Consider the following 57671-nt stretch of genomic DNA (forward strand, 5'->3'; position numbering starts at 1 on the left):
TGAATTGTTCACCATCTTGGTCGAAGAACAACTTCGCCATCTTTTTGATCATCACTTTTTCTATTTTAACGAATCGATACGCCGCTCTTGCGAGTGTCATATGCGATTGCGGATTAACGAGAGGCAAACACGTTTGGCGATGGTGTGTCATTTTTACGAGTAGCTCCCTTACTCGATTATTATCCAATGTCATACTGACCTCTTTATTTATGACTACCGTGTTGATTACTCGGTTTAGTGTTTTCTAGTTTTGGTTGTATTGAGGTGCCTGTGGTCTTATCAGAAATGGCCAAAACGAGTTGGCCATTTTCTCTGCCAGCGCTTGATTGCAAAGGCGACCACTAAGGATCAGCTGATAAGGCTGATGCTGCTGAGCTTTTCTTTACAGCTTTTGATATCACTGCGAACTTTCAGTAGAACCGAATTATCCGCTTGCTCTGGGTGGCTAGTAATTAGGTTTTCAATCTCTTTGAGCACCTTGCTTTCAACACCTTCGAGCTGTTCCAAATACATGGACTCTTTGTCAGAAGACACCTCCTTCATCACATCGCTGTACACTTCACGCGCTTTAATGGTGTAGGAAACCGGAGTGTCGTCGGCAGAGTCTTCCTGGTTATTTGCCAATGTGTAGGGAGTAAGCTCAAGCACCGCTCGCTCACGTACTCTAAGCAGTTCTACCAACACATTATTCAAAGAAGTGTTGTCAATGTTCTCAATGGCCTTGTTGTAAATGTCATTTCCGCTCTCGATAAGCTCAATGATTGAGGCGATATTTTCATTTTTCATATCTCACTCCTGATTTGGTTGGTGATGGGAGTGTTTGTACGTATGGGGAACAAACACCGATGTTTCATCTTTAGTTGCAGGTTGTATGCCAAAGAATGTTATTTTTCTATTAATCAATTGGTTATGAGTTTATTGCGCAAGAATTGGAGGGGTGCAGACAAGGCGCTAAGAAAAAATTACAAGAATGCTGGGGAAGTCTGGAAAGAATTACACGTACAGATAAGCATTTGTCGTGAAATAAAACAAAAACCAATTAAAAACATGTACTTATAATTTTGGCACGGATATGGCTTTGTAGTGAGTAAGTGAGTTCAAAAGTTGTTTCACTTGATTTACTACTCAACTCATCAACGGAGGCTAGTTATGGCTACAACAAAAGAAAGCACAGTAAAACCTCAAGAGCAGTTAGAAGAAGCATATCACTTGGCGGAGCAAGCCACGACGGAAGCCGTCGGCGCAATGAAAGACCAAGCTAAAGAGAAATTTGATGTGGGCGCGGAACACGTTCAGCAGGCGACCAAGTCGGCAGAGAACGTTATCAAGGAGCGTCCATTGCTGAGCATTGGTTGTGCCTTCCTTGCGGGTTGGGCGGTTTCGAAGCTGATCAAATAATCACGGTCCAACGGATTAAGCCACATAACAGAAGGCGAGGGTTCCAATGAATAACTCCGGACAAGTCACCAACCAGCAACCAGGCTCGGCCGCAGCAGACAGCGGTCGAGCCCCAAGTGGGGCAGAAGAGCAGGATATCCAACAAACCATCAATGGTTTGAGCAGTATTCTTTCACAACTGGACCAATTGACTCAATCGCTGAAAGCGTGGTCGGGTTCAACGTTGGATTTGTTCCTCTTGGAGGTGAAAATTAATGCGTCCGCAGCGCGACAGATTTTGCTGTGCACCATTGTTTTTACCTTATTGTCGGTATTGTTCGTGTTCAGTTTGTGCCTTGCTTCTGGTGTTGTGGCTTATCAGCTGACCGCTAACGTGTATGTTGCAGTGGGCGTATTTATTGCGTCCTTAGGTTTGGCATTATTGTCTTTAGCTTGGTGGCAGAAGCGTTTAGTTGGTTTCCTTGGATTCAAAAATACGACAGAACAGTTGCAGGAGGGGTGGGATGCGCTCGCTACAAAAGCTCAATCGAGCCATGCGAATCAAGCGGATGGAAGGTAAGGCATCTTTAGAGCAATGCTGCTTGTCGATGGAAATGTTCACGTTTACCACTAAGAAGTTTGTGAAAGAAAATCCTTGGACGACGCTAGGTATTAGTGCTGTCGTTGCCGTTACCGCTGCCAAAGCGGGTCGATTGTCTCGACTGACTTCCTCTATTTCTTCCATGGGGCTATTGGCGAGTAGTGTCTCCGAACTAACGGATTCGCTTGCCAAGCCAGTTAGGGCCGCGTCTTCTAACCAGTCGGGCGTAGAACAAGAGCGAAATGCTGAACCACAAGCAGGCACTACTGCTTCGACAGAAGAGACCGCGACACAAACAGAAGTCGAGCAACCCCAATAACGGCTTTCGCCGATAATGATTCCTACCGACCTTGAGCCTTTTTATGACAGCGAAATTGAACATCCCTGCCAACACCGCGATTGGTGCAACCCTTCTTGTCTTATTGCTCGTTCCAGGGTTGTATTTTGCTAAGCCAATCTTGTTACCTATTGTGCTTAGTACCTTTATTTCTCTGTTATGCAGTCCTTTCATTAATTATCTTGAAGACAAAGGTTTACCGCGCGCGATTACCGTCGTGGTGACTCTGTCATTCTTGGTTGGTGCTTCAATTATTGGCCTTGCTGCCATGTCGGAGCCAGCTAAGCAGTGGTGGTCTGAACTACCCAGTATCGTGAAAAATGTGTCGCAAGAAGTGAGTGAAGTGACTCAAGCCTCGGCGGATCACCTTAATACGCCGCTGAATATTGCCAGCGATATGGGTATGGATGAAGTCGGGAATAACACCGTATTTTCTTTGGTGAAGACACTCGCGACCACGACGCCGACCATTTTGACACAAGCGATGATCGTGCTGTTTATGGTTTATTTTATGCTCAATCATGGACGCAGCTTATTTCGAAAGTCAGTGTCGTACTTGCATGGGTTTGCCAAGCAGCGCCAAGCGATTGAACTGGTCAAAGCACTACAGAAAGACCTATCTCGATACATTGGCACTATCACGTTGGTGAATGCGGGACTTGGATTGAGTGTTGGGGCGGTGTTTTTTGTTTTAGGCCTTGAGGACCCATTCTTGTGGGGCGCGTTTGCTGGCGTGATGAATTTTGCGCCGTATCTCGGCCCTGTCATCTCCATGGTGAGTTTCGGTTTTGTGGCTTATCTGCAGTTGGAGTCGGCCAGTTTTATGCTCACTGTGGTGTCTATCTATTTGTTGATCAACTTGATTGAAAGCCAGTTTGTTACGCCAACGTTATTAGGGAAAAGGTTCAACTTAAATCCGTTAGTGATCTTCGTTTGGCTCGTGTTCTGGGGTTGGCTTTGGGGCGGTATGGGGCTCTTAATCGGTGTACCGCTATTGGTCTGCATTAATATTTTGGTTGAGCGTCTGGAGCTGTGTCAATCAACTCAAAGTCAACCAAGCCAAACCATCCCCGAGGATGTGGCTCCACGAGAATGACTTGGGCTACAAGCTGGCTCAACGAAAAAGTTTTTCCGCACTTACTGGCTGGCTAAAAAGATACCCTTGACCGTAAACACAGCCTTTTTCGAACAAGTAATCGGCTTGCTCCTGAGTTTCTATTCCTTCCGCTACGACTTTCAATGACAGTGTTTTGCCCATGGCGATAATCGCATTCACAATCGCATTGCTATCGCTGTTGCTGGGTACATCACTGACAAACGAACGATCAATTTTCAGCTTATTGATGGGTAAACCTTTCAAATAAGACAAAGACGAATAGCCTGTGCCGAAATCATCCAGAGAAATCTCGATGCCTAAGCCTCTTAGTTGATTTAACGACGCAATGGCTTGTTGAGGGTCGATCAGTAAAAAGCTCTCGGTTATCTCCAAATCCAGCCGTTGAGCAGGAAAACCAGTTTGATTGAGGATATCGCTCAATCTCTGAATGAAATTCGATTGCTGAAGCTGTAATGCCGACACATTAACCGCAATTCTGCCAAACTCAATGCCTTGCTTCAGCCAAGCATTTCCTTGCTGACAAGCGTGTAGCAAGACCCACTCGCCAATGCTTTGGATAAGCCCCGTTTTTTCTGCAATTGGAATAAAGTCGGCTGGTGGTACAAGGCCAAATTCGGGGTGCTGCCAGCGTAATAAGGTTTCAACGCCAACAATCACATGTTGCTCCAAGTTGTATTGTGGTTGGAACTCTAATCGAAGTTGCTGTTTTTCTATCGCTTGATGCAAAGCAGATTGAATGCGCACATGGGATACCGATTTATCGGTTAAATCTGGCGAGTAAAATGCGTAGCCGTTGCGCCCATTTTTCTTCGCTAAGTACATTGCTGTATCTGCGTTTTTGAGTAAGGTTTCGCTGTCTTGGCCGTCTCTTGGGTATAAGGCTATGCCAATACTGGTCGAGACGCGCAGTGAGTCGTGATTTGCCAAGTCGAACGGTTGTTGGAAAACGCTGAGAATATCGCCGACAGTTTCCAGCAAAGCCACATCACTGTGGACGTCCGGCAAAATGATCACGAACTCATCGCCGCCAATGCGAGCCACATGCGCATTTAAGTGAAGAATATCTTGCAGACGGATAGCCAACTTAGACAGCAACTGATCACCACAAAAGTGACCCATGCTATCGTTGATGTGTTTGAAATGGTCGATATCTAGAAATAGGGTGGCAAACGTCTGTTGGTTCTTGTGCCCGGTTTCAATGTGTTGCTCAAGCAAGCTAAGTAAATGGGTGCGATTAGGCAGATTCGTTAACGGATCATAAAAGGCCATGCGCTGCAGTTTTTCTTCGTGCGCTTTACGCACGGAAATATCTTCAAATACACAGATGTAGTTAATGAGATGATTTTTATCGTCCATTACGGCACTAATGGTCGCTAACTGCGGGTAAATGCTGCCATCTTTCTTTCGGTTGATGAACTCGCCTTTCCATTGACCTTTGGTTTCGAGTTGATGCCACAACTGTTTATAGAAGCCTTGGTCATGATGACCTGAGCGCAGAATTCTGGGGTTCTTTCCAATCACCTCTTCAGAGCGATAGCCGGTGATTTGAGTAAAGGCTGTGTTTACATCAATGATGTTGGCATTGCGATCAGTAATGACCATGCCTTCTTGTGAATTATTAAAAATTTTGGACGCCAATGAGAGTTGCGTTTCGACCATTTTCCGGCGTGTGATGTTGCGCGTCATGCCCAGAATACCAATTAAGTTTCCGTCATTATCACGAACAGGAGACTTAATGGTTTCTAGCCAAGTTGGGTTATTGTTTTCATCAATTTGGCGGCATTCTTCGACGATGTTCAGCGTGCCTGTCGCCACGACCAAGTTATCGGCCTCAATGAACTTCTCTGCTCGCTCGTGGCTAAATAGTGCGAAATCATCTTTGCCGATGATCTCACTGTTGGTCTTTTGCCACGCATTTTCTACGCTTCGATTGGTCATCGAATAAAGACCATCCATGCCTTTTATCCAAATATGGTCTTCAAGACAGTCGATAAACTCTTGCAGCGTCGGTAATGGTGTGGTCGCTGCAGTTTGATGGCGTGTTCGTTCTTGCTGGTAGTGTGAGCTGACATCAAAGCTCATTCGCCCCACTAATGCACTCAGCCAAGCAGACACTACCGTGATTTGATCGTCAGGGTGAGTTAGCGCTAATACGGCAAACAGATCGCCATTTGGTAGCCAAATTGGACCTATGCTCAAGGTTTGCTGTCCAAAGGATGTGTGGCTTATCGTCAAGTCTGTCGGTTTAAATTGATCGGCAACTTGCACTACCACTTCGACGATAGCGCAATGATTTTGAACCGAGGTGGACACCTCAGTTGATAGCCACTGCTGGGTATCGCTCAGAGTATAAAGTTGTCCCTGAGCTTGAGTAGCATCACAGCATTGTTGCAGAGCCTGTTGCCAGTCTGCCATCAAAGGCGAAGGAATAGCGAAGCGAAACATAATTAATAACGTGTCCTGAAGCGCCCAAAGATAGTGGTATTAGAATCTAGCTTAAGCTATTGGGCCGTGTTGGTATCGTATCCAACGCTTAGGTAATTCCCAGCAGCGTAAGGCGCTTTCTATCATTAAACTGTTAGCTATATCTCTTTTTTATCCAACTCATTGCATCGTTTATTGAGGTTTTTTGTTCATCATTGAGAAGTGCTCATGGCTTTGGTTTTTTTACCCCACGATACTTGTTGGACCACTAATCCACTGATGATCAGTATTAAACCAATCAAGGTTGATGGATGAATTTCTTCACCAATGATGGTTGCCAATAGCATCAGTGAGATGAATGGAGAAGCAAAGATCAGATTACTGATGCGGGCTGTGTTTTGTGTCGATTTGAGGGCGCTTAGCCATAGGACGAAAGTGATCCCCATTTCAAATAGCCCGACATACGTCACCGCTGCCCAACCTTTAATTGAGATTGCCTGCCAGCTCGCACCTTCATAAAGACTTAAACCAATGGCAAATGGAATAGCGACCAAAAAACCAAGTAAGACACCAACCACAGGGTCGGCCTTATTTTTGGTGTTTAAAATCCAGTAACCAGCCCACAACAGTGTCGATAGCAGCGCCAACCCCACGCCCAACGGGCTCTCGAATTGCATGCCGAGAACATTGCCCTGTGTGGCAATCACAATCACGCCTACATAGCTAAAACCGCAAGCGAGCCAATCTTTAGCTCGGATCTTCTGCCCTAAGAAAACAGCAGCCATTAGCGTCAAGGTAATGGCCCAGCTGTAGTTAATTGCTTGGGCTTGAGATGCAGGAAGCAAGTCATACGCTTTAAAGAGAATGACGTAATACGCCAAGGGGTTAATCAACCCAAGCAGTAGGTAATACCAAGGGTTTGAGAGGAAGGTGGCACTTAACTGGCCCAACTTGCCTTGCACACCACAGATTATCGTCAGCGCAAGCGCAGAGACGATACTGGCAATGCACAGCATTTGGATTGGCGTAAATTCTGCCAACGTGAGTTTAAATGCGGTTGCAACGGTAGACCAAAGTAATACTGCTGAGAGCCCAAATCCTAGGGCGCGACGCTCGTTCATGATGCCTCTGCGTGATGATGTGCCGCTCGGTCTGGTTCATTTGAGCGGAAGAAAGAATATTATAGGAAGGCCTAGTGTATGCGAGGATTTTTCATCCAACAAACTGGACATTTATCCAGTGTCTAAATACCATTGTTATAGATACAAAACACAGGCTAACTCGCTATTATGCAATGGATTCTTGAGTACCAATCTCTCATTCTCTCTTCTCTTTGCGCTGCCACGCTTAGTGGTGTCGCCGTCGGTTGGTGGGTGAAACAGCGTTTTATCACCCAAACTCAGCTTCTCGAACAACAACTTGTTTCAGAAAAGCAGCTTCACCAACAGCAGCTTGAACAGGTTAAACAAAGCCTTGCCGATGCCCAGCAAGAGTTGGATGAATTAGATGATGAGCGCGATAAAGCCGCGTTTGAAGTACGCCAAACACACGGAAAGCTGATGGCAGCAATGGAAAAACTGCGTTACTTCGAGGCCGTAAAGCAAGAGCGCCAACAATACTTTGATGAGCTTGGTCAGATGCGTGAGCACAAATCACGTCTAGAAACGCAACTGCGTGAGCAGCAAGCACGTCATGAGCAAATCAACCAAGCCAATGCCGAAAAACTGCAAATTCTAGAGCAAGCGGAAGCGCGCCTGAAACAGCAATTTGAGCACTTGGCCAACCAACTGTTTGAAGAAAAAACCGCGAAGGTCGACTTGCAAAACCGTCAGAGTTTGGAAGGTTTGTTGTCACCGCTCCGAGAGCAGCTAGAAGGATTCAAAAAGCACGTTAATGACAGCTTTAGCCAAGAAGCTAAAGAGCGCCATACCTTAGTGCATGAGCTCAAAAACCTGCAACGTTTGAATGAGCAAATGACGCGCGAAGCGGTTAATTTGACCCAAGCGTTGAAAGGGGACAACAAGCAGCAAGGTAACTGGGGCGAAGTAGTGCTCGCTAGGGTGCTTGCCGAGTCTGGCTTACGTGAAGGGCACGAATATCAGACTCAGGTGAATTTGCAAAATGAAGCAGGCAAGCGCTACCAACCTGATGTGATTGTTCATCTCCCACAAAACAAACAAGTGGTTGTGGATTCCAAAATGGCGCTGGTCGCCTATGAGCGCTATTTCAACGCCGAAACTGATGCCGAGCGAGACCAGGCTTTGAGTGCGCACTTAGCCGCACTGCGTGCGCACATTAAGGGTTTAAGCATGAAGGACTACCACAAACTCAAAGGTATTCAGAGTTTGGACTATGTGCTGATGTTTATTCCGGTTGAGCCTGCGTTCCAAGTTGCGATTCAAGCCGATCCAAGCTTGATCAAAGACGCGATGGAGCAAAACATCATTTTGGTGAGCCCAACAACGTTGCTGGTGGCACTGCGCACCATTGATAATCTATGGCGCAATGAACGCCAGAATGAAAACGCCAAAATGATTGCGCAGCGCGCGACAAAACTCTACGACAAATTACGATTGTTTGTAGACGACATGGAAGGGCTCGGCGGTGCGCTGGATAAGGCGAATCAAAGCTATCAAGGCGCAATGAACAAGCTTGCCACAGGGCGCGGGAATGTGATTCGTCAAGCCGAAAGCTTTAAGCACCTTGGGGTTGAAATCAAACGACCAATTTCTTCTGATCTCGCACAGTTAGCGCAGAGTGATTCATTTTCAGAAAATGACCCGTTAGTAGAAAGACATCCGGCTGAGGATAAAGTAAACTAATCGCCCGCAGTGCAGTGGGCGATTTTATTTGTCAGCAAACGCCCCGCAGAGAGAAAGCGCTGCCTAAGAGGAATTAGAATGACGGACACAAGTTTGCAATCCAATACAGCGTTAGAGAATGAAACCACTCACTTTGGTTTCTCTACAGTGGCAAAAGACGAAAAAGTGACTAAGGTTGCCGAAGTATTCCACTCCGTGGCAACAAAATACGACATCATGAATGACCTGATGTCTGGTGGTATTCACCGCCTTTGGAAGCGCTTCACTATCGATTGTAGTGGCGCTCGCCCTGGCCAACGTATTCTTGACCTAGGTGGTGGTACGGGTGATTTGACGGCGAAATTCTCGCGCATTGTTGGCGATGAGGGCCATGTCATCCTTGCTGATATCAATAATTCAATGCTTAACGTTGGTCGCGATAAACTGCGCGATAACGGAATTGTGGGTAACGTGCATTACGTTCAAGCCAACGCAGAAGAACTGCCGTTCCCAGACGATTATTTTGATGTCATCACCATCAGTTTTTGTTTGCGTAATGTGACTGACAAAGACAAAGCGCTTCGTTCAATGTTCCGCGTATTGAAGCCAGGCGGCCGTCTATTGGTGTTGGAATTTTCAAAACCAGTGCTAGAGCCGTTATCGAAAGTATACGACGCATATTCATTCCACTTGTTGCCGAGAATCGGTGAGCTAGTTGCGAATGACTCAGAGAGTTACCGCTACCTAGCGGAGTCAATCCGTATGCATCCAGACCAAGAAACGCTGGAAGGCATGATGCAAGACGCAGGTTTTGAAAACACCAAATACTACAACTTAACTGGTGGTATTGTGGCTTTGCATCGCGGTTATAAATTCTAAGGGTTAACGGCATGCCATTTGAACCACTTATCACCGCTGTGATTGAAACGTCACTGAATACACTGATCAAAGACGACCCTGCATTGGGCCGTCGTTTAGCGCGTCTAAAAGGTCAAGTTATTCAAGTTCACCTGAAAGAGATCAATAAAACACTGACATTCGTTTTTAGTCAGCAAATTGATGTGCTCGGTCATTACGAAGGACAGCCAAACTGCTATCTATCGCTCAACTTGAGCGTGTTGCCAGAGCTGCGTGACCAGGCCAACATCACTCGCCTTATTAAACAAGATAAACTCGAGCTTGAAGGCGATATTCAATTGGCGCAGAAATTCTCTCAGTTGATGGTGGATTGCAAACCAGATGTTGAAGAGTGGTTGTCTCGCGTGACTGGCGATGTCGCCGCACATACCTTTGTGCAAGGTTCAAAAAACATAGGCAACTTTCTTGCGTCTCAAGCAGAAAAACACCAGCGTCATCTTGCGCAAGTAGTGACTGAAGAGTGGAAGTTGGCACCTGCTCCTCTAGAAGTGGCGTATTTTTGCGACCAGGTTGATGAGGTTCGCAGCCAGGCTTCTCGCGTTGAAGCACGCTTGACTGCTTTGCTGAATAAGCTGGATGCAAATAAGCCGGCATTGGAGAAACCATGACGCCAGCAGAACTAAAGCGCTTATACCACATCGCCAAAGTACAACTGGAATACGGCTTAGATGAGCTGCTTCCCGATCACCAACTGACCAAAGCTCCGTTATTACTGCGCAAAAGCCTGTTCTGGATTAAGAACAAGCATCCAGAAAAACCACTCGGTGAGCGCCTGCGTTTAGCGTTGCAAGAGCTGGGGCCAGTTTGGATTAAGTTCGGTCAGATGATGTCAACGCGCCGTGACTTATTTCCTCCGCATATTGCTGATCCCCTAGCTTTGCTTCAAGACCAAGTCGCGCCATTTGATGGTGAGCTAGCAAAAAAGCAGATGGAGCAAGCATTAGGTGGTCCGTTAGAAAACTGGTTTACCGAGTTTGATATCAAACCACTGGCGTCAGCATCGATTGCTCAGGTGCATACTGCGCGTTTAAAAGACTCTAACCAAGAAGTGGTATTAAAGGTTATCCGCCCAGATATTCGCCCGGTCATTGATTCAGATCTAAAACTGATGCACCGAATGGCGCGTATAGTCGCCGGAGCGATGCCTGAAGCACGTCGTTTGAAACCAGTTGAAGTTGTACGTGAGTACGAGAAAACATTGCTTGATGAACTCGACTTACGACGTGAAGCGGCGAATGCCATTCAGTTGCGCCGCAACTTTGAAGGCAGCGAAGAATTGTATGTTCCTGAAGTTTTTCCTGACTTCAGTAATGAAACTGTCATGGTTTCTGAGCGAATATATGGCATTCAAGTCTCTGATATTGAAGGCTTGAAAGCAAATGGCACCAATATGAAATTGCTCGCGGAGCGCGGCGTGAGTGTGTTCTTCACTCAGGTGTTCCGAGACAGCTTCTTCCATGCCGATATGCATCCGGGGAACGTGTTCGTCAAACCAGAACACCCAGAGAACCCAATGTGGATCGGGCTAGATTGCGGAATCGTTGGTACACTTAATAGTGAAGACAAGCGTTATCTGGCGGAAAACTTCCTGGCGTTTTTCAATCGAGACTACCGCCGAGTGGCGGAGTTACATGTGGACTCAGGATGGGTGCCTGCCGATACCAATGTCGATGAGTTTGAGTTCGCGATTCGTATTGTGTGTGAGCCTATTTTTGCTAAGCCGCTGTGCGAAATCTCCTTTGGTCATGTGCTGTTGAATTTGTTCAACACGGCACGTCGATTCAACATGGAGGTTCAGCCACAGCTTGTATTGCTGCAAAAAACGCTGCTGTACGTGGAAGGGCTTGGTAGGCAGCTGTACCCTCAGCTTGATTTGTGGGAGACCGCAAAACCATTCCTTGAAGAATGGATGATGAATCAAGTTGGGCCGCAAGCTTTGGTGAATGCAATTAAAGATCGCGCACCATTTTGGGCGGAGAAGTTACCGGAACTGCCAGAGCTGCTTTACGATAGCCTGAAACAAGGTAAAGCGATGAACCAACGCATGGATCAGCTTTATCAAGGGTATCGTCAGAGCAAGCGCCAGCAGGCGACAGGAAAGTTTTTATTTGGCGTTGGCGCCACTTTAGTCGTATGCTCGGCAATATTGGTGAACAATGCTTTTGAGCAGCTTTCGTTGGCCAGCGGTATCGCAGGTGTCACATTTTGGCTGCTTAGTTGGCGAGCTTATCGTCAATAGACGTTAAACTCTTGAAATATTTTTGTTTATTTAAAGACCCGAGGTAAAGAGAATGGGTGGTATCAGTGTTTGGCAACTTCTAATCATTGCTGTAATTGTTGTATTGCTATTCGGAACTAAGAAACTACGCGGTATCGGTGGCGATCTGGGTGGTGCCGTTAAGGGCTTCAAAAAAGCGATGAGCGAAGATGAACCTGCGAAAAATGACAAAGACGCAGACTTCGAACCAAAAAGTCTAGAAGAGCAGCAGAAAAAAGAAGCTGCTCCTGAAACGAAAAAAGACAAAGAGCAGGCGTAAAACGTGTTTGATATCGGTTTTTGGGAACTGGTATTAATATCTGTTGTTGGTCTGGTCGTTCTTGGGCCGGAGCGTTTGCCTCATGCTATTCGCAGCGTGTCTCGCTTTATCGGTGCCGCTAAGAGTATGGCAAATAGCGTCAAAGACGAATTGTCACACGAGCTGAAAGTCCAAGAGCTGCAAGAAAACTTGCGCAAAGCAGAGCAAATGGGGATGGATGATTTGTCTCCTGAGTTGAAATCTTCAGTCGAAGAATTGAAGAAGGCAGCGCAATCTGTAAATCGTCCTTACGCAAAGAACACCGATTCAGAGGCTGAGCCTGTAAAAACAGAGCCAGCAGCAGAAAAGGTAGAGAAAGCGGAAGAGAGCAAGGTTACAGCGGCAGATAAGAAAGCCGAATAGTCTCATTAGGAGGAGCTACTAGTGATTGGTAGCTCCTTTTTGATCTGGTTTTTAATAAGAGGTTTGCCATGTCTACCGTCGAGCAGACACAACCTTTAATTAGTCATTTGTTGGAGCTTCGCAACCGACTACTGCGCTCAATTTTGGCAGTGTTGGTGGTGTTTGTCGGACTAATTTATTTCTCTAACCACATTTACGAGTTTGTTTCCGCACCTTTAGTAGAGCGTCTACCTGAAGGCGCGACCATGATTGCTACGGATGTGGCTTCACCCTTTTTCACGCCACTGAAGTTGACGTTAATCGCTTCGGTATTTATTGCGGTGCCGTTTATTTTGTATCAAGTTTGGGCCTTTGTTGCTCCTGGCTTATACAAACATGAGCGTCGTTTGATTATGCCGTTGCTGTTTTCCAGCTCACTGCTGTTTTATTGCGGTGTGGCATTTGCGTATTTTGTGGTGTTTCCACTAGTGTTTGGCTTCTTTACTGCTATCTCATTGGGTGGTGTAGAGTTTGCGACCGACATTTCTAGCTATCTCGATTTTGTCCTAGCACTATTTATGGCGTTTGGTATCGCGTTTGAGGTGCCTGTTGCGATCATTTTGTTGTGTTGGACTGGTGCCACCACTCCAGAAGATCTAAGACAGAAACGGCCTTATATCATTGTGGCGGCGTTTGTCGTAGGCATGGTGTTAACGCCACCAGACATGATCTCGCAAACCTTACTCGCTATTCCGATGTGTTTACTGTTTGAAGTCGGTTTGTTCTTTGCGCGTTTTTATACGCGTCGAGGCGAAGAGGCAGAAGCGGAAACCGAAGAATAAGTTTACTGTAGATGTAAAAAGCGGCTCAATTGAGCCGCTTTTTTTGCGGTTGGTTTGTTTCTTGGGCTAACTACTTAACTTTCATGACGTAACCACACTTTGTGCATACGTATACTTCCTTGATGCCCAGCAGCTTTTGAAAAAAACTGCGCGGTACGCGTTGTAAGTAAGCACCATGTGTACACACTTCAACTTCCATATTCATGCTGTTTTACATTTGTGCTAATTAATGGGCATAAAGCAGTATAGAAAAAGAATATGTCTAATTGTCGACAGTTTTGCAAAACAGACGAAGTAAAGTGGCGATATGAGAGGTAAGTAGAGTTGCTAGTTAATTATTATGTTTATCAATAACTTTGTGTGGGTTGTTCTATTATTTCAATAGGTTGAATAATTCATTCAATAGTTTAGGTAATAAAAAAGCGACGTTGGTTTCGTCGCTTTTTTCAATTTTCGTGAATTAAATATTAAACAGCTTTTTGGCATTTTCAGTCGTTATTGCATCGATAGTTGCGACATCGACATCACGCAAGTCGGCAACACGTTGTGCAACGAGAGAAGTGTAGGCTGGTTCATTACGCTTACCACGGTGCGGTACAGGCGCTAAGTATGGACAATCGGTTTCTAAAATGACCCACTGCATATCCAAATGTGGAATGACTTTATCCATCCCGCCATTCTTAAAGGTCGATACGCCACCCAAGCCTAAGTGGAAGCCTAGCTCATTGATTGCTTGCGCTTCTTCTAAACTGCCGCCAAAACAGTGGAATACACCACGCAGACGACCATCTTGCTCTTGTCTTAGCAAAGTGAGTGTTTCTTCAATCGAATCACGAGTGTGGATCACGACCGGTAAATCCATCTCTTTTGCCCAGTTTAGCTGAGTCACGAATGCCATCTCTTGCTCGGCGCGATAGGTTTTGTCCCAATACAGGTCGATACCAATTTCGCCCACCGCAATAAACTTGTGTTTCTCAAACCAGCCGCGGATGATTTCCAGCGTTTGCTCAACGTTGTTATCCACATAGCAAGGATGGAGTCCCATCATTGAGTGGCACACGTCAGGATACGCCGCTTCGGTTTGTAGCATGGGCTCAATAGAGTCCAGATCGATGTTTGGCAACAGGATCTTATTAATGCCTTGCGCTAAGGCGCGTTGTACTACTTCATCGCGGTCGTTATCAAATTCGCTGGCATAGATGTGCGCGTGGGTATCGATCATCGTTACTCTCTGTGCTTCATGGTTGGTTTCGTATTCGAAGTATACTTGAGTGTGAGTGCTGGGTCATTTTCAGTTTTTTTCATTACCTTTTTCCAGATTGTCACTCGCAACATGCATCAAGAGTGATATGATTTTGTTCACCAGATGATTTGATCATCATAACCGTCCAGACAAGGAGAAAATGGTGTCTGTATCAATTCAAGGTCCATTCCCTGCACGCCGTATGCGTCGTTTACGTAAGCACGATTTTAGTCGTCGTTTGATGGCTGAGAACCAACTTTCTGTTAATGATCTGATTTACCCAATGTTCATTCTTATGGGTAAAGGTCGTCGTGAGAGCGTGGAGTCCATGCCGGGTGTAGAGCGTTTGTCGATTGATTTAATGCTAGAAGAAGCGCAATACCTTGCAAATCTAGGCGTTCCAGCAATCGCGCTTTTCCCTGTCGTAAACCAAGACGCTAAAAGCTTATGTGCTACTGAAGCCTACAACCCAGAAGGTTTGGTCCAGCGAGCAGTACGTGCGCTTAAAGAACATATTCCTCAAATCGGTGTGATCACAGACGTGGCACTTGACCCATTCACGACGCACGGCCAAGACGGCATCATCGATGAAGATGGCTACGTAATGAATGATGAAACCACGGAAGTACTGGTTAAGCAGGCTTTGTCTCACGCTGAAGCGGGTGCTGACGTCGTCGCGCCTTCAGACATGATGGATGGCCGTATTGGTAAGATCCGCGAAGCATTAGAAAATGCGGGCTACATTCATACACAAATCATGGCTTACTCGGCTAAGTACGCGTCGAACTACTACGGACCATTCCGTGATGCGGTTGGCTCTTCTTCAAATCTAAAAGGCGGCAACAAGAAAAACTACCAAATGGACCCAGCAAACATTGACGAAGCGATCCATGAAGTGGCGCTAGACATCAATGAAGGTGCGGACATGGTGATGGTTAAACCTGGTATGCCATACTTAGATGTAGTTCGCCGAGTTAAAACCGAACTTCAGGTACCGACGTTTGCGTATCAGGTGTCTGGTGAGTACGCGATGCATAAAGCGGCGATCATGAATGGCTGGCTCAAAGAGCGCGAAATTGTGATGGAATCACTACTGTGCTTCAAACGTGCAGGTGCTGACGGCATCTTAACGTACTTTGCGAAAGATGTGGCTGAGTGGTTGGCAGAAGAGAATGCACAAACTGCTCAACACCTAAATCGTACTCCGGAAGCGACTGAAGAGTAATTATCGCTCAGTGAGAAACACCAGACCAACAAGAGTTGTTCGTCTGTATATACCCAAGTAACCTCAGGCGGATTACAACAGTAACAATCCAAGGTGCTTGGGTATTTTTATTTTGGAGAAGAGAACAATGACAATGCTGATTCGTGAAGGCACATTGGAAGAAGCACTTCAAGTTGTGGCACGTGTTACCGAATTTTCGAAAGGAGAAACGGTAGACTCCATGACTCAACGTTTAGAAGAGAAAAACAGTTTAATCCTCGTTGCAGAAAAAAATGGCACGATTGTCGGCTTCAAAATAGGTTACGAATTAGAGGATGGTGTTTTCTATAGCTGGTTAGGTGGTGTAGTTCCTGAGGCTCGAAATGAAGGCGTGGCACAATTACTTTTGGAAGCACAAGAAGATTGGGCGGCTGAGCAAGGCTATAACACGTTAAAAGTGAAATCTCGAAATCAGTTTCCTGCTATGCTTCGATTGTTATTGAGAAATGGGTATATCATTGAAAAATTTGAAGAAAAAATTAATCTTCGTGAATCTCGAGTTCATTTCATTAAAGCGATGTGAAAATAAATGAGATTTTTTCTCATTTAACTGTTGACTACGAAATGATAATCATTATTATTAAACCTGTCTTAGGGAATGAGGAAGAGTTCACAAGGACGTTGAATGACTTATTAACAGAAGTTGATTAACTGAAAGTTGAGAAGTGATGAAACATTTTTCCGAGAACTTGCACGAATTCTTTTTGACACGACATTGCTCACATTGCTTCCAGTGTAATTTATAGCTTCTTGGTTAAGCTGCTCTATTTACAGAATTTGCTTTACCACTTCTGCTAGGCGACCCCATTCGGGTCGCTTTTTTCTTTTCTACGATTTCTATTTGACGTCACTATTCGTATTTTTTCCACACACGATGATCATTTAAGGATCGTTGATCTTCTCGCCGTTTTATAAAATAAATACTTAAAAACAATAACTTACCGTATGTGTTTTTTGTGTTTTCTATCATTGGATAACCAGTGGATAATTTCTATAAACAGAGTTATCCACAGGGTGAGGTTATCTTCGTGAATAAAATCGAAAAATTTACGCGACCTAGATCGAGCGAACAAGATAGATTCGGATCAGCAGTCATGGCATCCTAGGCAGATCTCTCAAGTACTGAATTGGATACAGACAATTATGGCAAGTATTCCTGAAAATCCGTTGATCCTTATCGACGGCTCTTCTTACCTATATCGCGCTTTTCACGCCTACCCGGGCACCATGAGCAATGGTGAAATTCCAACTAATGCCGTTTACGGTGTCGTGAACATGTTACGCAGCATGATGCGTCAGTTTGCGTCTGAGCGCATCGCGGTGGTTTTCGATGCGAAGGGAAAAACCTTCCGTGATGATATGTATGCAGAATACAAAGCTAATCGTCCGCCAATGCCGGATGATCTGCGTTGTCAAATTGAACCATTGCACAATGTTATTCGCGCGATGGGTTTACCACTGATCTGTGTTCCTGGTGTCGAAGCGGATGACGTCATTGGTACGTTGGCGCATCAAGCATCACAAAAGGGCATGCCTGTATTGATCAGTACTGGTGATAAAGACATGGCGCAGTTGGTGGATGATAATATTACCCTGATCAACACCATGACGAACGTCGTGATGGATCGTGAAGGTGTGGTTGAAAAGTTTGGCATTCCACCTGAGTTAATCATCGACTACCTAGCGCTGATGGGCGATAAAGTAGATAACATCCCTGGTGTACCAGGCGTGGGTGACAAAACAGCGACCGCACTACTGCAAGGTATTGGCGGTCTGACTAAGCTGTATGAAAATCTCGATGACATTGCTGCGCTCGGTTTCCGTGGTTCTAAAACCATGGCGAAGAAGCTCATCGATAACAAAGAAAATGCCATGCTGTCGTACGAGCTCGCGACCATTAAATTGGATGTTGAACTTGAAGAAACGCCAGAGTCACTGCTGAAAGCGGAACCAAATAAAGACGAACTAGTGAAGTTGTATGGTCAACTGACGTTTAAATCTTGGTTGAACGAGCTACTTGAAGGTGGTTCTGGGTCGGTAGAAGCTGTTGAGCTTGCTGGCTCTGCTCAAGCCTCAGCTTCTCATGCCGAGATGGAAACTTCCGCAGTGACAATCGACCGCAGCCAATATGAAACGATTCTGGATGAAGAGACCTTCAATGCGTGGCTAGACAAACTTCAAACGGCCGAGTTGTTTGCGTTTGATACGGAAACCGACAACCTAGATTACATGCTAGCGAACCTAGTTGGTTTGTCATTTGCTGTCGATGAAGGTATTGCCGCTTATGTGCCTGTTGCACATGACTACCTAGATGCACCTGAACAGCTTGATCGTGATTGGGTTCTAGAACAGCTTAAGCCAATTCTTGAAGACGCAGCGAAAGCAAAAGTTGGTCAAAACTTAAAGTATGATGCGTCTGTATTGGCTCGTTATGATATTGAGCTAAAAGGTATCAAGCACGACACGATGTTGGAATCGTACATTTACAACAGTGTCGGCGGTAAACACGATATGGACAGCTTGGCGCTGCGCTTCCTACAGCATCGTTGCATTTCTTTTGAGCAAATTGCAGGTAAAGGCAAAAATCAGCTTACGTTTAACCAAATCGAGTTGGAACAAGCATCGCCATACGCGGCAGAAGATGCGGATGTGACCCTTCGTCTGCACAATCGCTTGTTTGCGAATATCGAGCAGGATGAAAGCCTGAAGACAGTGTACGAAGAGATTGAAATGCCGTTGGTGCCAGTTCTTTCGCGCATTGAACGCACCGGGGTCTTTATTGACGAAATGAAGCTGAGTGCGCAGTCGGTCGAGATTACCGCTCGCCTTGATGAGCTTGAAAAGAAAGCGTATGAAATTGCAGAGCAAGAGTTCAACATGAACTCGCCAAAGCAATTACAAGCCATCCTATTTGAAAAAATGGGGTTACCGGTGGTGAAGAAAACGCCATCAGGTACACCATCGACGAATGAAGAAGTGCTACAAGAGCTTGCCTTAGATTACCCACTGCCAAAATTGATTTTGGAATATCGCGGTTTGGCGAAGCTTAAATCGACGTACACGGACAAGCTGCCGAAGATGATCAACCCAACAACAGGGCGTGTGCATACTTCTTACCATCAAGCAGTAACCGCAACAGGTCGTCTATCTTCTACCGATCCGAACTTACAAAACATTCCAATTCGTAACGAAGCCGGCCGTCGTATTCGCCAAGCGTTTGTCGCACCATCTGGGCATAAGATCTTAGCGGTCGACTACTCGCAAATCGAACTGCGCATCATGGCTCACCTTTCTGGCGACCAAGCGTTATTAGATGCCTTCCGTGATGGTAAAGACATTCACGCGGCAACTGCGGCAGAAATTATGGGTCTGGATATTGAACAAGTATCCAGTGAGCAGCGTCGCCGTGCTAAAGCCGTTAACTTCGGGCTTATCTATGGCATGAGTGCATTTGGTTTGGCGAAGCAGCTTGGTATCCCTCGCGGCGAAGCACAAGCCTACATGGATAAATACTTTGAGCGTTACCCTGGCGTTATGCAGTACATGGAAGACACGCGCAGCACGGCTGCAGATAAGGGCTATGTTGAAACGATTTTTGGTCGACGTTTGCATTTACCAGAAATCAAATCGCGCAACGGTATGCGTCGTAAAGCTGCTGAACGTGCGGCAATCAACGCACCGATGCAAGGTACAGCTGCGGACATCATTAAGAAAGCGATGCTGTTGGTTGATCAGTGGATTCAGGAAGAAGGCAATGGTCGTGTGAAGTTGTTAATGCAAGTACACGATGAATTGGTCTTTGAAGTTGAAGAGTCATCATTGTCCGAAATTGAAAGTAAAGTACAGAAATTGATGGAATCTGCAGCAGAGCTAAAAGTACCGTTGGTTGCAGAAGCAGGGCACGGTGACAACTGGGATCAAGCTCATTAGTCACTTTTAGACCAAAATAACCAATTAATTATGAGCCAGCGCACAAACGCTGGCTTTTTTTTGCGATTAAAAAAGCTAGCGCAAAGTTAACTTTGATGTTGCTTAATAAAAATTTCATGAAAAAAAACTACAAAAATTCTTTGCAATTCTGACCAATTGTTGTACATTAATACTCGTAGGGTACAGAGGTAAGATGTTCTATCTTTCAGACCTTTTGTTTCACGTTATTGGATTAGGCTGATTCAGCCGCCCCAGTCAGCTTTTGACTGGGGCGTTTTTTATTGGGCGAAAGAAAATTTTTCTTTTTGTTCAATGTGTTGGGTTGGTAACGACTTGTCTTTATATTTCTCCCACCTTTAACCTATTGTCTACACTCCAATTTTCTTCAAAAACTCGCAAACTATTCAGTCTGTAAATTTATGCCAATCACACTATGATTTTTTCTTGAAGGAAACTAAGTTGACGTGGAAGTGGGGAGGTTTCTGTCTAACTTGTTGAATTGTATTTTCTTTATTAGTTATGGCTGTGAGTTGATTAAGCGAAAGCTAAAGTTAGGCGGCTTTTTAAGCTATTGAAATCATCCGATAGTTCAGCAATGCTTCGTCTCATAACAATAATTACCAATTTTTCTCTCCCGTTATCCCTGCCAGGAAGGTGGGGATTTTTATTGCCTGTTATTTAGCTCAGATAAACAAAAGCCCCACCAAATGGTAGGGCCGTGTCGAAAAAATTTAACAAATATTGTTAATTATTCTTCGTCGCTTGCTGGGGTATCCAGTTCGCCTTCTTCTATCAGGTGTGCGAGCGCCGGTGCAAACCAGGTATCCAGTTTTGCGCGCAGCTGATCAACGCCTAATCCTTTAAGGGAAGAGAACACATCAACGGAAACGTCGCCACCGAAAGTTTCCACTTGCTTACGAACTTTCAGCAGGGTTTGTTTGCGTGCGCCACTTTTTAGTTTATCTGCTTTGGTTAGCAAAACTTGCACAGGAATGTGGCTGTCGATGGCCCAGAAAATCATTTGCTGGTCGAGATCTTTCATTGGATGACGAATGTCCATCAGAACCACTAAGCCTTTTAGGCACTCGCGTTTCTGTAAGTATTCACCCAAAGATTTCTGCCATTTGTTTTTCATCTCTACCGGTACTTGAGCAAAACCGTATCCAGGTAGATCGACAATGTGACAACCTTCTTCTACTTTGAAAAGGTTGATTAATTGCGTACGACCAGGTGTCTTTGATGTCTTGGCTAAGCTTTTTTGATTAGTTAGACGGTTAAGTGCACTCGATTTACCAGCGTTTGAGCGTCCTGCAAACGCAATTTCGACACCTTCGTCTTCCGGTAGGTGACGAATATCGGGTGCGCTGGTGATGAAATGCGTATTTTGGTAATGAATTTTTACGCTCACTGTTAACTCCATCTCGACTTTGTGTAGTCGATTGATTACTTTTTTGTGAAAATGTGTAAAATAACCGTGCTCGGCATAAGGTCGCCTATTGTACCATGAGTGTACGCGGTATGTTCACATTCCGTGGTACTGGAAGCTTGATAATTATAATGGAATGTCATGAAGAAATTAGCGCTAATTTTGAGTCTTTTAGCCAGTTGCTCAGTATGGGCCCAAGGTAATATTGAGGCTGGTAAAGCAAAATCACAAACCTGTGTCGCCTGTCACGGAGCAGATGGCAACAGTGCAATAACAACGTACCCGAAACTCGCAGGCCAACACGCTAAGTATCTTGAGAAGCAGTTAAAAGAACTTAAGCTAGGCATGACAAGTGGTGGTAAACAAGGTCGTTACGATCCTGTAATGAGTGGTATGGCAATGCCACTGAGCGATGAAGATATCGCAGACCTATCTGCTTACTACGCTTCGCTACCAGTTTCAGAAAACTCAACACCTGAAGATGTGGTAGCAAAAGGCAAAACGCTTTATACCGCTGGTGATGCCGAGCGTGGCCTAACCGCATGTATTGCATGTCATGGTCCTCGTGGCAATGGTACTGAGCTTTCAGGTTTCCCGAAAATTTCTGGTCAGCATGCTGACTACATCAAAGCTCAGCTAGAAAAATTCCGTGATGGCGACCGTGGTAATGATATGAATGCCATGATGCGCGACATCGCGAAGAAAATGACAGACGAAGATATCGAAGTGCTGTCTAAATACGTTGGCGGTCTGCACTAATATACCTAAATCGCTCAAGATCCTGCATCTTGAGGTGGTTGGGTAGATGTCCCTACATCGTTCGAGCAACTTGTACAAAAATGCCCTAGTGRATYCACTAGGGCATTTTTGTTCGTGACAGATATCACAGTCGAGTTTGGATGCGAAAGCGATAGTTGGCTCGGCAGTTTGTGAGACATTTGCCATACTTGATGTTGGCTTTTTCTTGTTAGTGTTTTTAAGTTTTTGATTAAATGATAATTTTGATATTTTTAGAAAATATGCGGATTATTTTTTCAACCCATTACTTGTGAGCATCGCAGGATGGCGTAAAGTAGAAGTCGTTCACAGGAGGTGAATGTAAGGATTTTAGACCACGGTTTAGGTCTCCAAGGATGTAGCTCGGATGCTTGGTGATTTAGAAAGGGATTTAGATAGGTAGGGAGCCTATCTGATAAGGATGGTCATCTCGTCTGACGGTTAAGACAGTGAAACGGATCAGGCACAGGAAGTTGCTCAGTAGACAGGAAGTAAACGGATAGCCAAAACTCATCAGGAAGATGAAAAACAACTCTTTTTGGCAGGGAAAGCTCGAAAAACAAAGGGAACATTGATGCACCAAATGCGTGCAACACAGTTTCGCCAATTGATGGCACTTAGAAAGCGACAGTCTGACTGTCGCTTTTTTTATATTCTTTTCCCTTGGTAAGTCGCAATCTGAATTACGATTACTGCACTTATTTACTTCGATGGGTTGTAAACAAAGTTTTTTAACAAAAATTGCTGAAAAAATACTCAGTAACACTCCAATCTGAGTTCACTTTCTGGTATGTTTCGCATCCCTGTTTGAGGAAGTCAGCATGCATACCTGTCCTTTATGCCAAAATCAGCGTACTCACCACTATTTTGAAGATAAGCGACGTGAATATCTTCAATGTGAGCAGTGCTGTTTGGTGTTTGTGAATCCAGACCAACGTTTGGATGCGGAAACCGAAAAAGCTCACTATGATTTGCATGAGAACAACCCTGAAGATTTAGGTTACCGACGCTTTTTGTCGCGTATTGCTGACCCGATCACAGAGCGAATTTCTCCACAATCAAATGGTATCGACTTTGGTTGTGGTCCTGGCCCAACGCTCTCCTTAATGCTGGAAGAGGCGGGGCACAACATGGCGTTGTACGACCTCTACTACCACCCTGATACGTCGGTTTTAGAAAAAACGTATGACTTCATGACAGCAACAGAGGTGATAGAGCACCTCTACCACCCAGATTTGGTGTGGAAGCAATGGTTGAATTTAGTTAAGCCAGGGGGCTGGATAGGCCTGATGACGAAAATGGTCATCGACGTGGAGGCTTTCAAATCATGGCATTATAAGAACGATCTCACTCATGTAGTGTTCTTTAGTCGTGACACGTTCCAGTTCCTAGCAGAGCGGGATAAGCTCGAACTCGAATTTATTGGTAATGATGTAATTTTACTGAGGAAACCCCAGTAATGAGCCGTAGTAAAAAATCTAGAAAGCCAGGTGCCGCTGGCGCACCTGAGTTTGTTGTAACTCGTAACCGTACAGAATCTGATGTGGAAGGCCGCCTACGCAAGCGTGCTAAAAAGCGCAAAGGCTTGAAAACGGGTAACCGTAACTCAGAGGTTAATGAGCAGAAAAAGCAAGCTGCTGCACAAAACCGCGACCCGCGTTTAGGCAGCAAAAAGAAAATTCCTCTGGTTGTTGAGCCTGCGAAGAAAATGACGAAGCAAGAGCGTCGTTTGTCGGCAGAGCAAGAACTAGAGATGCTAGAAAATGACGCGCAATTGAACGTGTTGCTAGACCGTATTGAAGCGGGTGAAAACCTAGGCACAGGTCTACAGAAATACGTCGATGAGAAGCTCGACCGCATTGAGAAGCTAATGGACCAACTAGGTTTGTTGGAACCTGAAGAAGAGGAAGACTTCACTGCTCCTGCTGAGAAAAGCACGCGCAATGATGATGACTTGCTGGCAGATTTCGACGACATTAACTTCGACGACTACAAAGGATAATTAAGCTATGAATGTAACCTTATTAGCTATTGCTGGTGTTGTGATTATCATCGCACTTGCTTCTTATGCAGGTTACCTTCTGCTTCAATTGAAAAAGCAAAAGGAATTGCAGCTAAAGCATCAAAAATTGGCGATAGATAAACGTAACGCCAACATTTTTGAGAATGTGCATACCTTGTGTCAGGCGGGTATTCAAGGCCAATGCGATTTATCTGAAATCAGTATTCGTGTGTATAACATCATGGATTATGTACAAGGTGAAGACCGTGTCGATTTTGATAAAACGTACCCTGCAATTTCTGAGCTTTACCATATCGTGAAAGATATGGCGCGTGGTGAAGAACGCCAACAACTTGCCAAGAAAGAGCGTATGCAACAGAACTTGACGCGTCATAAAGCGGAAAGCCGCCTCACTGATGCGATCATTGAGGAGCTCAAAGTGTTGCAGAAAAACGTCCAGCCACTGAATAATCAAATCAATATTCAGATGATTTAATAGTTATCCCCAATGGTTTCCTTATGACTGCTGGGGGTATCGTGATCACGCTAGCACTTCTTTAGTTTTATAATTAAAAAGCCAGTCGGCGTTGCCACGCTTGTCATCGTCGTATGGCAAAATAGCGGCTCTGAATATCGGGTGACGGTTTTCGTTGCCCTAGCATTTAACGGAAAGTACCACCATGTCGAATCAACACACTGAATCGAAGCAGCAAATCGTCTGGGATCAAGCGGTATTGGATAAGTACAACTATTCCGGTCCTCGCTACACGTCGTACCCAACGGCGCTGGAGTTCCATGAAGCGTTCACCATTTCTGATTATGATATGGCATGCACTCAGTACCCAGACCGCCCATTATCGCTGTACGTGCACATTCCGTTCTGTCACAAGCTTTGTTACTACTGTGGTTGTAATAAAGTCATTACGCGCCACTCGCACAAAGCGGACGAATACCTCGATGTGCTTGAGCATGAGATTCGTCAACGTGCAGCCTTATTGGTGGGCAGAACGGTCACGCAATTGCACTTTGGTGGTGGTACGCCAACGTTCCTTTCTGAAAAGCAAATTACACGCGTAATGAGCCTGTTGCGCCAAGAGTTTACCTTTAGCAGTGATGCTGAAATCAGTATCGAAGTTGACCCGCGTGAAATTCAGATCACCATGCTGGATCACCTGCGTAGCGAAGGCTTTAACCGCTTGAGCATCGGTGTTCAGGACTTCAACAAAGAAGTGCAAAAACTGGTGAACCGTGAGCAAGATGAAGAGTTCATCTTTGCGATGGTTGCGCGCGCAAAAGAGTTGGGTTTCCGTTCGACAAACCTAGATCTGATCTACGGCTTGCCAAAGCAAACCAAAGCCTCTTTTGCCAAGACGTTAGAACAAGTACTGGAAATGCAGCCGGGCCGTCTATCCGTGTTTAACTACGCGCACATGCCACAGCTATTTGCAGCGCAGCGTAAGATTAAAGACGAAGATCTGCCTAAAGCAGAAGAGAAGATGGCGATTCTGCAAGATACCATCGCGACACTGACTGGCGCTGGCTATCAATTTATCGGCATGGATCACTTTGCTTTGCCGGACGATGAGCTTGCCGTTGCCCAGCGCGAAGGTATTTTGCATCGCAACTTCCAAGGCTACACCACACAAGGTGAATGTGACTTGGTTGGCTTTGGGGTCTCTGCAATTTCGATGATTGGCGATGCGTACGCGCAAAACCAGAAAGAGCTGAAGAAATACTACGCTCAAGTCAACGAACTTCGTCACGCACTGTGGAAAGGGGTCTCGCTGGACTCTGATGATTTGCTCCGTCGCGAAGTGATCAAGCAGCTGATTTGTAATTTTAAACTAGACAAGAAAGCGATCGAGTCTGAGTTTAAAGTGAAGTTTGATCAGTACTTTAAAGAAGACTTGCAGCTACTTCAGACCTTCATCAACGATGAGCTGGTGGAAGTGGATAACAATGAAATTCGTGTGACGCTGCGAGGTCGTTTGCTGATTCGTAATATTTGTATGAGCTTCGATAAGTACCTGCGAGCGAAGGCGCGTCAGCAACAATTCTCTCGTGTTATCTAATCATAGACGCCGATTCAAGATATAAAAAATGCCAGCAGATGCTGGCATTTTTTTATGTTTTCGCTGGATTTAAGCGCGATCTTTTACTTTTGCTTTCAGTTCCGCTTTTTCTGCTTCTGAAAGGAACGCAATCTCAAGGCCATTGATTTGTGCTTGGCGAATCTGGTCTTGGCTCAGACCAGCTGCTGGTGCCGCTACTTCGTATTCGTATGGCAGTTCGATGCCTTCTACCGCTGGATCGTCAGTGTTCAGACACGCAAGAACGCCATGCTCTAGGAACTGTTTGAGAGGGTGGTTTTCTAACGTTTCTACCGTGCTTGTTTGGTAGTTTGATGTTAGGCAAGACTCAATACCAATGCGGTTTTCTGCTAGGTAATCCATCAGTTTTGGATCGTGGATCGCTTTTACGCCGTGACCGATACGAGTTGCGCCCAGCTCATTGATTGCTTGCCACATGCTCTCTGCACCTGCTGCTTCACCAGCATGAACCGTTACCCCAAGGCCAGCGTCGCGTACTTGTTTGAAGTGAGACACAAAGCGATCGCCCGGTTGGCCCAGTTCGTCACCCGCCAAGTCGACGGCAACGATGTGATCTTTTTGGCTCAGAATGCCGTCCAGTTCTTGTTGGCATGCGTCGGTGCCAAATGTGCGACTCATGATGCCGATCAGGTTGGCTTTCACGCCAAAATCGCGCATACCCGCTTGCACACCGTCCACGACTGCTTCAACAACACCCGCTACTGGTAACTTGTGTTTCATTGCCATGTAGTATGGTGAGAAACGCAGTTCAGCGTAATCGATTTGAGCGTTTAGTGCGTCTTCTACGTTTTCGTACGCCACACGACGACATGCATCTAGGTCGCCCAGTACCGCAACACCCCAGTCGAGCTTAGAAAGGAAAGCAACAAGAGAGGGTTCCGCTTCGACAATTTGAACGTGAGGAGTTAGGGACTCAATATCGTACGCTGGCAGAGCAATACCAAATTTTTGGCCAAGCTCAAGAATCGTTTTAGTACGAATGTTACCGTCGAGGTGGCGGTGCAAATCAGTAAGAGGAAGGTTCTTCGTTATCATTATGTCGATCCGGATAGTTATGAACTGGAACAGGGCCCAAACATCATCTGTGACAATACATGGGTAAGATTTGCAGTTAAGTATAAATAACAGTTAGGTAGATTGTCAGTAGAGGATGACTAGGAAATCAACGATTCTCGCTCTTTTCTACTTCATGTTAACCAAATGTGTTGGCCACTCTTCTAGCGGCATTGGACGACTGTAATAGAAGCCTTGCACTTGGTTGCAGCCTAAAGAGCGCAGTAATTGTGCTTGATTGCTATCCTCTACGCCTTCTGCGACGACATTGGTTTTGAGGCCCGCGGTGATATTGATGACCGCAGCAACGACCGAACTGTCTAAGTTTTCTTGCGTGAGTTGATTGATGAAGGTGCGATCAATCTTCAAACAAGTAAATGGCAGTGAGTGAAGATAACCCAGTGATGAGTAACCGGTACCGAAATCATCGATCGCGATACCAATCCCCATATCACGCAGTTTGGTCATATTTTCCAGTGTGGTTGGTGCGCTATCAATAATGCGCGACTCGGTGATCTCCAGTGTTAGGTTACTGGCGGGTAATTTTGTGATATCCAATACGTTGGTCACTGTATCGACAAAATCAGGGCAGGACAGTTGATTAACGGAGATGTTCACATGCAGTTGGAAGTCTGATGGCCACTGATTACTTTGAATGGCTTGGTATGTATCGCGGCAAGCTTGTAACAGAATTTGTTGGCCAATGGCTTTGATCATGCCGCTTTCTTCTGCGATTGGAATAAAATCTAATGGTGACACCATTCCTGAGTCACTGTGCCAGCGCGCCAGCGCTTCTGCGCCACACACATTACCACTAGCGAGATCCACAATAGGTTGATAATGAGGGACAAATTCTTGGTTTTCGATGCCAGTTTGAATCTTAGTCAGCATTTGGGTGCGGAACTTTGAAGCGCTTGCCAGTTCAGGGCTGTAATGACAGACACCGGTCAGTGAGTCTTGCTTGGCGTAGCTTAATGCGATGCTGGCGTTGCGAAGCCACAGCGGCATGGTTTCATTTGGTTGGGTTTGCACAATGCCAAGTGAAATCTTCATCACTACATTCTCACCTTCCACCATAAATGGGGTGGAAAAGAGTTGCTGTAATCGACGCTCGGTTTGTTTAACTTGGGCTTCAGTATCGTCGTTTGAGAGAAACACTGCGAACTCATCACCACCAATCCGAGCCAGTAACGCGTTATCACTAAACTCTTGTTTTAGCCTTTCTGCGATGCTGACCAACAGTTGATCACCGTTATGATGACCCACACTGTCGTTGATATCTCTAAATTTGTTGATACCAAGTAAAAATAAACTGCCGTGGCACAGGTGAGATTGGTTCTCACAGATTTCGACCAAGCCCTGACGACTGTATAAGCGTGTCAGAGAGTCATAAACCAACTGTTCACGCAACGCTTTAAATGAGGCTCTGAGGTTACTCGTCATCTCATTAAAGGCATGCACAAGTACCGTTGTCTCATACACATAACCAGGTTTTGGCATACTGCTGTCCCAATCGCCATTCGCAAGGTGTTGGGCGGCGTCGGCAGTCGCGTTAATCGGTCTGGTGACTCGGTTGAAAATGATCCAACTGATGGCGATACCAAATAAGCTGACGATAAACCCGACCAGCCAACTCTTTTGTTGGCTTTTCGGCAATGTACCCAGCAACTCGGATTCAGATATAGAGGTGCCAATAAACCATGTTAAACCGTTTTGATCTCGGTATGGGGTTAGTCGGCTGAAAATACGTTGGCCGTCATGCTCAAATGAAAAGGTGTAAGGTTGTTTAGTATTGTTGAGATCAAACGACCGAACGCGGCTCGCACTGATTTTGATGATCGGATCTGCGTTTTCAGCCGCAAACAAACGCTGCCCTTTATCAGAAAACTTTGTACCCCATGAGATGACGCTTCCCGGGCCTGAGTGAGCGATTAAACGATGCTCTGGGTCCATGATGTAGACCGAAGCTTTGGTGTTGTATTTTAACTCACGTAGAAATTCGTTAAATGTGTTGATGCGAATGTCTGTCACCAAAACGCCAGCAAATTGGTCGTGTTTATACACCGGTGTCATGGCTGACAGCGTAATATCCTGGCGTTCATCGGCATTCGTATAAATCTCAGACCACATAGAGGTTTGAGTCTCTGCGACGGGCGTATACCATGGACGAGTGCGAGGGTCGTATGGAGAGATAACCGTTCGAATGCTATTACTCACATGGTTGGTGCCATAAATAATCAGATCACCATCGGTATATCGATCTTGAACCATTAAGGTGTAATCGTCGGAAAGCTCGCGGCGGAACCCGGCAAAGTCACCGCTTTCTGAACCAAATGCGATGACATCCAACTGCGGTATCGATTGGTAAAGGTTTTTGAATGCACTCAGCAGGTAGCTTTGAATATCTGAGGTGTCGTGAGGGTGATAAAGGTTGTGATAGCTGACGTTATGCGCGAGAGCCATAACCGCAGTAAACGGCTTGCGCAGATAGCTATTAAGGTGGTCGTGGACACTTTCGGTTAACACGGAAAGTTGTTTGTCGCTGATATCTGTGACCACTTCTTCGTAGCTTTGTTTTTGGACGTAGACAATGACACCGATCGCCAGTAAGAAGATCATGACAAATGGAATGAGAACAGCGGTACGCAGTGTAATTTGAGTCGTAGCAGTAGACATTGCCTAATCACATAGATGGTGGTGCGCCACAATTGTACTGATATTTTTGTTAATATCGAGTGACAAACGACTCTCGTTGTTAACGCACCACGTAAGTGATTGTCAGTACAATTCTTTTAATTTTCTGGTAAGCGTGTTTCGCCCCCAGCCTAATACTTTAGCGGCATCTTGCTTGTGACCTTTAGTGTGCTCCAAAGCGGCCTCTAATAAAATGCGCTCAAATTCTGGTAAAGCATAAGAAAGCAGTTCTTTATCTCCTGCCGCGAGTGATTGACGTGCCCAATCCGCCAATTGTTCTTGCCAGCTGCCATGTTCAGAGTCCAAAATGGATTTTTTCTCTTCGAGCAGTTCGCTTGGTAAGTCGTTTGGCAATACCTCGCTACCACTGGCCATGACGGTTAACCAACGGCAAATATTCTCTAATTGACGCACGTTGCCCGGCCAATCAAGGCGGTTAAGAATTTCAACGGTCGACGGATGCAGAGTTTTGGTTTCGACCCCCAGCTCATCAGCCGCTCGGATAAGAAAATGCTGCGTAAGTTTTTCGATGTCCTGCTTACGTTCACGCAATGCCGGAATCTGCACTCGAATCACGTTCAAGCGATGGAATAAATCTTCACGGAAATCGCCTTCATGCACCAGCTTTTCTAAATTCTGGTGTGTTGCCGCGACAATCCTTACGTCGACGCTGATTGGGGAGTGACCGCCCACTCGATAAAACTGTCCGTCGGCCAGAACACGCAGCAAACGGGTTTGAATATCTAACGGCATGTCGCCGATTTCGTCTAAAAATAGGGTGCCGCCATTGGCTTGTTCGAATCGACCCTGACGAACATTGTTCGCCCCGGTAAATGCCCCTTTTTCATGACCAAACAACTCTGACTCAATCAGATCTTTGGGAATCGCCGCCATATTGAGTGCAATAAAAGGTTTGTTGGCGCGAGGACTATGGCGGTGCAACGCATGAGCAACGAGCTCTTTACCCGTGCCCGATTCACCGTTAATCAATACTGAAATTGAGGAGCGAGAAAGACGACCAATGGCGCGAAATACTTCTTGCATGGCTGGCGCTTCACCGATGATTTCTGGCGTTTCCGCGGGAATGTCTTCTGGAGAGAGTTGCTCACGTTTATTTTCGTGACTGTGTGCAATCGCTCGCTCAACTAACGTTAAGGTTTCATCGATATCAAAAGGTTTTGGTAAGTATTCAAAGGCACCTTTTTGGTACGCATTCACTGCCGCATCCAAATCTGAGTGGGCGGTCATGATAATCACGGGAAGGTCTGGGTAATCGCGCTGTACTTGTTTTAGCAGCTCTAATCCATCAATGCCCGGCATGCGAATGTCTGATACCAGCACATCTGGTACTTCGCGTTCGAGCGCCATCAAAACGCTTTCCCCATCGGCATAGGTTTCGCATTTTATGTTGGCAGAGGAGAGCGTTTTCTCCATCACCCAGCGAATGGAACTGTCGTCATCAACGACCCAAACATATCCTTTACTCATGTAGTAATCCTTGCAGCAAACCGAAAAACTGATGCGACTTGAAGTCCATTAGCGCAATCAGATCGGCAAATAAATAGTAAATGTTGTGTGACCAGGCCAGCTTTCTACGTCTATTTTTCCATTGTGCTGGTCGATCAAATTTTGTGAAATAGACAGCCCTAAGCCAGTTCCTCCCTCGCGGCCACTGACCATGGGATAGAACAGCGTGTCTTGTAATTCCGGTGGAATGCCTGGGCCGTTGTCTGTGATTTCGACACGCGCAGCGAGTTTACAGCGTTTACCGTGAATATTAGCTTGATGCACCGTTCTGGTGCGAATGGTGATTTTACCGTGTTCTTGATGGCTAAGAATTTGCGCTGCATTACTGACGATATTAAGCATCGCCTGTTCGATTTGGTCCGCATCCATCAAAATTTCTGGCAAGCTCGGGTCGTAATCGCGTTCAATCACGATTGAACGTTGCGATTCTAGTTCAACCAACTGGCGGACCTTTTCCAGAATTTGATGCAAGTTTTCTTGTGTCTTCTTACCTGGCTTTTGTGGCCCGAGTAATCGATCAACAAGCGCTCTTAAACGGTCGGCTTGCTCAATAATGATGTGCGTATACTCGGTGAGAGAGGGATCTGGCAGCATTTTTTCTAACAATTGCGCTGCACCACGTAATCCACCTAGCGGGTTTTTGATCTCATGTGCAAGCCCTCGGACTAACAGTTTCGCCGCTTGTTGTTGGGCGTGCTGGTTCAGTTCTTGAGAGAGTCGGCGCTGCTGATCAATTTTGCGCATCTCAACCAGAAGCATCAACTGCTTTTGCCAAGTGATTGGGCTAACTGTCACCTCTAGCATTAAGGGGCGGCCATCAACAACGAAAGTGACGTCACTGTCGGTGATGCTTTGGCCACTTTGCAATGGTTGAGTGAGCAGCGCGAGATCCAGCGACGCATGTTGAATCAATTGAGAAAGCGATTGTTCAACAATACGTTTCGCGCTTTGAGAAAACAGCAACTCGGCAGCCGGATTGGCATAACGGATAGCCAATCCATCATCAAGAATCAGCGTTGCTGTCACCATGTTGTTGAGAATGGCACTAGGAAGACTGGTATCCACATTACGTCCTTGTTTTGCTTTAAGATTGTGCGTTGCACAATAATGGTGCAATTGAACGTTAAGTATGGCGAATAAATCTCAGAAGAAAAAGTGAAAAGCACCGCAGTGATGCTATTTTTTTCACCAGATATTCTATTTTGCCCCTTTTACGGTCGGCTTAACACTTGCTCTATGTAAATGCACCGTTATAGGGCTAGTAGATGCAATAAGCTTGCCGCTTCTTTTCGCGTGCACGGCCAGTGTGTGGGTGCCTCGGTCAATATTGTTTAACTGCCACATCATATGGCTTTGTGGCGCACCATAAGGTTTTCCGTCGAGCAGCAGTTGCAACTGTTCGCCGATACCAAGCTTGCGATTGGTTTCCAGTTGAATATTGATGATGCCTCGGTTGCTGCGGATGGTTTCGTTATGTTGAGGAGTCAGCATCGAGAGCTTTAATGGGAGAGGTTTATCGGTTTTCTTTTCCGGCTTGTCTTGTGGCTCTTTCGATGGCTTGGTCTGAGGGGCGAGTGATTCCGTGCTTTCTACCTTAGGAGCGGGTGCGCTGGCTTCAAGGTTTGGCAGCGCGATGGCTTTTGCACCTTGGTTTGGCGTATCACTAAAATGAACCACGCCATTTTTATCTACCCATGTATAAGCAACCTGCGCTGATGCGATGGAGGCGATTAACAATCCGCTGAGAGCACATAGCGATGGAATAAGCTGAACTTTCATTGCTCACCTTCTTTTGATCGATGATTTCACGTTTCAATGGCTTAGCTCTTTGACCTACAAGGTAAAAAGTCCAAGCGTATTTTTATTATCCCCTCATGTTAAACGTCGAATCTTGACTGACGAATACAAAAAAGGCCCGCCTGCGAGGCGAGCCTAATATTTTGTTGCTGTGTTTACATTTTACACAGTGTCGACCTTATACAGAGTAGTAAAGTTCGAACTCAACTGGGTGAGTTGTCATGTTCACGCGCTCTACGTCCTGAGATTTTAGCTCGATGTAAGAGTCGATGAAGTCGTCAGAGAATACACCACCCGCTGTTAGGAATTCACGGTCAGCATCTAGCTCTGCTAGTGCGTCTTTCAGTGAGTATGCAACCGTTGGAATTTCTGCTGCTTCTTCTGCTGGTAGATCGTAAAGGTCTTTATCCATTGCTTCGCCTGGGTGGATCTTGTTCTTAATACCGTCAAGACCAGCCATTAGCATTGATGCAAAGCATAGGTATGGGTTAGCCGCTGGGTCACCAAAGCGAACTTCGATACGACGTGCTTTCGGGCTTGGTACCACAGGGATACGGATTGAAGCAGAGCGGTTACGTGCAGAGTAAGCAAGCATAACTGGCGCTTCGAAGCCTGGTACAAGACGTTTGTACGAGTTTGTTGATGGGTTAGCAAATGCGTTGATTGCACGAGCGTGTTTGATGATACCGCCAATGTAGTAAAGCGCCATTTCAGATAGACCGCCGTACTTGTCACCAGCAAATAGGTTTACACCATCTTTCGCTAGAGATTGGTGAACGTGCATACCGCTACCGTTGTCACCAACAAGTGGTTTAGGCATGAATGTTGCCGTTTTACCAAACGCGTGAGCAACGTTGTGTACAACGTACTTGTAGATTTGGATTTCGTCAGCTTTGGTTGTTAGCGTGTTGAAACGAGTTGCGATTTCGTTTTGACCCGCTGTTGCCACTTCGTGGTGGTGCGCTTCAACAACAAGACCCATCTCTTCCATTACTAGACACATAGCAGAACGGATATCTTGAGATGAATCCACTGGAGCTACAGGGAAGTAACCACCTTTAACGCCTGGACGGTGACCTTTGTTACCTTCTTCGTAATCAGAACCCGTGTTCCATGCTGCTTCTACGTCATCGATCTTGAAGAAAGAGCCTGACATGTCAGTCGCGAACTTCACGTCGTCAAATAGGAAGAATTCTGGCTCAGGACCGATAAGTACAGTATCTGCAACGCCAGTAGAGCGCATGAAGTCTTCAGCGCGTTTTGCGATAGAACGTGGGTCACGGTCGTAGCCTTGCATTGTTGCCGGCTCTAAGATGTCACAACGGATGTTTAGTGTTGCGTCTTCCGTGAATGGGTCAAGCACAGCAGAAGATGCGTCAGGCATCATTACCATGTCTGATTCGTTGATACCTTTCCAGCCAGCAACTGATGAACCATCGAACATTTTACCTTCTTCGAAGAAGTCTGCGTCGATTTGGTGAGCAGGGATCGAAATGTGCTGCTCTTTACCTTTTGTATCAGTGAAGCGTAGGTCAACAAACTTAACTTCGTTTTCTTGGATCAGCGATAGAACGTTTTCTACTGACATCTTGGATAACCTCCAGTGTTAATAAGCGGTAAAAGCTCGATTTATGAATTATTCATGAAACCTGGCATTGATTAATCAATTTGACTTTTCATTAATCGATGCTGTTTTAACTAAAGCCAAAACCGTGCCAAAAAAAATATTCCATTAATTTCAAGCAATTGTGTTTTTTGGCGCTAGCTTGGTGCAGATGATTGCACCAAAATGATCTTTACTTGCACTATTGTGGTGCGGAAAATCATTATTGCACCATAATGTGACAGGTGCATTGCTTATTCAGCCCAGTTTTTGAGCAAGAGTCAATTTGAATTATGCATCGATTGGAATAAAGTTGCGTTTAATCAATTCGTTCCGAGGAAGAAAATGGGCATTAAGCGTAAAAATCGCAGAAATGCTCGGGAGTAGATCACATATTTCTAGGCTTTTTGCTAAAATCTGGTACATTATGGCCGTTTTTTTAATCAGCAAATGTCGCCAGAGAGCACCCGTTCTCAGCGTGGGGGCATTTCATCTATCTAAGTGAATCAATATCCATGGCTACTCCACAGATTGATAAATTAAGAAATATCGCGATCATCGCGCACGTTGACCACGGTAAAACCACGTTGGTTGACAAGCTGCTACAACAATCAGGCACGCTTGAGTCTCGCGGTGAAGCTGAAGAGCGAGTCATGGACTCGAACGACATCGAGAAAGAGCGCGGTATTACCATTCTTGCTAAAAACACAGCAATCGACTGGAACGATTACCGTATCAACATCGTAGATACTCCGGGACACGCGGACTTCGGTGGCGAAGTTGAACGTATCATGTCGATGGTAGACTCTGTACTACTTATCGTTGACGCGGTTGATGGTCCAATGCCTCAAACGCGTTTCGTAACACAAAAAGCGTTTGCTCATGGTCTAAAACCAATCGTTGTTATCAACAAGATTGACCGCCCTGGCGCACGTCCTGATTGGGTTATGGACCAAGTGTTCGACCTATTTGACAACCTAGGCGCTTCTGACGAACAGTTAGACTTTAAAGTGGTTTACGCTTCTGCTCTTAACGGTTGGGCTTCTCTAGAAGAAGGCGAAACTGGCGAGAACATGGAACCGCTATTCGAAACTATCGTTGGCGAAGTAGCTGCACCAGAAGTTGACCTAGATGGTCCACTACAGATGCAAATCTCTCAGTTGGATTACAGCTCTTACGTTGGCGTTATCGGCGTTGGCCGTGTAACTCGTGGTAGCGTTAAGCCAAACCAGCAAGTAACGGTTGTTGGTGCAGACGGCAAAACTCGCAACGGCAAAGTGGGCACAGTAATGGGCTACCTAGGCCTAGAGCGTCACGAAGTTGAGCAAGCTAACGCGGGTGATATCATTGCAATCACTGGTCTTGGCGAGCTTAAAATCTCTGACACTATCTGTGCACAAAACGCAGTAGAAGCACTACCAGCACTGTCTGTTGATGAACCAACAGTAACCATGACGTTCCAAGTAAACACGTCTCCATTCGCTGGTAAAGAAGGTAAGTTCGTCACTTCACGTAACATCCTTGAGCGTCTAGAGAAGGAACTGGTACACAACGTTGCACTGCGCGTTGAACAAACAGACGATCCAGACAAATTCCGCGTATCAGGCCGTGGTGAGCTTCACCTGTCTATCCTGATCGAAAACATGCGTCGTGAAGGATTCGAGCTTGCCGTATCTCGTCCAGAAGTAATCATCAAAGAAGAAGATGGTCAGCTAATGGAACCGTTTGAAACGGTAACTATCGACGTAATGGAAGAGCACCAAGGCGGTATCATGGAGAATATCGGCCTACGTAAAGGTGAGCTGAAAGATATGGCTCCAGACGGTAAAGGCCGTGTACGTATGGACTTCATCATGCCATCTCGTGGTCTGATCGGCTTCCAAACGGAATTCATGACACTGACTTCTGGTTCTGGTCTTCTATACCATACGTTTGACCACTACGGCCCACACAAAGGCGGTAACATCGGTCAGCGTATCAACGGTGTTCTGATTGCTAACGCTGCGGGTAAAGCGCTAACTAACGCACTGTTCAACCTTCAAGAACGTGGTCGTCTATTTATCGGTCACGGTGTGGAAGTTTACGAAGGCATGGTTATCGGTATTCACAGCCGCGACAACGACCTAACAGTAAACGCACTGAAAGGTAAGCAGCTAACCAACGTTCGTGCATCTGGTACAGATGACGCACAGGTTCTAACTCCGCCAATCATCATGACACTAGAGCAAGCGCTTGAGTTCATCGATGACGATGAGCTAGTAGAAGTAACACCTGAAAGCATCCGTATCCGTAAGAAATTCCTAACGGAAAGCGATCGTAAACGTGCTTCTCGTGGCGCGAAATAATTTTCGTTAAGCGATTCAATTAAGAAGAAGCCCTGAGTTATGCTCAGGGTTTTTTGTATCTAGAGAATGAACATATCAGCATGAAGCCAATTGTGATTACTGGTGGCCCTGGTGCGGGGAAAACCACCCTACTGAATGCATTAGAGCGGCAAGGGTATGCGACGTTTGCAGAGAGCTCTCGTACGCTGATTGAACAGCAAAGCCAGTTAGACGACGGTATCTTGCCGTGGACGAACCTGCCTGAGTTTGCTCAATTGTGTCTCGACTTGATGAGCAAGCAAAAGAGTGATGCGCGTTGTCATGACGTTGCGTTTGTTGATCGCGCCATCCCAGACATCATTGCTTACTTACAAGTGGGCGGTTGTAAGGTTGACCAAGCTTTCTTAACCGAAAGTGCTGGGTACCATAGTCAGGTGTTTACTTGTCGACCTGAAGCATCCATTTACGTGCAAGATGAAGTGCGTCCACACAGCTTTGAAGAAGCATTGGAGATTCATCAATCCTTAGTGGATATCTATGCTGAGTTGGGTTACGAAGTGGTAGAAGTGCCATGGGGCAGTGTGCTAGAACGAGTAGGCTTTGTTCGAAGAGTCATCGGTTTAGTTGGTGAGGTCGCAGACTAAAACCTCCTCGCTAGGAGGAGGTTTGAATCATTTACTTTTGATTGAGCTTTTGTAGGAACTTATCAGACTCTGCAATCGCTTCGTTCATTTGTTTGATGGCAAACTGAATGTCTTTCTCTAAGCTAGAGAACTCACCTTGTAGAGAGCCAATCGCACTGGCGTTAAGGTTGTGTTTCAAGTACAACGTGTTGTCGCGCAGTGTATTTAGTACCGGCGTCATCTTTTTCTCTGCACGCTTCATTGCGCTAAGCATGGTTTTGTACGAGGCTTTGGTTTCACGTAGTTTTTGCTCGCTTGAGCGGCGCAATTTCGCGCTCGAGTACAGCTCTAGTTCGTCTTGCCATTCATTAAACAGTGCGCCGGAAACGTCTTCAATCGCAGCAATGCGGTCACGAACGTCTTGCGCCGCTTTTTCGCTGTCTTCGTACTTGTCATTGATTTTGTTGTAGACACTTTCTAGCTCACCACCATCAAAATTAGTGATCGCAGATAAGGCTTCGAGTGCACTGGTGAATTCTTCTTGTGCATCTTGTTGAGATTCTTTGGCATCTTCAACGCGGTCGACCATAATATCTCGTTTATGGTACCCAACTTGCTCCATCGCTGAGTAATAAGCAGATTGACACCCTGTTAAAGTGAAAATTGATAGTACAATTGCTAATAAATAAGGCATTCTTATGTCCTCGACAATAGGGTCTGCCGACCTTTTGTGGTTGTTTTTTGTTCGATATAAAAGCGTTTTAATCGCGGCGAGAGGGTTGTAGCATAGTCATTCTAAGCAAAACGCCTCTCAACAAAGAGTAAAACGCTTCTAGACGAACCCTTCGGGCAGCGCTTGTGGTTTCTTTCTACTGCGTTATCGGCTTCTCTGGTAGGTTAACTACAATTCAAAGCCTCTGCCTTGTATAAAGAACCCACAAACTGCTGCAAAAATCAGCTCAAAAGGTCAACAGACCCTTATTATGGGATGAACTATGAACCAGTTATCAGAGAGTTACAAGGCAAGATTAATCAATCTACTGCCAAGTTGCGTCGCGTTTTTTAAGTATCTTCTTAAGCGATTAACGCATGATCGCGTCAATGTGAACGCGGGCTATCTTGCCTACATTACCTTGTTATCCATCGTGCCAATGCTGACGGTATTGTTATCAATATTGTCGAAATTTCCCGTTTTTGCGAACGTCGGTGAGGTGTTGCAAGGCTACATTATTGAGAATTTTGTTCCGGCATCTGGGGAAGCTGTACATACGGCATTGCAGGAATTTGTGGCGAATACGGGTAAAATGAGCGCGGTTGGCGGTGGGTTTTTATTCATTGCTGCAGTCATGCTGATTTCGAACATTGATAAGAACTTAAACTACATTTGGCGAGTTAAAGACAAGCGCCGTTTAGTCTTTTCATTCTCTATGTATTGGATGGTACTCACGTTAGGGCCGATCATGGTCGGTGCGAGTATTGCGGCGACGTCGTACGTGACCTCACTGCAAATTTTAGAGAACGAGACATTATCTGGTGCGTTTAATCTGTTTTTACGTTGGTTACCGCTGTTGTTGTCTTTTTTCGCTTTCCTTGGCTTATATATTCTGGTGCCGAATAAAAAAGTGCACCTGGCTCATGGCGCGATGGGGGCAGCAGTCGCTGCGATACTGTTCGAATTAAGTAAAAAGGGCTTTGCACTCTACATCACGCAGTTCCCGTCTTATCAGCTCATTTACGGCGCGTTAGCCGCGATTCCTATCTTGTTTGTTTGGGTGTATTTATGCTGGATGATCGTGTTATTGGGTGCGGAAGTCACAGCTGCGCTTGGTGAGAGAGAGCACTGGAGTGAAGATTTAGACATGATACACTCGACCGCTGAATCTCAGTTAACAGATGAAGGAAGCGAGAGTAGTGATAGCGCTAATTCAACGAGTCAGTGAAGCTGCCGTCCGTGTGGATGGTGAAGTCGTAGGGGAAATTGATCGTGGTCTGCTGGTCTTATTAGGAGTAGAGAAAGACGACGATGAGGCCAAAGCAAAACGCTTGATGGAGCGTGTTACGACCTACCGCGTGTTCGAAGATGATGAAGGTAAGATGAACCTGAACGTCAAACAGGTAGAAGGCAAAGTGCTGGTGGTTTCTCAATTTACGTTACCTGCGGATACAAAAAAAGGCACTCGTGCTGGCTTTTCTCGCGGTGCGCATCCTGCTGATGCTGAGCGCTTGTATGATTACTTTTCTGATTTGTGTGAACAAGTTTTACCCACACAGCGTGGCCGCTTCGCTGCCGATATGAAAGTGTCCTTAGTGAATGACGGTCCGGTGACGTTTTGGTTGCAGGTCTAGTCTGGTAACACCAGTGCCATGGTCTAAGCTTTAACTCCAAGCTCATGGAATTGGCTTGGAGTGATTTTCCCGACATTTATTAGTGTTGTGCTTTCAAAGGATTGATATGTTCAAACTCATTACTCCCAAAACCGATAATCAGATAAACAAGTATTATCAGTTTCGCTGGCAACTGCTTCGTGAGCCATGGCGTATGCCAATTGGCTCTGAACGCGATGAATACGATGAAATGAGCCATCACCGTATGATTGTTGATGGTCGAGGGCGTCCTATGGCGATCGGTCGTTTATACATTACGCCGGATAATGATGGCCAAATCCGCTATATGGCGGTTAAAAATAATCGCCGCAGTAAGGGGATGGGCTCGCTGGTTCTGGTCGCGCTAGAGTCGTTAGCACGCCAAGAAGGGGCGAAGCGCTTGGTGTGTAATGCCCGTGAAGATGCCATCGCCTTTTACGAGAAAAATGGCTTTGAGCGTCGCGGTGAACTAACCGACGAGCGCGGTCCTGTGCGTCACCAACAAATGGTGAAACCATTGGATCCGATGGCGAATGTGTTACGTCGCCCAGAATGGTGCACTGAACTTCAGCAGCGCTGGGAGCAACAGATCCCAATTAGCGACAAAATGGGGATCAAAATTAACCAGTACACGGGTTATCAGTTTGAATGCTGCGCGCAACTTAATCCGAACCTTAATCCGCATAACACCATGTTTGCGGGGTCGGCTTTTACTTTAGCCACCTTGACGGGGTGGGGTATGACGTGGCTGCTGCTTAAAGAGCGCGGTCTGCATGGTGATATTGTGTTGGCCGACAGTTCGATTCGTTATCGTCAACCAGTCGAGCAAAACCCTGTGGCGAGCACTTCGTTGGATGGGATCAGTGGTGACCTAGATCGACTGGAGTCAGGGCGCAAAGCACGCATCGTCATTCACGTGGTGATTTATAGTGGCGACACGCCAGCCGTAGATTTTGTTGGTACCTATATGCTGATACCGAACTATTCGCAATTACTCAGTTGTTAATTGAGAGGGCGCCTTACTGATCTGTAGGGCGCTTATTCTTTTCGCTTTCTTGCTCTGTCGGTGGGAGGATGTGTTCCTCTGTGGTGGGATCAGTGACAGATGCTTCGTCTTCTTCGACAATTTCTTCGGAAAGCTCTTCCTCTTGAATCTCCACATTGATGTTATCAATCGCAGTTGGCAGCTCCATGGCTGATTCACTTGTTTGTGGAGTACTTTCAACATCAGCCGGTTCTTTTGGAGCTGGTGCTTTTAAACACTCATTATGATGGATTTCGCCACTGAGTAGATCGCCTTCAACGCTCCCGCACGACTCTTTCCATTGATAAACAATGCCACTTAGCGGGTTGTTGGCCATATCAAACTCGCCCCAAACCCTACCACTCATAGCTTTCCCTGAAATGGTGACTGGTTCTATGGCGACTTCCCCTCGTTGTGCGGTTAAACGCAGCGGACTTAAGGTAATGGCTTTGAGAGAATGATTCGCTTGGGACTTTAAACGGGTATCTCGTAGGTTGGCTTCCACTTCACCCGATAAGCTGTAGGCCAGCATGTTGCGATCACCTGATAACCCTTGTAGATCGAGGCTGAGATCGGAAAAACCATCAATAGCCAGTGTGTCGGGTAAATAATCGTGGAAGAGTGATAAGGGAATACCATCAGCATTGAGGTTGAGCGCCCAAGGCTGACTCGGAGTACTTAGGTCTATCTGTCCGATGCCTTCTACGTAGCCTTGCTCGAGTGGTGCAAAAAGGCGTGTCAGTTGCCAAAAGCCATTCTCACTTTGCATGGCAAGTGCAGCATGAGACGTGAGCACTTGGTTATAACTGGCGTTGACAACGCTGACTTCCAGTTCTCCTTGCCAGAGGCCCCAACGTTGACCTAACAGCTTAAGATCAAGCTGCTGCCCTTCGATGTTTAAACCGGAGAACTGCCAATAAGGTTCGTGAGATAGCTGAATAATTTGGCTGCGTTCGATGTCGAGTCGTTGGATTGTGACATGATCTAACTTACTGATGGCGGCGTGCCACCAGTTTTGGTTATCTTCAGGTTGTATTGCCCACTTGAGGCCTTGAATGGAGGCTTCTTCGAGTTGCCATTGCGTTGGAGTGAACACCCCAGAGACCTGCACACGACCTTGCTGCCAATCTAAGCTGAGATCGTTGAGCTGGATTTTTCCAGGCTCAATAACAGCACTTAAACGCGGCTCTATTGCGGTTTGCTGTTGGAATCGGACGCTATCCGCCTGCAATGAAACTTGGGCCTTTGTCTCCCAGGGAGACAGTGGCAGTGTGGCGTTTTCTACTGAGAGCTCTAAGTTTTGCCAGTGCCAATCGCCCCATTCAATATCGGCGTTCAGTAAGTCTAAGCTATTAATGTGATTAATCTTGAATGGTATTGCTTGCCAAGGCTTAGCAAGCAGTGATTGGAGCTGGATATGATTGAGTTGCAACTTATTGATGGTCACATTCACTAAAGACCAGCCTTGTGGATACTGCTCGCCTTGCCCTGAAATTTGACTGTTACGCCAGTTAAATGAAGTGCCATAGAGCGTACTGTCTTGCGGTTTGTAGTCCATGTCGACCAAGACCTGATTAAAGGCTTCGCCATTCCAATAGATCTGGTCGGCTGCAAGTTGAACCTCGCCATATGGTATTAACTGGCCATTCCATTGTGGTGATTGAATTTGAAGGTCAATGCCATTACCAGAAAACTGCTCGTCGGCGTAATCAATATTTTTGAGCGCGATTTGATGGAACAAAACGTTATCTAAAGGCGGGAGCTTTGGCGCGCCATACTGCAAATTAAGTCCATCAATCAATAAGCTATCAACGATCCATTTACCATCGCGATAAACATCGGGATTCATCCATAAATCGACTTGCTCGATATAAGAAGCGTCGTCTACGTTTGTGTTCACACCCTGTAAAGTTAGGTGGTAGGGAAAATCGTAACGCACGCTTTCTGCTTGAAAGGGCAGGGAGAGGCTGTTTGATAGCAGACGCCAAGTTGCATCGGCGTAAGATGTTGTTAACAGCGCAATCATTGTGGCCGGAATGGCAACTAAGATAACCAGTAACAGAATTAGAACTCGACGCGCTGTTTTCATCCCTGCTAGAACCTACGTTTGCTATTAAATAAAACTAGATAGGCTTTAGCTTGTATCAATATTCTGCGGTATTCAATAAAAAGCCCCTCAAAAGAGGGGCTTGAAGCGGTTTTTTTGTAACTTGGTCTACGTAAAAGTGATAAGTGGCTGCCCACTTACCACTGTGGTTTACGCGACGTCGTTGTTACTCGATTTAATCAATCTGAGGGCCAGCGGCAACCAGAGATTTACCTTCCGCATTGTCCGTGTATTTATCAAAGTTATTGATAAAGCGTTCAGCCAAGTCTTTCGCTTTGCTTTCCCACTGAAGTGGATCAACGTATGTGTCACGAGGGTCTAGAATGCTTGGATCCACACCTGGTAGTGAAGTCGGTACTTCAAGATTGAAGATAGGAATGTGCTTAGTTGGTGCATCTTCAATCGAACCATCAAGAATCGCATCAATAATTCCGCGCGTATCTTGAATCGAGATACGTTTGCCAGTGCCGTTCCAACCTGTGTTCACTAGGTAAGCCTCAGCGCCTGCTGCTTCCATACGTTTAACCAGTACTTCTGCGTATTTAGTTGGGTGAAGCGTTAGGAACGCAGCGCCAAAACATGCAGAGAAGGTTGGTGTTGGCTCAGTAATACCACGCTCTGTTCCTGCCAATTTTGCAGTAAAGCCAGATAGGAAGTGGTACTTAGTTTGCTCAGGTGTCAATTTAGACACTGGAGGTAGCACACCAAATGCGTCCGCCGATAGGAAGATCACTTTATTCGCGTGACCGCCTTTTGATACTGGCTTAACGATGTTATCGATATGGTAGATAGGGTAAGAAACACGAGTGTTTTCTGTTTTCGAACCATCATCAAAGTCGATAGAACCATCGCTACGTACCGTTACGTTTTCTAGCAGTGCATCACGGCGAATTGCGTTGTAGATGTCTGGCTCCGCTTCTTTCGATAGCTTGATGGTTTTCGCGTAACAACCACCTTCGAAGTTGAAGACGCCGTCATCATCCCAACCGTGCTCATCATCACCAATTAACGCACGTTTAGGATCAGTCGATAGTGTGGTTTTACCCGTACCAGAGAGACCAAAGAATACCGCTACGTCGCCGTCTTTGCCCATGTTAGCGCTACAGTGCATTGATGCGATGTCTTTTAGAGGAAGGAAGTAGTTCATCATTGCGAACATGCCTTTCTTCATCTCACCGCCGTACCAAGTACCACCGATAAGTTGCATGCGCTCGGTTAGGTTAAATACGGTGAAGTTTTCTGAGTTCAGACCTTGCTCTTCCCATTTTGGGTTAGTGCATTTTGCGCCATTCATTACCACGAAGTCTGGTTCAAATGTTGTCAATTCTTCTTCTGTTGGGCGGATAAACATGTTTTTAACGAAGTGCGCTTGCCATGCGACTTCCGTGATAACACGAATGCTCAAACGCGTATCTGGGTTTGCACCACAGTAACCGTCAACAACAAACAAGCGTTTGTTAGAAAGCTGGTTTGTGACCAGTTCTTTCAGCTCGTCCCACACTTCTGGAGTGATTGGTTTGTTGTCATTTTTTACTTGATCAGACGTCCACCACATATGCTCTTCTGTCGTAGCGTCTTTGACGATGTATTTATCTTTTGGTGAGCGACCAGTAAAGATGCCAGTGTCAACGGCAACCGCACCTAGTTCAGTAACCACGCCACGCTCATAACCTGTTAGGTCTTCACGCGTTTCTTCCTCAAACAACATTTCGTAGCTAGGGTTGCGAATAACCTCTTTAACGTTATGCAGTCCGTGCTTGGTTAGATCAAGTGTTGCAGCCTTAGTATGTTCCATAACGGTCATAGGTGCTCCTTATAAGGATTTTTGTAGGGATTTTGTAAGAATGTTTTAATTTTAATCTGCTCACCATGCTAGCAACGGGGCGGGGAGAAAACAGGGAGATAGCTCAAAATTTATCCATGATTTCAATAAGGTTTTAGGTAACCCGTCACATATTGGTGGGAATAGTTTATCGTGCACGCAATCCTTTGCGCTAGGGCAAAATCATTATTAATTGTTTAAAATTAAGCAGTTGTTTTATTACGCTTGAAGCGAGGCATTACGAGGGGTTGATCACAAAAATGCCAGCATTAAGCTGGCATTTTGTAGGGTAAATTACGTGCTTGATAAGCTATGTAAATTAATGCAGGGTTTTCTTGTCCGCAGAAGCTTGTGCATACAGCTCGGTGACTTCCGCTTCGTCGAACGTATAGGTCGTGCCACAGTAATCACAATGTAAAGAAACGGATCCTACTTCAGCCAAAATGTCATAAATTTCAGCTTTCTCAACGGTGATGATAGCGGCACCACTACGATCACGAGAACAGCCACAATGGAATTCGACAGGTTGCGGTTCGTAAAGGCGCACTTTGTCTTGGTTATATAGGCGGTATAGTAGTTCGTTAGCTTCTAGACCAAATAGCTCTTCATCTTTTACCGTGTCAGTCAGTTGCTCTAGATGCTCGAAATCATCTGGTGAACCAGTGCCATCAGGGATTACTTGAATCAACATACCTGCTGCGTGGGCTTTACCTTCATGCTCGCCCGTGCGGATCCATAGGCGCGTTTTTAGCTGCTCTGAGTTTGCAAAGTAGCCTTCTAGTACGTCGGCTAGAGTATCACCTTCTAATCCAACGACACCTTGGTAACGCTCACCGTTTTTCGGTTCGATAGTGATAACGAGGTAACCTTTGCCCATGAGATCGTGGAGGCTTGCATCATCGGCAATATCGCCTTCCCAGCGAGCCACGCCACGAACGCGTTGCTTGTGGTCACCGTTGATAACGGCAAGAGATACAGGGCCGTCGCCTTGTAGCTGAATGGTGATTGAGCCTTCGAACTTAAGAGTGGCAGTTAAAAGAGTGGTTGAAACGAGTAGCTCACCCAGCAGTTTCTCTATTGCTGCCGGATATTCCTTGCTGGAGATAACACGTTGGTACGCTTCATCCAATTGTACCAACTCGCCACGTACTGAAAGATCTTCGAATAGGTAGCGGTTTAAAACATTATTTGCCATGGAGTGCTTTCCTCGTTGGTAATTCCGGCTTTTATTGGTGTTTGAACTTAATGATGTCTCTGCGCTGCTTTTTATCTGGGCGGCGTTCTGGACTTGGGTTGTGGGCATTAAGCTTACGTTGAGTCGCGTGTTCCTCACGTTTCGCTATACTTTCATTAGTTTCGCGATACAAGGTCTGTGCGATGGGAGCGCCTCGGCGTTGATCAGAAATTTTTTCGATGATCACCGTTTTTTCTTCGTTGCCTTGACGAAGTCTTACTTCGGCGCCCACTTCAACGATTTTACTCGGTTTGCTTCGTTGGCCATTATAGTGGACTTTACCACCATCGACCATGTTACGAGCGATAGAGCGGGTTTTATAAAATCTTGCGGCCCATAGCCATTTATCTAGCCTAACGGCTTCATTTAGGGAACTCATAGAACACTACGCTATCTAATCACTGCCCGAATATGGCAATGAGTGATGGATTATTCACCTACAGATGGAGTCAAGGCGTATTTTTTTCAAGGGAGTTGGCAAAAACTGCATAAGAAAAAGGTATGAAAGACAACTTGTGATATAGTTCACTGCTCTTTGTTGAGTAATAATTTTATTGCAAATTTAGCAATTTAAAGTCGATAGCTATTGTTATAGCTTAAATGACGAACGTTAGAATAAAGGAATCCATTCAGTGAAACGTTTAGAGCTAAGTGCAGGATTATCAAGCAGACCGCTACTGGCTCAGATCAAGTCCAATAATTATACAATTCAAGCCAAACTTAGCTTGTTGCTCACCTGTCTGTTTATTGCGATAACCGGATGGATACTTGGCAAAATTGTATGGTTAGCCATACCTCAATCGTCGGAAGTGCCGCAATGGCGTCCATCGACGAGCAGCGTTGTTGCGAGCAATAAAGGCGACGCGATAGATTTTAATGCCCTTCAGAATGCCAACCTATTCGGTAAATTCACTGAACAAAAGCCTGCCGTTGTAGAACAACCTGTTGTTAAAGACGCTCCTAAGACGCGCCTTAACCTTACACTGGTTGGCGCGGTTGCAAGCAGTGATGCGAATACCAGCCTTGCTGTCATTGCCAACCGCGGTAAGCAAGCAACGTATGGTTTAGGTGAAGAAATTGAAGGTACGCGTGCGACACTAAAAGCCGTATTAGTGGATCGCGTCATCATTGATAACCAAGGTCGAGACGAGACCTTAATGATGCAGGGTATAGAATATAAGAAGCTATCTGAATCGCCGCAGATAGCCAGAGCCCAATCTCAACGAGCAGAAGCAGCATCTGACGTTGGAGAAAAATTAGAGCAAATCCGAGAGGAAATTGCGAAAGATCCACAAAGCGTTTTCAAATACATCACCATTTCACCCGTCAAAAGAGACGGAGGCATTGTTGGTTACCGAGTGTCACCTGGTCGTGATGCCGCGCTGTTTAATGATGTGGGTCTAGAACCTGGTGATATTGCGGTGCAGCTTAATGGGATCGATTTAAGTGACCCATCTTCTTCAGTACAACTGATGCAAGTGATGAGCGATCCGCAAGAATTAAATTTAACTGTTGAGCGCGACGGCCAACAGTACGATATCTATATCCAATTGTAAGACTTAGGCAACCGGCGTAAGTTCAGGGAGACATACGTGAAACATTGGTTCAGCAAAAGTGCTTGGCTACTAGCAGGAAGTTTACTCTGCGTCCCAGGTGCAATAGCAAACGAATTTAGTGCCAGCTTTAAAGGCACTGATATTCAAGAATTCATCAACATAGTGGGTCGTAATCTCGAAAAGACCATCATTGTTGACCCTTCAGTGCGCGGTAAAATCGATGTCCGCAGCTATGATGTGCTTAACGAAGAGCAATACTACAGCTTTTTCCTTAACGTACTCGAAGTATACGGCTACGCCGTCGTAGAAATGGACAACGGTGTACTTAAGGTTATCAAAGCGAAAGACTCAAAAACGTCAGCAATCCCTGTATTAGGTGATGGCAGCGCGCAAGGCGACAGCGTTATCACTCGAGTTGTTGCGGTGCGTAATGTGTCGGTTCGTGAGTTGTCTCCTCTACTTCGTCAACTGATTGATAATGCTGGTGCTGGTAACGTAGTTCACTACGATCCTGCGAACATCATCTTGATCACAGGTCGTGCGGCGGTCGTGAATCGCTTAGCGGAAATCATTAAGCGTGTTGACCAAGCGGGTGATAAAGAAATTGAGCTGGTGGAACTGCGCAATGCTTCTGCTGCCGAAATGGTGCGTATTGTTGAAGCACTGAATAAAAGCACCAATCAGAAGAGCACGCCAGAGTTCCTTGAGCCTAAAATTGTTGCCGATGAACGCACCAACGCGATTTTGATTTCTGGCGATCCTAAAGTACGTGCGCGTCTGAAGCGATTGATTCGTCAACTTGACGTTGAAATGGCGACCAAAGGTAACAACCGCGTGGTTTACCTGAAGAACGCGAAAGCTGAAGATTTGGTGGATGTACTAAAAGGTGTTTCCGATAACCTACAAGCTGAAAAGCAAGTCGGCCAGAAAGCGTCAGGTGCCCAGCGTGGTGAAGTGGTGATTGCTGCGCACGCAGCGACCAACGCCTTAGTATTAACGGCTCCACCAGATATCATGAATGCTCTACAAGATGTTATTGCTCAGCTTGATATTCGTCGTGCTCAAGTCTTGATTGAGGCGCTGATCGTTGAAATGTCAGAAGGTGACGGCATTAACTTAGGTGTTCAGTGGGGCTCACTGGAAACCGGTGCGGTGATTCAGTACGGTAACTCTGGTGCACCGATTGGTCAGGTAATGGTTGGTCTAGAAGAAGCAAAAGATCAAACTCGAACTGAATACTACACAAATGCGAATGGCGAACGAACGCCATATGATGTTACTGAATCTGGTGACTATTCTACTCTTGCATCAGCACTGAGCGGTGTTAACGGCGCTGCGATGAGCATCGTGATGGGGGACTGGACTGCCTTAGTCAGTGCGGTAGCGACTGACTCCAACTCAAACATTCTATCTTCTCCAAGTATCACCGTAATGGATAATGGTGAAGCATCATTTATTGTTGGTGAAGAAGTGCCTGTTATCACAGGCTCTACGGCTGGCTCAAACAACGACAATCCATTCCAAACGGTTGATCGTAAAGAAGTGGGCATCAAGCTTAAGGTTGTGCCACAAATTAACGAAGGTGACTCTGTTCAGTTAAATATTGAGCAAGAAGTGTCCAATGTGTTGGGTGCAAACGGTGCGGTTGACGTTCGATTTGCTAAGCGTCAGCTAAATACCTCAGTCATGATCCAAGATGGTCAGATGCTGGTTCTTGGTGGCTTGGTTGATGAACGTGCACTCGAAAGTGAGTCAAAAGTACCGCTACTGGGTGACATCCCAGTGCTTGGTCATCTGTTCAAATCAACCAGTACGCAAACAGAAAAGCGTAACTTGATGGTGTTCATCAAGCCGACGATTATTCGTGATGGTATGACCGCAGACGGCATTACACAGCGCAAATACAACTTTATTCGCGCAGAGCAGCTCTACAAAGCGGATCAAGGATTGAAGTTGATGGCTGACGAGAAGATCCCTGTCATGCCTGCCTTTGGCCAGGAGCGTCAGCACCCTACCGAGATCCAAGCGTTTATTGATCAAATGGAAAACAACTAATGGTTGATATGTTAGACACAGCGCCAAGTATGCGTCGTCTGCCATTCAGTTTTGCCAATCGCTTTAAACTGGTGCTGGAGACAGAGCATCCTGAGCGTCCGCCCATTCTTTACTATGTCGAGCCGCTCAACCCAGCGGCTCTGGTCGAAGTCCGTCGTGTGCTGAAGAAAAGCTTCGTGCCGCAACCTATCGATAAAGAAGCCTTCGATAAAAAGTTAACCGAAGCTTATCAGCGTGACTCGTCTGAAGCGCGTCAATTGATGGAAGACATCGGTGCCGATAGCGACGACTTTTTCTCATTGGCTGAAGAGCTGCCGCATGATGAAGACTTGCTAGAGTCAGAAGACGATGCACCAATCATTAAGTTGATCAATGCGATGTTGGGTGAAGCAATTAAAGAAGGGGCGTCGGATATTCATATCGAAACTTTCGAGAAAACCCTTTCGATTCGTTTCCGTGTCGATGGCGTATTGCGTGAAGTGCTCACACCAAGTCGTAAGCTTGCACCACTGTTAGTGTCGCGAGTGAAGGTCATGGCGAAGCTGGATATTGCAGAAAAGCGTGTACCTCAAGATGGTCGTATCTCACTGCGTATTGGTGGTCGTGCGGTTGATGTGCGTGTTTCTACAATGCCGTCGTCACATGGCGAGCGAGTAGTTATGCGTCTGTTGGATAAAAACGCGACGCGTCTCGATTTGCATAGCTTAGGTATGACGCCGTCCGTACACGACAATTTCCGTCATCTTATTCAGCGTCCTCACGGTATCATCTTGGTCACCGGCCCGACAGGTTCTGGTAAGTCGACGACTTTGTACGCTGGCTTGCAAGAGATCAACAGTAACGAACGCAATATCTTAACGGTTGAAGACCCGATCGAATTTGACATTGATGGCATCGGTCAGACTCAGGTGAATCCGAAGGTCGACATGACTTTTGCGCGTGGCTTGCGTGCCATTCTGCGTCAGGACCCTGACGTGGTGATGGTCGGTGAGATCCGTGACTTAGAAACCGCACAAATTGCAGTGCAAGCGTCCTTAACGGGTCACTTAGTAATGTCGACCCTTCACACCAACACCGCTGTTGGTGCGATCACGCGTCTACGCGATATGGGCATTGAGCCATTCCTTATTTCTTCATCGTTATTAGGTGTGTTAGCACAGCGCTTGGTTCGTACGCTTTGCCCGAGTTGCAAAGAACCGTATGAAGCCGATGCTGAACAGAAGAAACTGTTTGGTATGGAAGCACATGAACCACTAGAGCTACACCGTGCTAAGGGCTGCGAAGCGTGTAACCAAAAAGGCTACCGAGGTCGAACAGGTATCCACGAGCTCATTATGGTCGATGAGCAAGTGCAAGAATTGATTCACCGAGAGTCTGGTGAGCAAGAAATTGAGAGAGCCGTTCGCGCCCATACGCCAAGTATTCGCAGTGATGGTCTAAGCAAAGTACGTCGTGGTATTACGTCACTTGAAGAAGTGATGCGAGTGACGAAGGAAACCTAATGGCGGCATTTGAGTACAAAGCGCTAGATGCAAAAGGCAAGCATAAAAAAGGCACGATAGAAGGGGACAACGCCCGACAAGTGCGCCAGCGACTCAAAGAGCAAGGGATGATCCCGATTGAAGTGGTTGAGACGAAAGCTAAATCGGCTAAGTCTTCAGGCTCAGTCAGCTTTAAGCGCGGCATCTCAACATCTGAGCTGGCACTAATCACACGTCAATTGTCCACGTTAGTCCAATCAGGTATGCCTCTGGAAGAATGTTTGCGCGCGGTCTCTGAGCAGGCTGAAAAGCCGAGAATTCGTTCTATGCTGGCTGCGGTTCGCTCGAAAGTAACCGAGGGTTATCCGCTCGCCGACAGTTTTGCTGATTACCCTCACGTGTTTGATGAGCTCTATCGCTCCATGGTTGCGGCGGGTGAAAAGTCAGGCCATCTTGATACGGTATTAGAGCGTTTGGCGGACTACGTCGAAAACCGTCAGAAGATGCGTTCCAAACTGCTTCAAGCCATGATTTACCCGGTGGTTTTAGTGGTGTTTGCGGTTGTTATTGTTTCTTTCTTATTAGCGACAGTGGTACCCAAAATCATTGAGCCAATCATTCAGATGGGACAAGAGTTACCTCAGTCAACACAGTTCTTACTGGCAGCCAGTGAGTTTGTGCAAGATTGGGGGCTTATCATCTTCGTCGTGCTGGTGGTGTTTTTCTATGGGCTCAAACTGGCGTTGCAAAAACCAGACTTTCGCTTAGCTTGGGATAGAAAAATCTTGAGTCTACCGCTATTGGGCAAAATCTCTCGAGGTTTGAATACCGCACGATTCGCACGAACACTTTCGATTTGTACTTCCAGTGCGATTCCAATTCTAGAAGGCATGCGCGTTGCTGTGGATGTTATGTCTAATCGCTATGTGAAGCAGCAAGTGTTACTTGCTGCAGATAACGTTCGAGAAGGTGCCAGCCTGCGTAAGGCGTTAGATCAAACTCGTCTGTTTCCACCAATGATGCTACACATGATCGCCAGTGGTGAGCAAAGTGGTGAATTGGAGAGCATGTTGACGCGTGCTGCCGATAACCAAGATCAAAACTTTGAATCTACAGTCAATATTGCGTTAGGCGTATTCACTCCGGCATTAATTGCCTTAATGGCTGGATTAGTGTTGTTCATTGTGATGGCGACCTTGATGCCAATGCTAGAAATGAATAACTTGATGAGCGGATAAATTCGAATTAAGACGTGTCTACTTACGGCATGGCTTGAATCTAACTTTCGGAGAAAAAAATGAAATTTAAACGTAGTAAACAACACGGTTTCACACTTTTAGAAGTGATGGTTGTTGTCGTTATCCTTGGTATTTTGGCAAGTTTCGTTGTTCCAAACCTATTGGGTAACAAAGAGAAGGCTGACCAACAAAAAGCGATTACGGACATCGTAGCGCTGGAAAATGCCCTAGATATGTACAAGTTGGATAACAGCGTTTACCCAACGACAGACCAAGGCCTGGAAGCATTAGTTAGCAAGCCTTCTAACCCAGAGCCTCGCAACTACCGTGATGGCGGTTACATCAAACGTCTTCCTAATGACCCTTGGGGTAACCAGTACCAGTACCTAAGCCCAGGCGATAACGGTACGATTGACATCTTCACTCTAGGCGCAGATGGCCAAGAGGGTGGAGAAGGTCCAGCTGCAGATATTGGCAACTGGAACATGCAAGATTTCCAATAAATAGAGCCTAAGCCAGCACTAATGAAGCAAATGCGAAAACACAACGGTTTTACATTGATAGAAATTCTATTGGTGCTGGTTTTGCTATCCCTCACGGCAGTGGCCGTGATCACGACATTACCGACCAGCCAAAAAGATCTTTCCAAACAGTATGCTCAAAGCTTTTTTCAGCGTTTACAGCTACTTAACGAAGAGGCCGTACTAAGCGGTAAAGACTTTGGCGTTCGAGTGGATGACGCTAAATCAACGTACGCTCTACTGAGTTTGACCACGGAAGGTTGGCAGCCTCTGGAGTTAAAGCAGATTCCGAGCAAAACCAAGTTGGAAGATGACATTACGCTACTGCTCGAGCTAGGTGGCGGTGCTTGGGATAATGATGATCGCCTATTCAAACCGGGCTCTCTTTTTGATGAAGACATGTTTGCTGAAGAAGAAGACGACGAAAAGAAAGTTAAGCCACCGCAAGTGTTTATCTTCTCCAGTGCAGAAGTTACGCCATTTACTCTGTCTTTTTTTCCGCAAAATGGTGACGCCTTTAATGACGGGTGGCGAGTCATCGGCAAAGAAAGTGGACAAATCTTGTTACTAGCGCCGGGCGAAGAAGTGAAAGAGGATGAGAATGCGCAATTCTAAGCAAGCTCGCCCACATTGGAGTCATCGCCGGACGAGAGGCATGACACTACTGGAAGTATTGGTCGCACTGGCTATTTTCGCCACCGCTGCCATCAGCGTCATTCGCTCGGTGAGCCAGCATATTAATACGATCAGTTATTTAGAAGAAAAAATGTTTGCAGCCATGGTTGTGGATAATCAGATGGCCAACGTGATGTTGAGTACCAGTGAACTTAAAGTAAAGAACGGCACAGAAGAGCTGGCTGGGCGCACTTGGTACTGGAAAATCACGCCTGTTGCCACCACGCAGCCATTGCTGAAAGCATTTGATGTGAGTGTCGCGGTAGAGAAAAACGCGAGCCCAGTCGTGACGGTACGAAGTTATGTGGCGCAATAAGAATCCACGCGCAAGTAAGCGCCAACTGGCAAAAGGTTTTACACTTATTGAAGTGTTGGTCTCGATTGCCATCTTTGCCAGTTTAAGTGTCGCCGCGTATCAAGTGGTATCGCAAGTGCAGCGCAGCAATGCGCTATCACAAGAGCGAACTCAGCGCTTAAATGAAATTCAGCGCGCCATGGTGATGATGGATAATGACTTTCGTCAAATGGCGATGCGCCAAACGCGGACAAATGGTGAAGAGCCCGCGAGCCAACTGATTTTTTGGTCAGATTACTTGCTCGACTCCGACACTAAAGGGCTAATGTTTGCTCGTTTAGGATGGCACAACCCTCAACAGCAGTTTCCCCGAGGGGAGGTCACCAAGGTTGGCTATCGTTTAAAAGAAGAAACATTACAACGAGTATGGTGGCGCTACCCTGACACGCCAGTGGGTCAACAAGGCATCGTTACCCCATTGCTGACGCAGGTCGAATCGTTTGATATGCGTTTTTACGATGGTAAACAATGGAAAAAAGAGTGGAATGATGAAAAGTCGCTACCGAAAGCGGTTTCTGTGATCCTTACTCTCAAAGACTATGGAGAGATTGCCCGCACTTATCTGACTCCTGATGGCACATTGAGTCAGAAAGAAGGAAGTTCAGGAGGCAGCAATAATGGTTAATCGTCAGCGCGGTGTCGCTTTGATTATTGTGCTGATGTTACTAGCGATTATGGCGACAGTTGCCGCCAGTATGTCGGAGCGTTTGTTTTTGCAGTTTCAGCGGGGCGCCAATCAAGTTAACTACCAGCAAGCGTATTGGTATAGCCTTGGGGTAGAGGCGTTGGCAAAAGTCGGTATCGAGCAAAGCTACAAAGACACCGATACGATCAATATGAGTCAGCCGTGGGCAATAAAAGAACAAGTCTATCCGCTAGATTATGGTCAAGCGGCGGGACGAATTAGAGACAAACAAGCGTGCTTTAACCTCAATGTATTGAGCCGTGTGCAACCGACAGGACAGCAAATCGCAAGACCGTATTTAGTCAATGTGCTGCAGCGTTTATTGGAAGAATCGGATGTTGAATCGTATCAGGCAGAAATCATTGCAGACTCTACCTGGGAATACATTGATGCTGATGACACCGTGCGCTCCACTACCGGGGTCGAAGACAGCACATATGAAGCGATGAAACCCGCGTATTTAGCGTCAAATGGCTGGATGGCAGATGCCACCGAGTTACGAGCGGTTTATCAGGTGAGTGGTGAGATTTTCCAAAAATTGGAACCGCTAATCTGCGCATTGCCTAGTGATGATTGGCGTTTAAACGTAAATACGATTGAAGTCGAGCAAGCTCCGATTTTGGTGGCAATGTTCTCACCAAACTTAAGCAGTAGTGATGCGATTCAGCTGATTGAAAAACGCCCATTTGATGGGTGGGATAGCATTGATGAATTTTTAGCAGAGTCAGAAATGGCTGGCTTGAGCGAAGATGTAAAGAAAAACGCCAAAGGCTATTTGGGTGTGGATAGCGCCTTTTTTGAATTGGATGCACAAGTGTTGGTGGATGAATCACGTGTACGTATCCGAAGCCTTTTGCAAAGTACAAATAGAGAGACGGTGACCGTAGTTCGCCGTCGTTTTGGAGGGATCAGTGAGCGAGTTTCTGACCGTTCGGCTGAGTAGCGAACAACAAAGTACCATTCCTTGGGTGGTGTGGTCGACAGATCAACAGGAAGTGATTGCCAGCGGTGAAATCGCCGGATGGGAACACTTAGATGAGTTGATCTCTTATGCAGGTCAGCGCCAAGTTGTGGCGCTATTGGCGAGTAATGATGTGGTCTTGACGCAAGTGGATATACCGCCAGGCGCAACACGTCAGTTCGACGCGATGTTACCGTACCTCGTGGAAGATGAAGTCGCGCAGGACGTTGATGGCCTTCACTTTACCGTGTTAGGTAAACAAGCGGATAAAGCGCAAGTGTGCGCTGTTGAACGCGCTTGGATTCAGACCGTATTGCAGCGTTTTTCAAGCCAAGGCATCACCATCAAACGCATCTTGCCAGATGTGCTTGCGCTACCTGTTCAGGGAGAGCATAGCAGTGCCGCGATGCTTGGTGATCAATGGTTGATTCGTCACTCAGCGACAGAGGGTGCGGTTGTCGATGCTTCTTGGTTAGACCTTTACCTCTCTTCTTATCTACAAAATCATGAAGGTTGGAAGCTCGATTGCTATAGCTCAGTCCCTGAATCTGCGTTACCTGAAGTATGGGAGCCGCAGCCAGAAGAAATGACCATGGGGTTACTGGCGAAGGGGGTTACAGAAAGCAAAGTCAATTTGCTGACCGGGATCTTCAAGCCTAAATCTTCTTGGGGTAAATACTGGAAGCTCTGGCAAAAAGCCACCATTGCTGCGGGCGTGCTTATCGTCGTCATGGTTGCGCAGCAGTTGCTCGTCGTCCACAAGTACGAAGCACAAGCACAAGCGTATCGTAAGGAGAGTGAGCGTATTTTCCGCCAGGTGTTCCCGAATAAACGGCGAATTCCTACCGTTAGTTATCTCAAACGACAAATGGATGATGAAGAGCGCCGCTTATCTGGTGGTGGCGGTCAGCAGGCGATGTTGTCTTGGTTGGCGGCACTGCCCGCGACACTTGGTCAGGTCAGCGATTTGGAAATCACCAGCTTTAAATATGATGGTCAACGTGGCGAAGTGCGAATTCAAGCTCGCAGTTCAGACTTCCAACCTTTTGAGCAGGCGCGTGTGAAATTGGCAGAGAAGTTTAATGTTGAGCAAGGACAGCTGAACCGTAGCGATAACGTTGTGGTTGGCAGCTTTGTTTTGAAGCGTTTGTGAGGTGATGATGAAAAACTTAATTTCTCAAGCTCAGGCTTGGTGGAGCAGCATCTCACAGCGTGAGCAGCGTTTGGTCATGGGATGTGGCGCTATTGCCGTTATCGGTATTATCTATTGGGGATTGCTACAGCCAATGAGCCAACGGGCGGAGCTAGCTCAATCACGTATTCAAAGTGAAAAACAGTTGCTGGCTTGGGTACAAGATAAAGCGGATGGCATTACTGCACTGCGCAAAAGCAGCGGTGTGAGCTACTCTAGCCAACCGTTGAATCAACTGGTTTCTTCTTCAGCCCGTCGTTATAAAGTTGAGTTGATTCGAGTACAACCTCGCAATGAGAGTGTTCAGGTGTGGATCAAACCACTCGCGTTTAATCAGCTGGTGGATTGGTTACGTTACTTGAAAGAGCAACAGGGTATTGAAGTCGAATTTTTAGATATCGACCGAACGGATCAAGCGGGCATGATTGATGTGAACCGCCTTCAGTTTAAGCGAGGTTAAGGTGAAGCGAGCAGTACTTTACGTTGTTATCTTTATCGTCTTTTTTTCAGTCAGTCTTTTAATGGGATTACCCGTTTCTTGGGTGTTACAGCAAGCACCAACCGTGAGAGGACTAGACATTCAGGGAGCCAATGGCTCTGTATGGCAAGGTCAAGCTTCTAGTGTTCGTTGGCAGCGCCAGAACCTTGGAGAAGTTAATTGGGATTTCCAATGGTCGAGTCTACTAACTGGT

Annotated in this window: 53 protein-coding genes (2 of these 53 cut by a window edge); 36 read left to right on the forward strand and 17 right to left on the reverse strand. The window is 46.1% G+C overall.

Going from position 1 to position 57671, the window contains the following annotated elements:
- Positions 1–193, reverse strand: the 5' end (the start) of a protein-coding gene (locus R2S67_RS16545; RefSeq protein WP_005379193.1) for a hypothetical protein. It extends 206 nt beyond the left edge of the window; 193 of the gene's 399 nt are visible here — the first part of the coding sequence; it begins with the start codon at positions 191–193; the stop codon falls past the left edge of the window.
- A gap of 155 nt (positions 194–348) precedes the next feature.
- Positions 349–786: a DUF2383 domain-containing protein gene (locus R2S67_RS16550; RefSeq protein WP_005394423.1), complete on the reverse strand. Its 438-nt coding sequence runs from the start codon at positions 784–786 to the stop codon at positions 349–351.
- 363 nt (positions 787–1149) lie between these two features.
- On the opposite strand from R2S67_RS16550, the gene R2S67_RS16555 reads away from it, so the two are divergent.
- The 4 genes from R2S67_RS16555 to R2S67_RS16570 are packed head-to-tail and all read left to right on the forward strand — an operon-like array spanning position 1150 to position 3411.
- Positions 1150–1398 carry a hypothetical protein gene (locus tag R2S67_RS16555; RefSeq protein ID WP_005394426.1) on the forward strand — a complete coding sequence of 83 codons (249 nt, stop codon included), beginning with the start codon at positions 1150–1152 and terminating at the stop codon, positions 1396–1398.
- A 46-nt stretch (positions 1399–1444) separates the two neighbouring features.
- Positions 1445–1957, forward strand: a complete 513-nt coding sequence (locus tag R2S67_RS16560) for a hypothetical protein (protein WP_124007321.1) — start codon at positions 1445–1447, stop codon at positions 1955–1957.
- Complete coding sequence (locus tag R2S67_RS16565) at positions 1902–2297, forward strand: hypothetical protein (protein WP_317345813.1); 396 nt, start codon at positions 1902–1904, stop codon at positions 2295–2297. The genes R2S67_RS16560 and R2S67_RS16565 overlap by 56 nt, the downstream gene beginning before the upstream one ends.
- Before the next feature lie 43 nt (positions 2298–2340).
- Positions 2341–3411, forward strand: coding sequence for an AI-2E family transporter (locus R2S67_RS16570; protein ID WP_139059543.1), 1071 nt, complete (start codon positions 2341–2343; stop codon positions 3409–3411).
- 18 nt (positions 3412–3429) lie between these two features.
- Here the strand turns inward: R2S67_RS16570 and R2S67_RS16575 are convergent, their stop codons facing one another.
- Positions 3430–5877 (reverse strand): EAL domain-containing protein, encoded by a 2448-nt coding sequence (locus tag R2S67_RS16575; protein WP_317345815.1) that lies wholly within the window; start codon positions 5875–5877, stop codon positions 3430–3432.
- Between the two features lie 191 nt (positions 5878–6068).
- A complete protein-coding gene (locus R2S67_RS16580; protein WP_203342897.1) occupies positions 6069–6977 on the reverse strand; it encodes a DMT family transporter in 909 nt (302 codons plus the stop codon).
- Between the two features lie 168 nt (positions 6978–7145).
- On the opposite strand from R2S67_RS16580, the gene rmuC reads away from it, so the two are divergent.
- The 7 genes from rmuC (at position 7146) to tatC (ending at position 13335) form a co-directional block, all read left to right on the forward strand.
- Positions 7146–8678, forward strand: a complete 1533-nt coding sequence (gene rmuC, locus R2S67_RS16585; RefSeq protein WP_005394435.1) for a DNA recombination protein RmuC — start codon at positions 7146–7148, stop codon at positions 8676–8678.
- A gap of 78 nt (positions 8679–8756) precedes the next feature.
- Positions 8757–9536 (forward strand): bifunctional demethylmenaquinone methyltransferase/2-methoxy-6-polyprenyl-1,4-benzoquinol methylase UbiE, encoded by a 780-nt coding sequence (ubiE, locus tag R2S67_RS16590; protein ID WP_005379210.1) that lies wholly within the window; start codon positions 8757–8759, stop codon positions 9534–9536.
- An 11-nt stretch (positions 9537–9547) separates the two neighbouring features.
- Complete coding sequence (locus R2S67_RS16595; RefSeq protein ID WP_065646522.1) at positions 9548–10183, forward strand: SCP2 domain-containing protein; 636 nt, start codon at positions 9548–9550, stop codon at positions 10181–10183.
- Positions 10180–11814 (forward strand): ubiquinone biosynthesis regulatory protein kinase UbiB, encoded by a 1635-nt coding sequence (gene ubiB / locus R2S67_RS16600; protein WP_104974618.1) that lies wholly within the window; start codon positions 10180–10182, stop codon positions 11812–11814. Before R2S67_RS16595 ends, ubiB begins: the two co-directional genes overlap by 4 nt.
- Before the next feature lie 52 nt (positions 11815–11866).
- Positions 11867–12112: a Sec-independent protein translocase subunit TatA gene (tatA, locus tag R2S67_RS16605; RefSeq protein WP_005382958.1), complete on the forward strand. Its 246-nt coding sequence runs from the start codon at positions 11867–11869 to the stop codon at positions 12110–12112.
- Positions 12113–12115: 3 nt separating this feature from the next.
- Entirely contained in the window at positions 12116–12514 is a 399-nt protein-coding gene (tatB, locus tag R2S67_RS16610; RefSeq protein ID WP_005382959.1) for a Sec-independent protein translocase protein TatB, read from the forward strand.
- A 68-nt stretch (positions 12515–12582) separates the two neighbouring features.
- Entirely contained in the window at positions 12583–13335 is a 753-nt protein-coding gene (gene tatC, locus R2S67_RS16615; protein WP_005394442.1) for a twin-arginine translocase subunit TatC, read from the forward strand.
- 460 nt (positions 13336–13795) lie between these two features.
- On the opposite strand, the gene R2S67_RS16620 is transcribed toward tatC, so the two are convergent.
- The gene (locus R2S67_RS16620) at positions 13796–14557 is read right to left on the reverse strand and encodes a TatD family hydrolase (RefSeq protein WP_006741775.1); all 762 of its coding nucleotides are present in this window, start codon (positions 14555–14557) and stop codon (positions 13796–13798) included.
- A gap of 184 nt (positions 14558–14741) precedes the next feature.
- On the opposite strand from R2S67_RS16620, the gene hemB reads away from it, so the two are divergent.
- The 3 genes from hemB (at position 14742) to polA (ending at position 19772) form a co-directional block, all read left to right on the forward strand.
- Complete coding sequence (hemB, locus tag R2S67_RS16625) at positions 14742–15803, forward strand: porphobilinogen synthase (RefSeq protein ID WP_167427120.1); 1062 nt, start codon at positions 14742–14744, stop codon at positions 15801–15803.
- A 127-nt stretch (positions 15804–15930) separates the two neighbouring features.
- The gene (locus tag R2S67_RS16630; protein WP_012841227.1) at positions 15931–16365 is read left to right on the forward strand and encodes a GNAT family N-acetyltransferase; all 435 of its coding nucleotides are present in this window, start codon (positions 15931–15933) and stop codon (positions 16363–16365) included.
- A 620-nt stretch (positions 16366–16985) separates the two neighbouring features.
- Positions 16986–19772, forward strand: a complete 2787-nt coding sequence (gene polA / locus R2S67_RS16635) for a DNA polymerase I (protein ID WP_317345818.1) — start codon at positions 16986–16988, stop codon at positions 19770–19772.
- 748 nt (positions 19773–20520) lie between these two features.
- Here the strand turns inward: polA and yihA are convergent.
- On the reverse strand, positions 20521–21180 hold the full coding sequence (yihA, locus tag R2S67_RS16640) for a ribosome biogenesis GTP-binding protein YihA/YsxC (RefSeq protein ID WP_005394452.1): 660 nt from the start codon (positions 21178–21180) through the stop codon (positions 20521–20523).
- Positions 21181–21339: 159 nt separating this feature from the next.
- On the opposite strand from yihA, the gene R2S67_RS16645 reads away from it, so the two are divergent.
- The 5 genes from R2S67_RS16645 (at position 21340) to hemN (ending at position 26049) form a co-directional block, all read left to right on the forward strand.
- Positions 21340–21957, forward strand: coding sequence for a c-type cytochrome (locus R2S67_RS16645; RefSeq protein WP_005379248.1), 618 nt, complete (start codon positions 21340–21342; stop codon positions 21955–21957).
- An 839-nt stretch (positions 21958–22796) separates the two neighbouring features.
- The gene (locus R2S67_RS16650) at positions 22797–23435 is read left to right on the forward strand and encodes a class I SAM-dependent methyltransferase (RefSeq protein ID WP_193448012.1); all 639 of its coding nucleotides are present in this window, start codon (positions 22797–22799) and stop codon (positions 23433–23435) included.
- Positions 23435–23977, forward strand: a complete 543-nt coding sequence (yihI, locus tag R2S67_RS16655) for a Der GTPase-activating protein YihI (protein WP_005394455.1) — start codon at positions 23435–23437, stop codon at positions 23975–23977. Before R2S67_RS16650 ends, yihI begins: the two co-directional genes overlap by 1 nt.
- A 7-nt stretch (positions 23978–23984) precedes the next feature.
- On the forward strand, positions 23985–24473 hold the full coding sequence (locus R2S67_RS16660; RefSeq protein WP_005379254.1) for a DUF2489 domain-containing protein: 489 nt from the start codon (positions 23985–23987) through the stop codon (positions 24471–24473).
- 184 nt (positions 24474–24657) lie between these two features.
- Complete coding sequence (gene hemN, locus R2S67_RS16665) at positions 24658–26049, forward strand: oxygen-independent coproporphyrinogen III oxidase (RefSeq protein ID WP_317345822.1); 1392 nt, start codon at positions 24658–24660, stop codon at positions 26047–26049.
- A 69-nt stretch (positions 26050–26118) separates the two neighbouring features.
- Here the strand turns inward: hemN and add are convergent, their stop codons facing one another.
- The 6 genes from add to glnA form a co-directional block, all read right to left on the reverse strand.
- Positions 26119–27123, reverse strand: a complete 1005-nt coding sequence (add, locus tag R2S67_RS16670) for an adenosine deaminase (protein WP_005395038.1) — start codon at positions 27121–27123, stop codon at positions 26119–26121.
- A 147-nt stretch (positions 27124–27270) separates the two neighbouring features.
- Positions 27271–29817, reverse strand: a complete 2547-nt coding sequence (locus tag R2S67_RS16675; protein ID WP_317345824.1) for an EAL domain-containing protein — start codon at positions 29815–29817, stop codon at positions 27271–27273.
- Positions 29818–29919: 102 nt separating this feature from the next.
- A complete protein-coding gene (glnG, locus tag R2S67_RS16680; RefSeq protein ID WP_046874154.1) occupies positions 29920–31323 on the reverse strand; it encodes a nitrogen regulation protein NR(I) in 1404 nt (467 codons plus the stop codon).
- 57 nt (positions 31324–31380) lie between these two features.
- Positions 31381–32427 (reverse strand): nitrogen regulation protein NR(II), encoded by a 1047-nt coding sequence (gene glnL / locus R2S67_RS16685; protein ID WP_012841226.1) that lies wholly within the window; start codon positions 32425–32427, stop codon positions 31381–31383.
- Positions 32428–32559: 132 nt separating this feature from the next.
- Positions 32560–33141: a DUF4124 domain-containing protein gene (locus tag R2S67_RS16690; protein ID WP_047009386.1), complete on the reverse strand. Its 582-nt coding sequence runs from the start codon at positions 33139–33141 to the stop codon at positions 32560–32562.
- 196 nt (positions 33142–33337) lie between these two features.
- Positions 33338–34747 (reverse strand): glutamate--ammonia ligase, encoded by a 1410-nt coding sequence (gene glnA / locus R2S67_RS16695; protein WP_005395023.1) that lies wholly within the window; start codon positions 34745–34747, stop codon positions 33338–33340.
- Positions 34748–35277: 530 nt separating this feature from the next.
- Between glnA and typA the strand changes: the two genes are divergently transcribed.
- Together typA and R2S67_RS16705 are read left to right on the forward strand one after the other, a co-directional pair.
- Positions 35278–37107, forward strand: a complete 1830-nt coding sequence (typA, locus tag R2S67_RS16700; protein ID WP_046874152.1) for a translational GTPase TypA — start codon at positions 35278–35280, stop codon at positions 37105–37107.
- Between the two features lie 80 nt (positions 37108–37187).
- Positions 37188–37730: an AAA family ATPase gene (locus R2S67_RS16705; protein WP_317345829.1), complete on the forward strand. Its 543-nt coding sequence runs from the start codon at positions 37188–37190 to the stop codon at positions 37728–37730.
- A gap of 31 nt (positions 37731–37761) precedes the next feature.
- On the opposite strand, the gene R2S67_RS16710 is transcribed toward R2S67_RS16705, so the two are convergent.
- On the reverse strand, positions 37762–38403 hold the full coding sequence (locus R2S67_RS16710) for a DUF2959 domain-containing protein (protein ID WP_006741783.1): 642 nt from the start codon (positions 38401–38403) through the stop codon (positions 37762–37764).
- A gap of 301 nt (positions 38404–38704) precedes the next feature.
- Between R2S67_RS16710 and R2S67_RS16715 the strand changes: the two genes are divergently transcribed.
- The 3 genes from R2S67_RS16715 (at position 38705) to R2S67_RS16725 (ending at position 41079) form a co-directional block, all read left to right on the forward strand.
- Positions 38705–39649, forward strand: coding sequence for a virulence factor BrkB family protein (locus R2S67_RS16715; protein WP_005379281.1), 945 nt, complete (start codon positions 38705–38707; stop codon positions 39647–39649).
- The gene (gene dtd, locus R2S67_RS16720; protein ID WP_012841223.1) at positions 39621–40055 is read left to right on the forward strand and encodes a D-aminoacyl-tRNA deacylase; all 435 of its coding nucleotides are present in this window, start codon (positions 39621–39623) and stop codon (positions 40053–40055) included. The genes R2S67_RS16715 and dtd overlap by 29 nt, the downstream gene beginning before the upstream one ends.
- 106 nt (positions 40056–40161) lie before the next feature.
- Positions 40162–41079, forward strand: a complete 918-nt coding sequence (locus R2S67_RS16725) for a bifunctional GNAT family N-acetyltransferase/hotdog fold thioesterase (RefSeq protein ID WP_005395003.1) — start codon at positions 40162–40164, stop codon at positions 41077–41079.
- 13 nt (positions 41080–41092) lie between these two features.
- Here the strand turns inward: R2S67_RS16725 and R2S67_RS16730 are convergent, their stop codons facing one another.
- From R2S67_RS16730 to hslR, 4 genes are all read right to left on the reverse strand, one after another.
- On the reverse strand, positions 41093–43186 hold the full coding sequence (locus R2S67_RS16730; protein WP_317345834.1) for an AsmA family protein: 2094 nt from the start codon (positions 43184–43186) through the stop codon (positions 41093–41095).
- A gap of 193 nt (positions 43187–43379) precedes the next feature.
- Positions 43380–45008, reverse strand: coding sequence for a phosphoenolpyruvate carboxykinase (ATP) (pckA, locus tag R2S67_RS16735; RefSeq protein ID WP_047009389.1), 1629 nt, complete (start codon positions 45006–45008; stop codon positions 43380–43382).
- Positions 45009–45345: 337 nt separating this feature from the next.
- Positions 45346–46221, reverse strand: coding sequence for an Hsp33 family molecular chaperone HslO (gene hslO, locus R2S67_RS16740; RefSeq protein ID WP_046874147.1), 876 nt, complete (start codon positions 46219–46221; stop codon positions 45346–45348).
- A gap of 31 nt (positions 46222–46252) precedes the next feature.
- Positions 46253–46639, reverse strand: coding sequence for a ribosome-associated heat shock protein Hsp15 (gene hslR / locus R2S67_RS16745; protein WP_031780440.1), 387 nt, complete (start codon positions 46637–46639; stop codon positions 46253–46255).
- A gap of 253 nt (positions 46640–46892) precedes the next feature.
- On the opposite strand from hslR, the gene gspC reads away from it, so the two are divergent.
- The 12 genes in view from gspC to R2S67_RS16805 are tightly spaced (at most 59 nt apart) and all read left to right on the forward strand, a layout consistent with a single transcriptional unit that may run on beyond the window.
- The gene (gspC, locus tag R2S67_RS16750) at positions 46893–47816 is read left to right on the forward strand and encodes a type II secretion system protein GspC (RefSeq protein WP_006741787.1); all 924 of its coding nucleotides are present in this window, start codon (positions 46893–46895) and stop codon (positions 47814–47816) included.
- Positions 47817–47852: 36 nt separating this feature from the next.
- Positions 47853–49871, forward strand: coding sequence for a type II secretion system secretin GspD (gene gspD, locus R2S67_RS16755; protein ID WP_005394995.1), 2019 nt, complete (start codon positions 47853–47855; stop codon positions 49869–49871).
- A complete protein-coding gene (gene gspE, locus R2S67_RS16760; RefSeq protein WP_005394994.1) occupies positions 49871–51373 on the forward strand; it encodes a type II secretion system ATPase GspE in 1503 nt (500 codons plus the stop codon). The genes gspD and gspE overlap by 1 nt, the downstream gene beginning before the upstream one ends.
- Positions 51373–52590 carry a type II secretion system inner membrane protein GspF gene (gene gspF, locus R2S67_RS16765; protein WP_005394987.1) on the forward strand — a complete coding sequence of 406 codons (1218 nt, stop codon included), beginning with the start codon at positions 51373–51375 and terminating at the stop codon, positions 52588–52590. Before gspE ends, gspF begins: the two co-directional genes overlap by 1 nt.
- Positions 52591–52649: 59 nt before the next feature.
- Positions 52650–53093, forward strand: a complete 444-nt coding sequence (gspG, locus tag R2S67_RS16770; protein ID WP_005394985.1) for a type II secretion system major pseudopilin GspG — start codon at positions 52650–52652, stop codon at positions 53091–53093.
- A gap of 30 nt (positions 53094–53123) precedes the next feature.
- Entirely contained in the window at positions 53124–53726 is a 603-nt protein-coding gene (gene gspH, locus R2S67_RS16775; RefSeq protein WP_145473360.1) for a type II secretion system minor pseudopilin GspH, read from the forward strand.
- The gene (gene gspI, locus R2S67_RS16780) at positions 53713–54102 is read left to right on the forward strand and encodes a type II secretion system minor pseudopilin GspI (protein ID WP_167310321.1); all 390 of its coding nucleotides are present in this window, start codon (positions 53713–53715) and stop codon (positions 54100–54102) included. The genes gspH and gspI overlap by 14 nt, the downstream gene beginning before the upstream one ends.
- Complete coding sequence (gene gspJ, locus R2S67_RS16785) at positions 54089–54766, forward strand: type II secretion system minor pseudopilin GspJ (protein ID WP_317345842.1); 678 nt, start codon at positions 54089–54091, stop codon at positions 54764–54766. Before gspI ends, gspJ begins: the two co-directional genes overlap by 14 nt.
- Positions 54759–55769, forward strand: coding sequence for a type II secretion system minor pseudopilin GspK (gene gspK, locus R2S67_RS16790; protein WP_006741791.1), 1011 nt, complete (start codon positions 54759–54761; stop codon positions 55767–55769). The genes gspJ and gspK overlap by 8 nt, the downstream gene beginning before the upstream one ends.
- Positions 55738–56940, forward strand: coding sequence for a type II secretion system protein GspL (gene gspL, locus R2S67_RS16795; protein ID WP_243326919.1), 1203 nt, complete (start codon positions 55738–55740; stop codon positions 56938–56940). Before gspK ends, gspL begins: the two co-directional genes overlap by 32 nt.
- A 7-nt stretch (positions 56941–56947) precedes the next feature.
- The gene (locus tag R2S67_RS16800; protein WP_012841219.1) at positions 56948–57439 is read left to right on the forward strand and encodes a type II secretion system protein M; all 492 of its coding nucleotides are present in this window, start codon (positions 56948–56950) and stop codon (positions 57437–57439) included.
- A gap of 1 nt (position 57440) precedes the next feature.
- Positions 57441–57671, forward strand: the 5' portion of a protein-coding gene (locus tag R2S67_RS16805; protein WP_182019143.1) for a type II secretion system protein N. 531 nt of this gene lie beyond the right edge of the window; only the first 231 of its 762 coding nucleotides appear in the window; its start codon is at positions 57441–57443; the stop codon falls past the right edge of the window.

The organism is Vibrio sp. T13N, from assembly GCF_032970445.1.
Classification (GTDB): Bacteria; Pseudomonadota; Gammaproteobacteria; order Enterobacterales; family Vibrionaceae; genus Vibrio; species Vibrio diabolicus.

Excerpts from the sequence above, each read along its gene's own strand:
- R2S67_RS16710 (WP_006741783.1), bottom strand. The coding sequence starts at position 38,403 with ATGCCTTATTTATTAGCAATTGTACTATCAATTTTCACTTTAACAGGG.
- R2S67_RS16650 (WP_193448012.1), top strand. The coding sequence starts at position 22,797 with ATGCATACCTGTCCTTTATGCCAAAATCAGCGTACTCACCACTATTTT.
- tatC (WP_005394442.1), top strand. The coding sequence starts at position 12,583 with ATGTCTACCGTCGAGCAGACACAACCTTTAATTAGTCATTTGTTGGAG.
- R2S67_RS16580 (WP_203342897.1), bottom strand. The coding sequence starts at position 6,977 with ATGAACGAGCGTCGCGCCCTAGGATTTGGGCTCTCAGCAGTATTACTT.
- add (WP_005395038.1), bottom strand. The coding sequence starts at position 27,123 with ATGATAACGAAGAACCTTCCTCTTACTGATTTGCACCGCCACCTCGAC.
- R2S67_RS16800 (WP_012841219.1), top strand. The coding sequence starts at position 56,948 with ATGAAAAACTTAATTTCTCAAGCTCAGGCTTGGTGGAGCAGCATCTCA.
- R2S67_RS16675 (WP_317345824.1), bottom strand. The coding sequence starts at position 29,817 with ATGTCTACTGCTACGACTCAAATTACACTGCGTACCGCTGTTCTCATT.
- tatA (WP_005382958.1), top strand. The coding sequence starts at position 11,867 with ATGGGTGGTATCAGTGTTTGGCAACTTCTAATCATTGCTGTAATTGTT.
- gspE (WP_005394994.1), top strand. The coding sequence starts at position 49,871 with ATGGTTGATATGTTAGACACAGCGCCAAGTATGCGTCGTCTGCCATTC.
- R2S67_RS16660 (WP_005379254.1), top strand. The coding sequence starts at position 23,985 with ATGAATGTAACCTTATTAGCTATTGCTGGTGTTGTGATTATCATCGCA.
- R2S67_RS16690 (WP_047009386.1), bottom strand. The coding sequence starts at position 33,141 with ATGAAAGTTCAGCTTATTCCATCGCTATGTGCTCTCAGCGGATTGTTA.
- ubiE (WP_005379210.1), top strand. The coding sequence starts at position 8,757 with ATGACGGACACAAGTTTGCAATCCAATACAGCGTTAGAGAATGAAACC.
- rmuC (WP_005394435.1), top strand. The coding sequence starts at position 7,146 with ATGCAATGGATTCTTGAGTACCAATCTCTCATTCTCTCTTCTCTTTGC.
- glnA (WP_005395023.1), bottom strand. The coding sequence starts at position 34,747 with ATGTCAGTAGAAAACGTTCTATCGCTGATCCAAGAAAACGAAGTTAAG.
- gspF (WP_005394987.1), top strand. The coding sequence starts at position 51,373 with ATGGCGGCATTTGAGTACAAAGCGCTAGATGCAAAAGGCAAGCATAAA.
- R2S67_RS16565 (WP_317345813.1), top strand. The coding sequence starts at position 1,902 with ATGCGCTCGCTACAAAAGCTCAATCGAGCCATGCGAATCAAGCGGATG.
- hemN (WP_317345822.1), top strand. The coding sequence starts at position 24,658 with ATGTCGAATCAACACACTGAATCGAAGCAGCAAATCGTCTGGGATCAA.
- gspJ (WP_317345842.1), top strand. The coding sequence starts at position 54,089 with ATGTGGCGCAATAAGAATCCACGCGCAAGTAAGCGCCAACTGGCAAAA.
- R2S67_RS16715 (WP_005379281.1), top strand. The coding sequence starts at position 38,705 with ATGAACCAGTTATCAGAGAGTTACAAGGCAAGATTAATCAATCTACTG.
- R2S67_RS16575 (WP_317345815.1), bottom strand. The coding sequence starts at position 5,877 with ATGTTTCGCTTCGCTATTCCTTCGCCTTTGATGGCAGACTGGCAACAG.
- R2S67_RS16645 (WP_005379248.1), top strand. The coding sequence starts at position 21,340 with ATGAAGAAATTAGCGCTAATTTTGAGTCTTTTAGCCAGTTGCTCAGTA.
- R2S67_RS16630 (WP_012841227.1), top strand. The coding sequence starts at position 15,931 with ATGACAATGCTGATTCGTGAAGGCACATTGGAAGAAGCACTTCAAGTT.
- gspK (WP_006741791.1), top strand. The coding sequence starts at position 54,759 with ATGGTTAATCGTCAGCGCGGTGTCGCTTTGATTATTGTGCTGATGTTA.
- R2S67_RS16725 (WP_005395003.1), top strand. The coding sequence starts at position 40,162 with ATGTTCAAACTCATTACTCCCAAAACCGATAATCAGATAAACAAGTAT.
- R2S67_RS16705 (WP_317345829.1), top strand. The coding sequence starts at position 37,188 with ATGAAGCCAATTGTGATTACTGGTGGCCCTGGTGCGGGGAAAACCACC.
- polA (WP_317345818.1), top strand. The coding sequence starts at position 16,986 with ATGGCAAGTATTCCTGAAAATCCGTTGATCCTTATCGACGGCTCTTCT.
- R2S67_RS16570 (WP_139059543.1), top strand. The coding sequence starts at position 2,341 with ATGACAGCGAAATTGAACATCCCTGCCAACACCGCGATTGGTGCAACC.
- R2S67_RS16550 (WP_005394423.1), bottom strand. The coding sequence starts at position 786 with ATGAAAAATGAAAATATCGCCTCAATCATTGAGCTTATCGAGAGCGGA.
- yihI (WP_005394455.1), top strand. The coding sequence starts at position 23,435 with ATGAGCCGTAGTAAAAAATCTAGAAAGCCAGGTGCCGCTGGCGCACCT.
- R2S67_RS16620 (WP_006741775.1), bottom strand. The coding sequence starts at position 14,557 with ATGATCGATACCCACGCGCACATCTATGCCAGCGAATTTGATAACGAC.
- R2S67_RS16555 (WP_005394426.1), top strand. The coding sequence starts at position 1,150 with ATGGCTACAACAAAAGAAAGCACAGTAAAACCTCAAGAGCAGTTAGAA.
- gspI (WP_167310321.1), top strand. The coding sequence starts at position 53,713 with ATGCGCAATTCTAAGCAAGCTCGCCCACATTGGAGTCATCGCCGGACG.
- hslO (WP_046874147.1), bottom strand. The coding sequence starts at position 46,221 with ATGGCAAATAATGTTTTAAACCGCTACCTATTCGAAGATCTTTCAGTA.
- R2S67_RS16595 (WP_065646522.1), top strand. The coding sequence starts at position 9,548 with ATGCCATTTGAACCACTTATCACCGCTGTGATTGAAACGTCACTGAAT.
- R2S67_RS16560 (WP_124007321.1), top strand. The coding sequence starts at position 1,445 with ATGAATAACTCCGGACAAGTCACCAACCAGCAACCAGGCTCGGCCGCA.
- ubiB (WP_104974618.1), top strand. The coding sequence starts at position 10,180 with ATGACGCCAGCAGAACTAAAGCGCTTATACCACATCGCCAAAGTACAA.
- hslR (WP_031780440.1), bottom strand. The coding sequence starts at position 46,639 with ATGAGTTCCCTAAATGAAGCCGTTAGGCTAGATAAATGGCTATGGGCC.
- glnG (WP_046874154.1), bottom strand. The coding sequence starts at position 31,323 with ATGAGTAAAGGATATGTTTGGGTCGTTGATGACGACAGTTCCATTCGC.
- R2S67_RS16730 (WP_317345834.1), bottom strand. The coding sequence starts at position 43,186 with ATGAAAACAGCGCGTCGAGTTCTAATTCTGTTACTGGTTATCTTAGTT.
- gspG (WP_005394985.1), top strand. The coding sequence starts at position 52,650 with ATGAAATTTAAACGTAGTAAACAACACGGTTTCACACTTTTAGAAGTG.
- pckA (WP_047009389.1), bottom strand. The coding sequence starts at position 45,008 with ATGACCGTTATGGAACATACTAAGGCTGCAACACTTGATCTAACCAAG.
- gspH (WP_145473360.1), top strand. The coding sequence starts at position 53,124 with ATGCGAAAACACAACGGTTTTACATTGATAGAAATTCTATTGGTGCTG.
- typA (WP_046874152.1), top strand. The coding sequence starts at position 35,278 with ATGGCTACTCCACAGATTGATAAATTAAGAAATATCGCGATCATCGCG.